Source organism: Humibacillus xanthopallidus (assembly GCF_006717145.1).
GTDB classification, from domain to species: domain Bacteria; phylum Actinomycetota; class Actinomycetes; order Actinomycetales; family Dermatophilaceae; genus Humibacillus; species Humibacillus xanthopallidus.
This window is the reverse complement of sequence record NZ_VFQF01000003.1, coordinates 967,008-1,024,678: the sequence shown is the minus strand read 5'-3', so window position 1 is coordinate 1,024,678 and position 57,671 is coordinate 967,008. Positions and strand designations below refer to the sequence as shown.

The 57,671-nt window shown below is 71.3% G+C and carries 51 protein-coding genes and 1 tRNA gene (2 of these 52 cut by a window edge); 17 read left to right on the top strand and 35 right to left on the bottom strand.

Annotated elements, in window-relative coordinates:
* The 9 genes from folK to FHX52_RS22665 all read right to left on the bottom strand — a co-directional run.
* Window positions 1-131, bottom strand: partial view of a 2-amino-4-hydroxy-6-hydroxymethyldihydropteridine diphosphokinase gene (gene folK, locus FHX52_RS22705; RefSeq protein ID WP_141824587.1) — the 5' end (the start) only. Its footprint begins 769 nt before the window's first position; the window shows 131 of its 900 coding nt (coding positions 1-131); it begins with the start codon at window positions 129-131; its stop codon lies off the left edge, out of view.
* On the bottom strand, window positions 131-1,051 hold the full coding sequence (gene folP / locus FHX52_RS22700) for a dihydropteroate synthase (RefSeq protein WP_141824586.1): 921 nt from the start codon (window positions 1,049-1,051) through the stop codon (window positions 131-133). Before folP ends, folK begins: the two co-directional genes overlap by 1 nt.
* A gap of 34 nt (window positions 1,052-1,085) precedes the next feature.
* Complete coding sequence (gene folE, locus FHX52_RS22695; protein ID WP_141824585.1) at window positions 1,086-1,658, bottom strand: GTP cyclohydrolase I FolE; 573 nt, start codon at window positions 1,656-1,658, stop codon at window positions 1,086-1,088.
* A 3-nt stretch (window positions 1,659-1,661) separates the two neighbouring features.
* Entirely contained in the window at window positions 1,662-3,776 is a 2,115-nt protein-coding gene (gene ftsH / locus FHX52_RS22690) for an ATP-dependent zinc metalloprotease FtsH (RefSeq protein ID WP_141824584.1), read from the bottom strand.
* Between the two features lie 142 nt (window positions 3,777-3,918).
* The gene (locus FHX52_RS22685) at window positions 3,919-4,743 is read right to left on the bottom strand and encodes a DUF1028 domain-containing protein (protein WP_141824583.1); all 825 of its coding nucleotides are present in this window, start codon (window positions 4,741-4,743) and stop codon (window positions 3,919-3,921) included.
* Between the two features lie 9 nt (window positions 4,744-4,752).
* A complete protein-coding gene (hpt, locus tag FHX52_RS22680) occupies window positions 4,753-5,304 on the bottom strand; it encodes a hypoxanthine phosphoribosyltransferase (protein ID WP_141824582.1) in 552 nt (183 codons plus the stop codon).
* 109 nt (window positions 5,305-5,413) lie between these two features.
* Complete coding sequence (gene tilS, locus FHX52_RS22675; RefSeq protein WP_141824581.1) at window positions 5,414-6,412, bottom strand: tRNA lysidine(34) synthetase TilS; 999 nt, start codon at window positions 6,410-6,412, stop codon at window positions 5,414-5,416.
* Window positions 6,409-7,527 carry a zinc-dependent metalloprotease gene (locus tag FHX52_RS22670; protein ID WP_141824580.1) on the bottom strand — a complete coding sequence of 373 codons (1,119 nt, stop codon included), beginning with the start codon at window positions 7,525-7,527 and terminating at the stop codon, window positions 6,409-6,411. The genes tilS and FHX52_RS22670 overlap by 4 nt, the downstream gene beginning before the upstream one ends.
* A 127-nt stretch (window positions 7,528-7,654) precedes the next feature.
* Window positions 7,655-9,214 (bottom strand): D-alanyl-D-alanine carboxypeptidase/D-alanyl-D-alanine-endopeptidase, encoded by a 1,560-nt coding sequence (locus tag FHX52_RS22665; protein ID WP_141824579.1) that lies wholly within the window; start codon window positions 9,212-9,214, stop codon window positions 7,655-7,657.
* 181 nt (window positions 9,215-9,395) lie between these two features.
* Between FHX52_RS22665 and FHX52_RS22660 the strand changes: the two genes are divergently transcribed.
* Window positions 9,396-9,914, top strand: coding sequence for an inorganic diphosphatase (locus FHX52_RS22660; RefSeq protein ID WP_141824578.1), 519 nt, complete (start codon window positions 9,396-9,398; stop codon window positions 9,912-9,914).
* A gap of 309 nt (window positions 9,915-10,223) precedes the next feature.
* Here FHX52_RS22660 and FHX52_RS22655 read toward each other — a convergent pair whose 3' ends face one another.
* On the bottom strand, window positions 10,224-11,771 hold the full coding sequence (locus FHX52_RS22655; RefSeq protein WP_246070341.1) for an MFS transporter: 1,548 nt from the start codon (window positions 11,769-11,771) through the stop codon (window positions 10,224-10,226).
* Window positions 11,772-11,779: 8 nt separating this feature from the next.
* Window positions 11,780-11,983, bottom strand: coding sequence for a hypothetical protein (locus FHX52_RS22650; protein WP_141824577.1), 204 nt, complete (start codon window positions 11,981-11,983; stop codon window positions 11,780-11,782).
* A gap of 242 nt (window positions 11,984-12,225) precedes the next feature.
* Here FHX52_RS22650 and FHX52_RS22645 point away from each other — a divergent pair, with 242 nt between their 5' ends.
* The 4 genes from FHX52_RS22645 (at window position 12,226) to FHX52_RS22630 (ending at window position 15,530) form a co-directional block, all read left to right on the top strand.
* Window positions 12,226-12,774, top strand: coding sequence for a TetR/AcrR family transcriptional regulator (locus FHX52_RS22645; protein WP_141824576.1), 549 nt, complete (start codon window positions 12,226-12,228; stop codon window positions 12,772-12,774).
* 33 nt (window positions 12,775-12,807) lie between these two features.
* On the top strand, window positions 12,808-13,737 hold the full coding sequence (locus FHX52_RS22640) for an LLM class F420-dependent oxidoreductase (RefSeq protein WP_141824575.1): 930 nt from the start codon (window positions 12,808-12,810) through the stop codon (window positions 13,735-13,737).
* Window positions 13,738-13,849: 112 nt separating this feature from the next.
* Window positions 13,850-14,308 (top strand): MarR family winged helix-turn-helix transcriptional regulator, encoded by a 459-nt coding sequence (locus FHX52_RS22635; RefSeq protein WP_141824574.1) that lies wholly within the window; start codon window positions 13,850-13,852, stop codon window positions 14,306-14,308.
* Window positions 14,309-14,315: 7 nt separating this feature from the next.
* Window positions 14,316-15,530 (top strand): MFS transporter, encoded by a 1,215-nt coding sequence (locus FHX52_RS22630; RefSeq protein WP_141824573.1) that lies wholly within the window; start codon window positions 14,316-14,318, stop codon window positions 15,528-15,530.
* A gap of 612 nt (window positions 15,531-16,142) precedes the next feature.
* On the opposite strand, the gene FHX52_RS22625 is transcribed toward FHX52_RS22630, so the two are convergent.
* Together FHX52_RS22625 and FHX52_RS22620 are read right to left on the bottom strand one after the other, a co-directional pair.
* Window positions 16,143-17,576, bottom strand: coding sequence for an MFS transporter (locus tag FHX52_RS22625; RefSeq protein ID WP_246070340.1), 1,434 nt, complete (start codon window positions 17,574-17,576; stop codon window positions 16,143-16,145).
* Window positions 17,577-17,601: 25 nt separating this feature from the next.
* Window positions 17,602-19,041: an NAD-dependent malic enzyme gene (locus tag FHX52_RS22620; protein ID WP_185747438.1), complete on the bottom strand. Its 1,440-nt coding sequence runs from the start codon at window positions 19,039-19,041 to the stop codon at window positions 17,602-17,604.
* Window positions 19,042-19,249: 208 nt separating this feature from the next.
* On the opposite strand from FHX52_RS22620, the gene FHX52_RS22615 reads away from it, so the two are divergent.
* Window positions 19,250-21,673, top strand: a complete 2,424-nt coding sequence (locus FHX52_RS22615; RefSeq protein ID WP_246070339.1) for an HAD-IC family P-type ATPase — start codon at window positions 19,250-19,252, stop codon at window positions 21,671-21,673.
* Between the two features lie 113 nt (window positions 21,674-21,786).
* Complete coding sequence (locus FHX52_RS22610) at window positions 21,787-23,148, top strand: hypothetical protein (protein ID WP_141824571.1); 1,362 nt, start codon at window positions 21,787-21,789, stop codon at window positions 23,146-23,148.
* 59 nt (window positions 23,149-23,207) lie between these two features.
* Here FHX52_RS22610 and FHX52_RS22605 read toward each other — a convergent pair whose 3' ends face one another.
* The 13 genes from FHX52_RS22605 to FHX52_RS22545 form a co-directional block, all read right to left on the bottom strand.
* Window positions 23,208-23,735 (bottom strand): GNAT family N-acetyltransferase, encoded by a 528-nt coding sequence (locus FHX52_RS22605; RefSeq protein WP_246070338.1) that lies wholly within the window; start codon window positions 23,733-23,735, stop codon window positions 23,208-23,210.
* Between the two features lie 97 nt (window positions 23,736-23,832).
* Complete coding sequence (locus tag FHX52_RS22600) at window positions 23,833-25,428, bottom strand: M28 family metallopeptidase (RefSeq protein ID WP_185747437.1); 1,596 nt, start codon at window positions 25,426-25,428, stop codon at window positions 23,833-23,835.
* A gap of 211 nt (window positions 25,429-25,639) precedes the next feature.
* The gene (locus tag FHX52_RS22595; RefSeq protein ID WP_141824569.1) at window positions 25,640-26,671 is read right to left on the bottom strand and encodes a cation diffusion facilitator family transporter; all 1,032 of its coding nucleotides are present in this window, start codon (window positions 26,669-26,671) and stop codon (window positions 25,640-25,642) included.
* A complete protein-coding gene (locus tag FHX52_RS22590) occupies window positions 26,668-27,054 on the bottom strand; it encodes an ArsR/SmtB family transcription factor (protein WP_185747436.1) in 387 nt (128 codons plus the stop codon). The genes FHX52_RS22595 and FHX52_RS22590 overlap by 4 nt, the downstream gene beginning before the upstream one ends.
* Before the next feature lie 139 nt (window positions 27,055-27,193).
* Window positions 27,194-27,766, bottom strand: coding sequence for a DUF6036 family nucleotidyltransferase (locus FHX52_RS22585; protein WP_221630689.1), 573 nt, complete (start codon window positions 27,764-27,766; stop codon window positions 27,194-27,196).
* Window positions 27,754-28,380: a helix-turn-helix domain-containing protein gene (locus tag FHX52_RS22580; protein WP_221630688.1), complete on the bottom strand. Its 627-nt coding sequence runs from the start codon at window positions 28,378-28,380 to the stop codon at window positions 27,754-27,756. Before FHX52_RS22580 ends, FHX52_RS22585 begins: the two co-directional genes overlap by 13 nt.
* A gap of 359 nt (window positions 28,381-28,739) precedes the next feature.
* Window positions 28,740-28,816 (bottom strand) — tRNA-Thr (locus FHX52_RS22575).
* A 145-nt stretch (window positions 28,817-28,961) separates the two neighbouring features.
* Window positions 28,962-30,728, bottom strand: coding sequence for an alpha/beta hydrolase (locus FHX52_RS22570; protein WP_141824568.1), 1,767 nt, complete (start codon window positions 30,726-30,728; stop codon window positions 28,962-28,964).
* Window positions 30,722-32,275, bottom strand: a complete 1,554-nt coding sequence (locus FHX52_RS22565; protein ID WP_141824567.1) for an alpha/beta hydrolase — start codon at window positions 32,273-32,275, stop codon at window positions 30,722-30,724. The genes FHX52_RS22570 and FHX52_RS22565 overlap by 7 nt, the downstream gene beginning before the upstream one ends.
* 95 nt (window positions 32,276-32,370) lie before the next feature.
* Window positions 32,371-33,531, bottom strand: coding sequence for a DNA polymerase III subunit delta' (locus tag FHX52_RS22560; protein ID WP_141824566.1), 1,161 nt, complete (start codon window positions 33,529-33,531; stop codon window positions 32,371-32,373).
* Complete coding sequence (gene tmk, locus FHX52_RS22555) at window positions 33,528-34,271, bottom strand: dTMP kinase (protein WP_141824565.1); 744 nt, start codon at window positions 34,269-34,271, stop codon at window positions 33,528-33,530. Before tmk ends, FHX52_RS22560 begins: the two co-directional genes overlap by 4 nt.
* 123 nt (window positions 34,272-34,394) lie before the next feature.
* Entirely contained in the window at window positions 34,395-35,429 is a 1,035-nt protein-coding gene (locus tag FHX52_RS22550; RefSeq protein ID WP_141824564.1) for an aspartate-semialdehyde dehydrogenase, read from the bottom strand.
* A gap of 151 nt (window positions 35,430-35,580) precedes the next feature.
* Window positions 35,581-36,369: a MerR family transcriptional regulator gene (locus FHX52_RS22545; protein ID WP_246070337.1), complete on the bottom strand. Its 789-nt coding sequence runs from the start codon at window positions 36,367-36,369 to the stop codon at window positions 35,581-35,583.
* A gap of 139 nt (window positions 36,370-36,508) precedes the next feature.
* Here FHX52_RS22545 and ddaH point away from each other — a divergent pair, with 139 nt between their 5' ends.
* From ddaH to FHX52_RS22510, 7 genes are all read left to right on the top strand, one after another.
* Complete coding sequence (gene ddaH / locus FHX52_RS22540) at window positions 36,509-37,279, top strand: dimethylargininase (RefSeq protein ID WP_141824563.1); 771 nt, start codon at window positions 36,509-36,511, stop codon at window positions 37,277-37,279.
* 66 nt (window positions 37,280-37,345) lie between these two features.
* The gene (locus FHX52_RS22535) at window positions 37,346-38,218 is read left to right on the top strand and encodes a tryptophan-rich sensory protein (protein WP_141824562.1); all 873 of its coding nucleotides are present in this window, start codon (window positions 37,346-37,348) and stop codon (window positions 38,216-38,218) included.
* Between the two features lie 356 nt (window positions 38,219-38,574).
* On the top strand, window positions 38,575-39,822 hold the full coding sequence (locus FHX52_RS22530) for an NAD(P)/FAD-dependent oxidoreductase (RefSeq protein WP_141824561.1): 1,248 nt from the start codon (window positions 38,575-38,577) through the stop codon (window positions 39,820-39,822).
* Between the two features lie 287 nt (window positions 39,823-40,109).
* Complete coding sequence (locus FHX52_RS22525; RefSeq protein WP_141824560.1) at window positions 40,110-40,910, top strand: DUF4397 domain-containing protein; 801 nt, start codon at window positions 40,110-40,112, stop codon at window positions 40,908-40,910.
* Window positions 40,911-40,984: 74 nt separating this feature from the next.
* A complete protein-coding gene (locus FHX52_RS22520) occupies window positions 40,985-41,725 on the top strand; it encodes a class F sortase (RefSeq protein WP_141824559.1) in 741 nt (246 codons plus the stop codon).
* Window positions 41,726-41,746: 21 nt separating this feature from the next.
* Window positions 41,747-42,319, top strand: a complete 573-nt coding sequence (locus FHX52_RS22515) for an RNA polymerase sigma factor (protein ID WP_141824558.1) — start codon at window positions 41,747-41,749, stop codon at window positions 42,317-42,319.
* Window positions 42,303-43,157: an anti-sigma factor gene (locus tag FHX52_RS22510; RefSeq protein ID WP_141824557.1), complete on the top strand. Its 855-nt coding sequence runs from the start codon at window positions 42,303-42,305 to the stop codon at window positions 43,155-43,157. Before FHX52_RS22515 ends, FHX52_RS22510 begins: the two co-directional genes overlap by 17 nt.
* 46 nt (window positions 43,158-43,203) lie before the next feature.
* On the opposite strand, the gene FHX52_RS22505 is transcribed toward FHX52_RS22510, so the two are convergent.
* A complete protein-coding gene (locus FHX52_RS22505) occupies window positions 43,204-43,743 on the bottom strand; it encodes a MarR family winged helix-turn-helix transcriptional regulator (RefSeq protein ID WP_246070336.1) in 540 nt (179 codons plus the stop codon).
* Between the two features lie 61 nt (window positions 43,744-43,804).
* Between FHX52_RS22505 and FHX52_RS22500 the strand changes: the two genes are divergently transcribed.
* Window positions 43,805-45,889 carry an MMPL family transporter gene (locus FHX52_RS22500; protein WP_246070335.1) on the top strand — a complete coding sequence of 695 codons (2,085 nt, stop codon included), beginning with the start codon at window positions 43,805-43,807 and terminating at the stop codon, window positions 45,887-45,889.
* A 249-nt stretch (window positions 45,890-46,138) separates the two neighbouring features.
* On the opposite strand, the gene FHX52_RS22495 is transcribed toward FHX52_RS22500, so the two are convergent.
* From FHX52_RS22495 to FHX52_RS22485, 3 genes are all read right to left on the bottom strand, one after another.
* Entirely contained in the window at window positions 46,139-46,789 is a 651-nt protein-coding gene (locus FHX52_RS22495; protein WP_141824555.1) for a DUF305 domain-containing protein, read from the bottom strand.
* 129 nt (window positions 46,790-46,918) lie between these two features.
* Window positions 46,919-47,377, bottom strand: a complete 459-nt coding sequence (locus tag FHX52_RS22490; RefSeq protein WP_141824554.1) for a DUF6153 family protein — start codon at window positions 47,375-47,377, stop codon at window positions 46,919-46,921.
* A 113-nt stretch (window positions 47,378-47,490) separates the two neighbouring features.
* On the bottom strand, window positions 47,491-48,852 hold the full coding sequence (locus FHX52_RS22485) for a serine hydrolase domain-containing protein (protein WP_141824553.1): 1,362 nt from the start codon (window positions 48,850-48,852) through the stop codon (window positions 47,491-47,493).
* A gap of 128 nt (window positions 48,853-48,980) precedes the next feature.
* Here FHX52_RS22485 and FHX52_RS22480 point away from each other — a divergent pair, with 128 nt between their 5' ends.
* Window positions 48,981-51,209 carry an NADP-dependent isocitrate dehydrogenase gene (locus tag FHX52_RS22480; RefSeq protein ID WP_221630687.1) on the top strand — a complete coding sequence of 743 codons (2,229 nt, stop codon included), beginning with the start codon at window positions 48,981-48,983 and terminating at the stop codon, window positions 51,207-51,209.
* A 90-nt stretch (window positions 51,210-51,299) separates the two neighbouring features.
* Here the strand turns inward: FHX52_RS22480 and FHX52_RS22475 are convergent, their stop codons facing one another.
* The 5 genes from FHX52_RS22475 to FHX52_RS22455 all read right to left on the bottom strand — a co-directional run bounded on the left by FHX52_RS22475 (window position 51,300) and on the right by FHX52_RS22455 (window position 56,641).
* Window positions 51,300-51,767 carry an SCP2 sterol-binding domain-containing protein gene (locus tag FHX52_RS22475; RefSeq protein WP_141824551.1) on the bottom strand — a complete coding sequence of 156 codons (468 nt, stop codon included), beginning with the start codon at window positions 51,765-51,767 and terminating at the stop codon, window positions 51,300-51,302.
* Between the two features lie 58 nt (window positions 51,768-51,825).
* Window positions 51,826-52,617: a PIG-L deacetylase family protein gene (locus tag FHX52_RS22470; RefSeq protein WP_141824550.1), complete on the bottom strand. Its 792-nt coding sequence runs from the start codon at window positions 52,615-52,617 to the stop codon at window positions 51,826-51,828.
* A gap of 65 nt (window positions 52,618-52,682) precedes the next feature.
* Window positions 52,683-53,117, bottom strand: coding sequence for a GNAT family N-acetyltransferase (locus tag FHX52_RS22465; RefSeq protein WP_141824549.1), 435 nt, complete (start codon window positions 53,115-53,117; stop codon window positions 52,683-52,685).
* 148 nt (window positions 53,118-53,265) lie between these two features.
* Window positions 53,266-56,028, bottom strand: coding sequence for a type I DNA topoisomerase (gene topA, locus FHX52_RS22460; protein WP_141824548.1), 2,763 nt, complete (start codon window positions 56,026-56,028; stop codon window positions 53,266-53,268).
* Between the two features lie 154 nt (window positions 56,029-56,182).
* Window positions 56,183-56,641: a GyrI-like domain-containing protein gene (locus FHX52_RS22455; protein WP_141824547.1), complete on the bottom strand. Its 459-nt coding sequence runs from the start codon at window positions 56,639-56,641 to the stop codon at window positions 56,183-56,185.
* A 291-nt stretch (window positions 56,642-56,932) separates the two neighbouring features.
* Between FHX52_RS22455 and FHX52_RS22450 the strand changes: the two genes are divergently transcribed.
* On the top strand, window positions 56,933-57,671 hold the 5' portion of the coding sequence (locus FHX52_RS22450; RefSeq protein WP_141824546.1) for a dioxygenase family protein. 53 nt of this gene lie beyond the right edge of the window; only the first 739 of its 792 coding nucleotides appear in the window; its start codon is at window positions 56,933-56,935; its stop codon lies beyond the right edge, outside the window.

The window sequence follows — 57,671 nt, the reverse complement described above, 5'->3', positions numbered from 1 at the left end:
CGCCCGGCTCGCTCGAGGTCGCAGGTCATCGTCACGTCGACGACGAAGGTCTGGCCGTCGCGCTTCTCAAAGGCGAGCACGCCGTGGTTGCCGCGGGCGGAGACACCCTGCAGGACGATGCGGTCGGCCATCAGCCGAGGTCGCCGTCGTCGTCGTGGTCGTCATGGAAGTCGTCGGGCGCGTGCTCGAGAGCGGCCTGGACCACCGAGAGAGCCCGCACCGTCGTCTCCACGTCGTGCACGCGAACGCACCAGAGGCCTGCCATCGCCGCCATCACGGACGTCGCTGCCGTCTCGGGGTCGCGCTGCGCCGCAGGGCGAGGCGGCTCGCCCTCGGCCCGGCCCAGCCGCCCGAGGAAGGTCTTGCGTGAGGCTCCGAGCAGGATCGGGTGGCCCAGGTCGTGCAACACCGGCAGCGCCGCGAGCAGCGCCCAGTTGTGCTCGGCGTGTTTCGCGAAGCCGAGACCCGGGTCGAGCACGAGGAGGTCCTCGGCCAGCCCGGCACCCAGCAGCGCGTCACGGCGCGAGGCCAGCTCGCGGCATACGTCCTCGACGACGTCGTCGTAGACGGCCATCGACTGCATCTCGGTGCTGTGTCCGCGCCAGTGCATCGCGATGTAGGGGACGCCGGCGGCGGCGACGGCGGGCACCATTTCGGGGTCGGCAAGCCCCCCGGAGACGTCGTTGACGAACGTCGCGCCGGCGGCGACCGCTTCGACGGCGACCTCGGCGCGCATCGTGTCGATGGAGACGACCGCCCCCGCAGCGGCGAGCCCGCGCACGACCGGCAGGACGCGGCGCAGCTCCTCGGCCACGGAGGGGCGCTCGGCTCCCGGCCGCGTCGACTCACCACCGACGTCGACGATGTCGGCGCCGGCCGCGAGCACGTCGAGACCGTGCGCGAGGGCTGCCTCGGGCTCGAACCACTCCCCGCCGTCAGAGAAGGAGTCTGGGGTGACGTTGACGACGCCCATGACGAGCGTGCGGTCGCTGACACCGAGCAGGGACGCCGCGTCGACGGTTTCGCGGTCTCCGGGGGTTGACGCTGTCATGGGCGCCATACTGTCGCGAGTCGGGTGCCGGCGGTCACTTGTTGCCCTCGAGCATGAGCGCCATGGCCTCTGCTCGAGTGGCCGCGTCACGCAGCTGGCCCCGCACGGCCGAGGTGATGGTGCTCGCCCCCGGCTTGCGGATGCCGCGCATCGACATGCAGAGGTGCTCGGCCTGGATGACGACGATGACGCCCTGCACGTCGAGGTGCTCGACGAGCGCGTCGGCCACCTGCGAGGTCAGCCGCTCCTGCACCTGGGGCCGCCGGGCATAGACCTCGACGAGGCGCGCGAGCTTCGACAGGCCCGTCACGCGCCCGTCCTGGCTCGGGATGTAGCCGACGTGCGCCACCCCGTGGAAGGGCACGAGGTGGTGCTCGCACGTGCTGTAGAGCTCGATGTCCCGCACGATGACCAGCTCCTGGTGGTCGATCATGAAGGTCGTGCCCAGGACATCGGCGGCGTCCATGTCGAGACCGGCGAAGATCTCGGAGTAGGACCGGGCCACCCGGGCCGGTGTGTCGAGCAGACCCTCACGCGTGGGGTCCTCGCCGATGGCCAGCAGCAGCTCGCGCACGGCCGCCTCGGCCCGCGCCTGGTCGATCGCCATCGGTCAGCTCTTCTCGCCAGGGTTGACGGGACGGTCGTCGGGGACCTCGATGATCTGCTGCGGCGGGTGCTCGTCGGCGAGCGGGTGCGCCCCGACGGAGGCCGCCTCGTCGATCTTCTCCTCGATCTCGCGGTCGGGAGCGACCGGCGGGGGCAGGTGACCGTTCTGGCCGTTCTGACCGTTCTGGCCGTTGCGCGCCGCGATCTCGCCGGTCGTCAGCACAGGGGGCCGGTCGCTCGGCACGCGGTCCTGAGAGGAGAGCCACGTCGGACGCTCCGGCACCCGGACGACCTCGGTGAAGATCTGGGCGAGCTCGGCCTGGTTGAGGGTCTCGCGCTCGAGCAGCTCGAGCACGAGCTTGTCGAGCACGTCGCGGTTCGCGTTGATCGCACGGTAGGCCTCGTCGTGGGCGGCCTCGATGAGGCTGCGCACCTCCTCGTCGACGATGCGGGCGATCTCCTCCGAGTAGTCGCGCTGGTGACCCATGTCGCGACCGAGGAAGACCTCGCCGGTGCCCTGGCCGAGCTTGATGGCGCCGATGCGCTCGGACATGCCGAACTCGGTGACCATCTTGCGGGCCATACCGGTGGCCTTCTCGATGTCGTTGCTCGCGCCCGTGGTGGGCTCGTGGAAGACGATCTCCTCCGCGACGCGGCCGCCGAGGGCGTAGGAGAGCTGGTCGAGGATCTCGTTGCGCGTCGTGGAGTACTTGTCGTCGACGGGCATGACCATGGTGTAGCCGAGGGCCCGGCCGCGCGGCAGGATCGTCACCTTCGTCACCGGGTCGGTGTGGTTGAGCGACGCGGCGACGAGGGCGTGACCACCCTCGTGGTAAGCCGTGATCTTGCGCTCCTTGGCCGACATGATGCGGGTGCGCTTCTGCGGCCCGGCGATGACACGGTCGATGGCCTCGTCGAGCGAGTAGTTGTCGATGATCTTCTTGTCGCTGCGCGCCGTGAGCAGCGCGGCCTCGTTGAGCACGTTGGCGAGGTCGGCACCGGTGAAGCCGGGCGTGCGGCGGGCGACGGCGAGCAGGTCGACGTCGGGTGCCATCGGCTTGCCCTGGGCGTGGACCTGGAGGATGTGGTTGCGGCCGAGCATGTCGGGGGCGTCGACGGCGATCTGCCGGTCGAAACGCCCCGGGCGCAGCAGGGCCGGGTCGAGGATGTCGGGGCGGTTGGTCGCCGCGATGAGGATGACGTTGGTCTTGACGTCGAAGCCGTCCATCTCGACGAGGAGCTGGTTGAGGGTCTGCTCGCGCTCGTCGTGGCCGCCGCCCATGCCGGCGCCGCGGTGACGGCCGACGGCGTCGATCTCGTCGACGAAGACGATGGCGGGAGCGTTGGCCTTGGCCTGCTCGAAGAGGTCACGGACGCGGCTCGCGCCGACACCGACGAACATCTCGACGAAGTCGGAGCCCGAGATCGAGTAGAACGGCACGCCTGCCTCACCGGCGACGGCGCGGGCGAGCAGGGTCTTGCCGGTTCCGGGCTGGCCGTAGAGCAGCACGCCCTTGGGGATCTTGGCACCCACGGCGAGGAACTTCGCCGGCTCCTGGAGGAACTCCTTGATCTCGGTGAGCTCCTCGATGGCCTCGTCGCAGCCCGCGACGTCGGCGAAGGTGACCTTCGGGGTGTCCTTGGTCGCGAGCTTGGCGCGCGACTTGCCGAACTGCATGACCCGGTTGCCGCCGCCCTGCATCTGGCCCATGAGGAACCAGAAGAGGCCGAGGATGATGATGATCGGCAGGATCGAGAAGAGGAGCGAGCCGACCCAGCTCTGCTGGTCGATCTGGTCGTCGACACCCTTCGTCGGCGGCTTGGCGTTGAGCGCGTCGACGACCTCCTGCCCGCGCGCGTCGACGTAGAAGGCGTAGACCGACTTCGCGTCCTTCACGCTGCCGTCCGGCGACGTGTAGGGCTTGATGAGCGTGAGCTCCATCTTCTCGTTGTTGAGCAGCTTGGCCGACTCGACGTTGCCGCTCGTGATCTGCTGCATCGCGGCGGAGGTGTCGATCCGCGGCGGTCCGGACTCGGAGAACAGCATGCCGAAGACGAGCGCGCTGATGAGGACCAAGATCCACAACAGTGGCGTGCGCAGTATCCGTTTGGCGTCCATGTACGTGCGAGGCCGACGGCCCCGGTCCTCCTGCTCGTCCGGTGAGTTGATCCACCGGCACAACGTCCGGCGTTCTACCAGTGTTCCGCATGTCGCGCTCGCGTGACGAACTGCCCGTGGCCACGCCGGGCGCAGGCGTCCGTCAGCCGGTGGCAGCGCGGAGCGCCTCGAGCACCCGACGGTCGATGCCCTCGGGGCTCAGCCGCGCCTCGTAGTTGGCGTTGCCGGCCCAGTCGGCCAGTGCCGTCGGGAGGTCGGCGGCGGCATACCCCGCCGTCGCGAGGCGCGAGCGCACCTCGTCGGCGAGCTCGCCCTCGAGGGGCTGCACGTCCTCGGGCTTGCCGAAGTACATCTCCCACTCCGAGAGCAGGCGGCCGAGCTCGGTCACGGGGTCGGCGTGGTCGTCGACGCGCAGGTCGGCGAGCACCCCGCTCGCGTCGTAGCCGGAGCCCGGCTCGACGGCATACATCGCGGCGCTCTGGCGCCCACGGGAGTCGCCGCCGGCCTCGTCACCCGCGACTAGCGCGGCGAGGAGGCGCTGCGCCAGCGGTCGCCCCGCCGACGCGTGCCACGCGCGCTCCATCGCCTCCACGACCTCGGGCCCCGTGAGGATGTTGCCCTGGATGGCGTATGCCGTGTCGCCCTCGTCGCGCGCGACGCCACCGGCCCACGCGTTGCACTCGGAGCCCGTGAAGGTCGCCGCGCTGCCGACGCCCACGACGCCGACCTGCCGGGTCTGCCGGCCGTCGTCGAGCGCCGTGGCCGCGGCGAGCGCCCCGTCGGCGGACTCGCCGGCTGCGAGCCGTCCGAGCAGCTCGTCGAGATAGCCGACCCGGGCGAAGGACTGCGTGGCGACGGCGCCGACCCCGATGCGGGCGGCCGGCACGACGGCTCCGACCGCGAGGAACTTGCTCGCGACAGCGACGCCGTAGGCCTCACCCTGCCGGGCGACGATGGAGAAGGTCACGCGCGGTCCTCAGGAGTAGACGTGCGGCGCGAGCGTTCCGACACAGCGCAGGTTGCGGTACTGCTCGGCGTAGTCGAGGCCGTAGCCGACGACGAACTCGTTGGGGATGTCGAAGCCGACGTAGCGCACGGGGATGTCGACCTTGACGACGTCGGGCTTGCGCAGAAGCGTGCAGATCTCGACCGAGGCCGGGCTGCGCGACTCGAGGTTGGCCTTGATCCACGAGAGCGTGAGGCCGGAGTCGATGATGTCCTCGACGATGAGGACGTGGCGGCCCGTGATGTCGGTGTCGAGGTCCTTGAGGATGCGCACGACGCCCGAGCTCTTCGTGCCCGAGCCGTACGACGAGACCGCCATCCAGTCCATCGGGGCGGTGCCGGGCAGGGCCCGCATGAGGTCGGCCATGACGACGACGGCGCCCTTGAGCACGCCGACGAGGAGGAAGTCCTTGCCCTCGTAGTCGCGCCAGATGTCGGCCGCGAGCTCGCCGAGGCGGGTCTGGATCTGCTCCTCCGTCAGCAGGACCGTCGCGAGGTCGTCTCCCATGTCGGTGTGGTCCACGAGGACTCCTCCGTGTGGTGGTGCGGTGGCAGGTGAGGTGGCAGGCGAACCGGGGCCTGTACGGCCCCCGGCCTGCCGTGCCAGACCATTCAACAGCACCCTTGCGGGCTCAGGCGCTCGCGGTCTCTCGCAACGGGGTGAAACGGATCTCCCGGCCCGTGCGGGCCACGGCGATGCCGCCAGGGACGTGGAGCGGGCCCTGCCCGTGCCACGAGGTGAGGAGGGCGTCGAGCGACTCGACGTGGGCCGCGCTGACGTCGGCCAGCGGCGCGCCCGCCTCGGCGGCGAGGAGGCGCCAGACCCGCGTGCGGATCGCACGTGGCAGCGCCGCGAGGGCCTCGAGGTCGACGCCGGGGTCGCCGGCCGCCTCGGGCAGCTGGGCGCGGGCCCGGATCGCGAGCGTCTCGAGGTGGTCGGCGTCCTCGCGCAGCAGGTCGGCCGAGCGCGCCAGCGCCGCAGCGAAACCCGGGCCGAGCTCGGACTCGAGCGTCGCGAGCAGCCGCCGGGCGCGCACGCGGCGGAACGAGTCGTCGCTGTTGTGCGGGTCGTTCCACGGCTCGATGCCGTATGCCGCGCAGGCCGCGAGCGTCGTCGCGCGCGGGAGGGCGAGGAGCGGGCGGATGTAGCGGTCCCGGCGCACCGGCATACCGCTGAGGGAGCGGGCTCCGGAGCCGCGGGAGAGGCCGAGGAGCACCTGCTCCGCCTGGTCGTCGCGGGTGTGGCCGACGAGGATGGCGACGGCGTTCAGCCGGTCGGCGACAGCCTCGATCGCGGCGTAGCGGGCGCTGCGGGCATCGGCCTCGAGGCCGGCGCCGGTCTGGCGCACGTCGGCCCGCACCACCTCGACGGGGTCGAGCCCCATCTCCCGGCAGAGCGCCGCGGCCGACTGCGCGACGTCGTCGGAGCCGGGCTGCAGGCCGTGGTCGACGATGACCGCGCCGGCGCGGATGCCGGCCCGGTCGCCCTCGAACGCGAGCGCCGCGGCGAGCGCGACCGAGTCCGGGCCTCCCGAGCAGGCGACGAGCACGGTCGCGCGCAGGGGAAGGTCTGCGAGGTGCTGACGCACGGCCAGCCGGGTCGCCGCGACGGCCGGGTCGGGGCCGCTCATCGGAGGAAGTCCGCTTCGCCGTGGACCCGCCGCACCCAGGCGGACGGGTCGACGATCTCCTCGGGCCGCGGGAGGGTCTCCGGCGAGGTCCACACGGCGTTGAAGCCGTCGCGGCCGACCTGGTCCATGACGGCGCGCACGAAGATCGCGCCGTCGCGGTACTGCCGCATCTTGGCCTCGAGGCCGAGCAGCTTGCGCAGCAGTCGGTCGATGCCGACGGCACCGTTGCGGCGCTGCTCGAACTTGCGGCGGATCTCGTCGACGCTGGGGATGATCTGGGGTCCCACGTCGTCCATGACGACGTCGGCGTGGCCCTCGAGGAGCGACATGACGGCCGTGATCTCGGCGATGCGGGCCTTCTGCTCCGGGGTGGCGAGGATCTGCCCGATGCCCTCGCCGGACGAGAAGACCTCGGGGAGGTTCTTCGTCAGCTGCTCGAAGCGCCTGCTGAGGTCGTCGGGCGTCGGCGCGAGGTCGACGGCGAGGCTCTGGGTGCGGCTGACCATGTGGTCGCGCAGCCACGGCACGGCGGTGAACTGCACCCGGTGCGTCTCCTCGTGCATCGCCACCCACCGCCGGAAGTCGGTGGGGTCGACCTCGAGGCGACGCTCGGTCGCGACGATGTTGGGGGCGACGAGGAGCAGGCGCGGGGTGCCCCCCGGGGCGAGGTCGTACTGCCCGAGCACCTTGCTCGAGAAGAACGCGAGCAGGCCACCCATCTCGGCGCCGGTCACCTTGCCGCCGATCGACGCCGCGGTCGCGCTGGGCGCCTGGCCCTTCTTGCGGGTGTTGAGCTTGTCGACGACGGGGTCGAGCATCGCCTTGAACGAGTCGACGTTGGCATCGATCCAGCCCGCCCGGTCGACGACGAGCACCGCCGGCGCGTCGTCCGGGGCGCGCAGCCGGCTCGTCTCGGCGACCGGACCGACCGCCGCGGCCGCAGCCGCGCGCAGGTCGGCCACGATCTCGGCGGCCTCGGCGCTCGAGACCTGCGGGCCGGGGCTGACGATGGTGCGGCCGGTGCGCTTCGCGAAGGCGTAGTCGACGTAGGCCACGGGACCGCCGCCCGAACCGTCGCTCGTCCCCGTCCCGGTCGTGACGGTCGTGTCGGTCATGCCAGTCCTCCCGGTGCCCTCATGGGTCCTGACGGCTCTGTCGTGGATCTGGTGCTGCGGTCTGGTCGTGCGATCTGGTGCTTCGCTCTGGTGGTGCGGTCGGACGCCTCGTACTGCCCGCGCTCGCTCAGCGACACCCGCAGGCGGCGAGAGTCGCTACAAATCGGTCCAACGCGGCACGCGCCTCGGTGGTTCCCGCGCCGGCGACCATACCCGCGAAGACGAGCAGGCGCCCGTCGTCGTCGACGACGCTTCCGGCGAGGGCGTTGGCGCCCGTCAGGGTGCCGGTCTTGGCCCGGGCGCGGCCCGCGGCGTCGGAGTCGGCCCCCGTGAAGCGGTCGTCGAGCGTGCCCGTGAGGCCACCGATGGGCAGCCCGTCGAGGGCCCGGCGAAGCACCGCGTGCTTGCCGTCGTAGCCGAGCACGAGGATGCGGGTCAGCAGATCAGCCCGCACGCGGTTCTCGCGGGAGAGCCCGCTCGCGTCGCGCAGGACCACCCCCGTCGTGTCGAGCCCGAGGGCGGCGACCTGCGAGACGACCCAGGCTCCGGTGTCGGCGAAGGTCGTGCCACCCCCCGAACGGAAGGAGGCCTGCCGGGCGAGGATCTCGGTCAGGGCGTTGTCGGAGTCGGTGAGGGCGAGCGCGAGCTGGTCGCGCACCGGGGCCGAGACGATCCGCCCCAGGACCGAGCCCGGGCCGGTTGCCGGTGGCGTCGTGGTCGTTGTGGTCGGCGCCGTCGTCGGCGTGGCCGGGGTGGCCGTCCCAGTCGTTCCGGCCGTGCCGGTGGGGGCGGTCGGCGCCGTCACGGACGGGGTGTCGCGAGGAGCGAGGGTGACGTCGATCCCTCGCCGTTCGAGCTGGCGGACGAAGAGGTCGCGCACGGCCGCGACCGGGTCGGCCGGCCCCACCCGCCCCCCGGTGGCACGCTGGCTCGAGAGCCCGAGCATCGCCACCGCGCCGGTGATGCCGGAGGGCCGGAAGCTCGGGTCCCACGTCGGCGCCACCCCGGGGCCGTAGGCGTAGCTCTCGTCGACGCGCAGGGTGACGGCGCGCACGCCCGCCTTCTTGAGGGCCGCGGTCACCTGGTCGGAGAGGTCCGAGAGCCCGGCGCGGCCGGCGACGGCCTCCGGGTCGCCCTTGCCGGGGTTGATGAGGGAGTCGCCACCGGCAACGAGCACGATCTCGTCGTCGGCCGCCCCGCGCTGCACGACGGTCTGCAGCGTGGCGTCCGGCGCGAAGGCCTGGCCGACCGCGGCCGCCGAGAGCAGCTTGGTCGTCGAGGCCGGGATGCGCAGCTCCGAGCCGCCCGCGTCGAACAGCACCTCGCCGGTCTGCCCGTCACGCACGACGAGGGCCGAGTCGGCGAGGGCCGGGCGCGCCACCACCGGACGCAGAGCCCGCGCAACCCCGTCAGCGGTCGGCGCCTCGGCGTCGCCCGCGAGCGGCGGCAACGGCTCCCCCACCGACGTCGACGGGGTCGGCTGCGGCACGACGGGCAGCGTGCGGGTGCCCGGGGTCTCCGTCGGGGCGGGCGGTGGGGCGGCGGTCAGCGTCAGCACTCCGGGGGCGGCGTCTGCGACGTCGAGGACGGCATACCCCAGCAGGATGGTGAGGACCGAGAGGATCGTGGCCATCGTGTAGGTGAGGCCGCGGACCGGGGGGCCCGGGTCGCTCGGCGACGTCGTCATGCCCACCCCCGTCCGTCGTTGTTTCGCGCGAGGCCGCACCTTGCTGCCACACTGTCGCGGACGATTCTGTCAGCCGCGGCCGTGAGCTCCCGCACGCGCGCCGCGCAGACGCGCTCGAACGCGTCGCGCAGAGTCAGCCGTAGCCACCCGAAGCACCTGAAGCACCCGAGAAGGGACAGCCGTGGAGTTCGACGTCACCATCGAGATCCCGCGCGGACAGCGCAACAAGTACGAGGTCGACCACGAGACCGGACGCATCCGGCTCGACCGCTACCTCTTCACCCCGATGGCCTACCCCGCGGACTACGGCTACATCGAGGACTCCCTCGGTGAGGACGGCGACCCGCTCGACGCGCTCGTGCTGCTGCCCGAGCCCGTCTTCCCCGGCGTCGTCGTCAAGGCGCGACCCATCGGGATCTTCCACATGACCGACGAGGCCGGTGGCGACGACAAGGTGCTCTGCGTGCCCGTCGACCCGCGCTGGGCGGACGTGCGCGACATCCAGGACGTCAGCGAGTTCATCCGCGGCGAGATCCAGCACTTCTTCGAGCGCTACAAGGACCTCGAGCCCGGCAAGCACGTCGACGCCTCCGAGTGGGGCGACTGTGCCGACGCCGAGACGATCATCGGCGAGGCGTTCGCGCGCGCCAAGGAGCAGGGCACCTCGACCGCCCGCTGGGCCATGCCCGAGGGCCACTGACCCGCGAGGCCAAGCCGGCAGGTATGCCGCCCTGCCGCACGAACGCAGCCCCGTCACCTGGTGACGGGGCTGCGTTCGTGTCTGGCGGTTGTGACTGGTCCCGAGCGGTTCGGTCAACTGGGCGATCAGTCGGCGTTCGGTGCTGTCAGAGCAACACCAGACACCTGGTGATCCGCCAGTTGATGCCGACCAGCACCGACGTGGATCAACTGGGCGATCAGTCGGCGTTCGGTGCTGTCAGAGCAACACCAGACACCTGGTGATCCGCCAGTTGATGCCGACGAGCACCGACGTGGATCAACTGGGCGATCAGTCGGCGTTCGGTGCTGTCAGAGCAACACCAGACACCTGGTGATCCGCCAGTTGATGCCGGCCGGCCGGTCGCTTGGAGATCTCATCGGGGGCCTGACGGCGTGGCCGGAGCACGAAGACCGCGACCAGCAGGGCCGTCGACGTGAAGACGGCCGAGGTGAGGAAGGCCGGCTCGACGCCGGGCACGAACTGGCCCGGAACCGCCTGTGACGCATAGACGCTCACGATCGCGGCCAGACCCACGGCGCCGCCCAGCTGCTGCGACGTCTGGAGCAGACCCGAGACCGTGCCAGCCTGCGAGCGGTCGACCCCGCCGAGCACGATGACCGTGACCGGCATGAAGACGAGCGCCGCCGAGACGCCATTGAGCACGAGAGCACCGAGGAGGTGGGCGGCATACGTGCTCGTCGTCGTGATGCTGCTCAGCCACACGAAGCTCGCGGTGAGCCCGAGGGTGCCGACGAGGAGCAGCGGGCGGGGCCCGACGAGGGCCACGAGGCGCGCGCTGACCCGCGACGTCGCGAAGATCGCGAGGCTGAGCGGGAGGAACGCCGCGCCGGTCGCGACCGGGCTGAAGCCGAGGACCAGCTGGAGGTACTGCGTCACGAGGAAGAACGTCGAGAACTGCGCGCCGACGACGAGCGCCATGAGCACGAGCGCCCCGGCGCGCGAGCGCTCCCGGACGAGGCCGAGGGGCAGCAGCGGAGCGGCGACGCGACCCTCCGTGCGCACGAAGAGGGCGAGGAGCGCCAGCCCGACGACGAACGACGCGAGGGTGATCGGCGAGCTCCAGCCGCGGTCGGCGGCGCTGATGAAGCCGTGGACGACCGAGACCGAGCCGAGCGTCGCGGTGACCGCTCCGACGACGTCGAAGCGAGCCCGCACGCGTGGTGTCTCGGTGACGAAGCGACGGGCGAGCACGAGCACGACCGCGCCGATCGGCACGTTGACGAAGAGCGTCCAGTGCCAGCTCACGAAGTCGGTGAGGGCTCCCCCGAGCAGCAGCCCGATGGAGGCGCCGGCCGACGACACGGCGGTGAAGAGGGCGAGACCGCGGTTGCGGGCGGCCTCGTTCCGGGCGCTCGTGGTGACGAGGGCGAGGACACTCGGGGCAGCGAGCGCCGCGCCGACGCCCTGGAGCGTGCGGGCCGCGATGAGCCAGGCCGGGGTGGTCGCGAGGCCGCCCAGCAGGCTCGCGACGGTGAAGATCGCGAGGCCGATCTCGAAGCTGCGCAGGCGCCCGAAGACGTCACCGAGTCGGCCGCCGAGCAGCAGCAGGCCGCCGAAGGCGAGGGTGTAGGCGTTGAGCACCCAGGACAGTCCGGCGGGGGTGAAGCCGAGGTCGGTCTGGATGTGCGGGAGGGCGACGTTCACGACGGTCGCGTCGAGCACGAGCATGAGCTGGGCGACGAGGACGACCCCGAGGCCGATCGCTGACCGTCGGGCGCCCGCGTCCGAGGGGGTGGTCGAGGAGGTAGTCGAGGAGGTGGTCGAGGGTGGCGTGGGTGCTGCGGCGACCGCAGCGGAGGTGGTGCTGGTCGACATCTGGTGCCTCAGTGTTCGTCGTGGTCGGAGTGGTCGGAGTGCTGGTGCGGCGTCGCGTCGGCGAGCGGCTCGCGGGCCATCGGGATGAAGGACGTGGGGCGCGGGCCGGCGGAGCGCGGGCGGCGCGGCACGAGGGGCGCGCGGTGCGTCGTCGCGAGGTGCGACATGTGGACGCGCTGGGCCTGTCGGGTGGGGCGGATCGTGGTGGTCATGGCTGCCGGACTCCTCTGTGACGACGGTCGGCTGTACGATTAACGGAGAGCCACTCCGGTTCTGCCTGACCGACTATATGGAGACTGTCTCCGTTTTAGCAAGGAGCTTTCCTGTGACGCCCCCCGAAGCTGCCAAGGCGGTTGCCGAGGCGACGCCTGCATCGTCGCCGGGATCCTTTGCTGCTCAGGCGGATTCGGCTGGCTCTGCGCTCCAGGAGGGTCCTCAGAAGCCGGCTCGGCCGATGCGCGCCGATGCCCGGCGCAACTACGACAAGATCCTTGCGACGGCCCGCATCGTCTTCACGGAGCGCGGCACGGACGCCTCGCTCGACGAGATCGCGAAGCGTGCCGGAGTGGGTCCGGGCACCCTCTACCGCCACTTCCCCACCCGCGAGGCCCTCGTCGACGGCCTCTTGCAGGACTGGACCGACCGGGTGTCGGCCGACGCCGACGCCGCCATCGCGACCGGCCTTCCCGCGCGCGAGATGCTGTCGGACTGGTTCGAGCACTTCATCGAGCACATCACGCTGCACCGCGGCGCCGCGAGCAAGATCGCGGCGGCCATGGACGACCCCGCCTCGCCGATGTATCGCAAGTGCCAGGTGATGGCGGACGCCAACCGGCGCGTCATCGACCACCTCGAGGCGCGCGGCGACCTGCGCCCCTCCGTCGACCCCGTCAACGTCATGCGTCTCGTGAGCGGGGTCGCGACGGTAGCCGACTCGAGCTGCACCGATCTCGACGTCACGCCGATGCTCGACGTCGTCGTAGACGGGATCGTCGCGCGCTGAGCCCTCCGGCAGGACTCGGGCAGGATGGGCGCCATGGACCTGCGCATCTTCACCGAGCCCCAGCAGGGCGCCACCTACGACGACCTGCTCGCGGTCGCCCGCACGGCCGAGGACCTCGGCTTCGACGGCTTCTTCCGCTCCGACCACTACCTGCACATGGGCGGCGACGGCGGCGCCGGCCCGACCGACGCCTGGACCACGCTTGCGGGACTCGCCCGCGACACCTCGACGATCCGTCTCGGCACTCTCGTCACCTCGGCCACCTTCCGCTACCCGGGGCCGCTGGCCGTCCAGGTCGCCGGCGTCGACCAGATGAGCGGCGGTCGGGTCGAGCTCGGCCTCGGTGCGGGGTGGTTCGAAGCCGAGCACACGGCATACGGCATCCCCTTCCCGCCGCTCGGCGAGCGCTTCGACCGCCTCGAGGAACAGCTCGCGGTCATCACTGGCCTGTGGGCGACGCAACCGGGAGAAACCTTCAGCCACAACGGTTCCCACTACCCGATCGTCGACTCGCCCGCGCTCGCGAAGCCGGTCCAGCAGGGCGGCGTGCCCATCATCATCGGCGGTGGGGGCAAGCGCCGCACCCCCGCTCTCGCCGTCCGGTATGCCGCCGAGTTCAATGCCGCTTTCGCGTCGGCCGCCGACTCCGGCCGGCTCTTCGAACGGGTCCGTGAGGTGGCCCGCGACGCCGGACGTGACCCCGCGACGCTGACCCTGTCGGCTGCGCAGGTGGTCTGCCTGGGCAACGACGAGGCCACCCTGGCCCGGCGGGCCGCGGCCATCGGACGCGATCTCGACGAGCTGCGCGCCAACGGGCTCGCGGGGTCCGCCGACGAGGTCGTCGACCGGATCGGCACCTTCGCCGAGGTCGGAGCCGAGCGGCTCTACCTCCAGGTTCTCGACCTGTCAGACCTCGACCACCTCTCCGACATCGCCGACGGAGTCCTGCGCCAGATGCCCTGACCCTGCCGACCAGCCCCGTCGCCGATCACGACCCAATCGAAAGAGCAGTTCGTCGGCTGCCCGCGGCTGTCCTGACTTGATATGCATAGGTTATCTATGTAATTTGGGACGAGTGACCGAACCGACGAGCCTGGGCAACGAGCTGCTGCGCTCGGCTGCGCGCCTCTCTCGCTGGGCCAGCCGACACGCCTCGTTCGACGTGCCGTTCGCCCAGGCCCGGCTGCTCGCCCTGCTCGACGAGCTCGGCCCGTCGCGGGTCAGCGCGCTCGCCGCCGCTGACCACAGCAGCCAACCCTCGATCACGACCCAGCTGCACCGCCTCGAGGCGGCGGGCTGGGTCGAGCGCGCCGTCGACCCCGACGACGCCCGGGCGAGCCTCGTCTCGCTCAGCCCGGCCGGCAAGGACGCCCTCGAGGACGTCCGCCGCGCTCGGGTCGCCGTGCTCGCGCCGGCACTCGACGGCCTCGACGCGACCGCGCTCGCGCGGGTCCGGGTCGCCATCGACGTGCTGGACGAGCTGCTCGCCGCCGCCGCCGAGCCCCCATCGCACCCCACCCGAAAGGACGGATGACCACCTCATGTGGCGTCAACCCAAGACCGTCTGGTCGATCGCCTTCGCCTGCGTGATCTCCTTCATGGGCATCGGCCTCGTCGACCCCATCCTCAAGCCGATCGCGGATGAGCTGGGAGCCGGCCCGTCGCAGGTCTCGCTGCTCTTCACCAGCTACCTCGCCGTCATGGGCGTCGCGATGCTCGGCACCGGGTGGGTCAGCAGCCGCATCGGCGCGAAGCGCACGCTCCTCGTCGGGCTCGCCCTCATCATCGTCGGCTCCGCCCTCGCGGGCAGCCAGGACACCGTCGGCGGCATCGTCGCCTTCCGCGCCCTCTGGGGCCTCGGCAACGCCCTCTTCATCGCGACCGCCCTCGCGACGATCGTCAACGCCGCGTCGGGCTCGGTGAAGCAGGCGATCATCCTCTACGAGGCCGCCCTCGGGGTCGGCATCGCGACCGGTCCGCTCCTCGGTGGCTGGCTCGGCGGCATCTCGTGGCGCTGGCCGTTCTACGGCGTCGCGCTGCTCATGGCCATCGCCTTCATCGCGACCGTGACGACGCTCCCCGCCACGCCGCGCGCCGAGCACCCGACGTCGATCACGGCGCCGCTGCGCGCCCTCGGCCACCGCGGCCTGCTCACCGTCGGCATCACGGCATTGCTCTACAACTTCGGCTTCTTCACGCTGCTCGCCTTCACGCCGTTCCCCCTGGCCATGGGCGCCCGCGAGATCGGCTTCATCTTCTTCGGCTGGGGCCTGCTCCTCGCCATCACGTCCGTCTTCGTCGCACCCGTCATCCAGCGTCGCTTTGGCACGCTCCCCGGCATCGTCGGGGCGCTGCTCGGCTTCGCGATCATCCTCGCGATCATGGCCATCGGCACCGACAACAAGACGGTGCTCATCGTCGGGGTCGTCGTCTCGGGTGCCTTCCTCGGCATCAACAACACGCTCATCACCGAGACGGTCATGAAGATCTCCCCGGTTGAGCGTGGCGTCGCGTCGGCGGCATACAGCTTCGTCCGCTTCAGCGGTGGCGCGGTCGCGCCGTGGCTGGCCGGCACGCTCGGCGAGAAGTCGATCCACCTCCCCTTCTGGGTCGGATCCGCTGCCGTTGTGCTCGCGGTCGTCGTGCTGCTCACCGCCCGCCGCCTCATCTCGGCTCTCGACGCCGAGCCCGACCACGGCGCGGAGCCGGTCGGCTCGCGCCTCGAGGCGGAGGCCGTCACCGTCGGCGACGCCTGACTCGCACCTCCCCCCGTCGAGAGGCCACTTTCTGCCGCCTCGTCTCACTCGAGAGGCCAGACTTCGTCGCGAGGTCTGGCCTCTCGACGCTGTCGCGAGATGGTCGCCCACCAGCACGGTCGGTCCCCGACCGAACCGAGGTATGCCGTCCGCCGCGCCCCGCACGTGGGTGCTGCCAAGCGACCCGCCATTTCCCCCCGTCAAGAGGCCACTTTCAGCCGCCTCGTCTCACTCGAGAGGCCAAACTTCGTCGCGAGGTCTGGCCTCTCGACGCTGTCGCGAGATGGTCGCCCACCAGCACGGTCGGTCCCCGACCGAACCGAGGTATGCCGTCCGGCGCGCCCCGCACGTGGGTGCGGCCAGGCGATCCGGCCTCCGCGCCGGGGGCAGCCGCCCGACCAAAAGTGGCCACTCGACGCGTCAGGCCCGACCAGGAGTGGCCACTCGACTCGATGCGGGCGACCAGAAGTGGCCACTCGACTGGATGCGGGCGACCAGGAGTGGCCACTCGACTGGATGCGGGCGACCAGGAGTGGCCACTCGACGGGTGAGGAGCGACCAAGTGTGGCCACTCGACTTGAGAGGTGGGGTGGGGGTGGGGGCCGGGTGTCTTTAGTGGAAGGTGACGGAGCGGCCGGCGCGCATCGCGGCATACGCCTCCGGGTCGGCCTCGAGCGCAGCGCGCCTGGCCTTGTGACGCCACCGCAGGATCTGCACGATGCCGAGCGCCCACACGGGGTACTGCACCGTCATCGCGAGCCGGAAGGCGTCGACGTCCCACGTCGAGGGGCCGGCCGGCGCGACACGGTCGAGCACGACGCCGACGAGTGCAACGGCGGCGAGCGTCGCGAGGAAACCGCCGGTGTTGACGATGCCGGAGGCGCTGCCGATTCGCGTCGGCGGGTTGAACGTGCGCGCGACGTCGAAGCCGATCATCGATCCCGGGCCACCGATCGCGATGAGCACGACGAGGACGACGAGCAGCCACATCGGGGCCCGCCCGGGCCAGAGCAGCACCACCGTCCACGCCGCGATGGCGGCTCCGACGATGACGAGCACCAGCGTGCTGCGCGAGAACGGGTAGCGCGCCGTCAGCGTGCCGATGACCGGGCTCGACACGATCGCCGTGACGACCATGAGCGAGAGCACGAGACTCGCCTGGCCCGACGTCAGGCCCTGCCCCGAGATGAGGAAGGGGAAGCCCCACAGCATCGTGAACATGTTGGCCGAGAACTGGGACGTGAAGTGGGACCACAGCCCGAGCCGGGTGCCGGGCACGAGCCAGGCGGCCCGCAGGGTGCGCCCGAGCGCCCGCAGCCGCATCTCGTCGCGGTGCTGGTCGACCCACGGGCTGTCCTTGACGAGCAGGACGAGGGCGATGCCCGTCACGACGCCGAAGGAGGCGGCGACGGCATACGACGGGGTCCAGCCGAAGGTGTGCAGCGCCGCCGCGAGGGGGCCGGCGGCGGCGAGCGCCCCCAGCTGACCGAGCAGCCCGGTGAACTGCGTGACGAGCGGTGTGCGCCGCGGGGAGAACCACAGCGCCGCGAGCCGCAGCACCGAGATGAAGATCATCGCGTCGCCCATGCCGAGCAGAACCCGGCACAGGAGAGCGAGGGCGTAGGAGTCGACGAAGGCGAAGGACAGCTGCGCCACCGTCAGGAGGGTGAGCCCGACCGCGAGCATCCGCTTCGAGCCGTAGCGGTCGAGCAGCGCCCCCACGGGCAGCTGCATGAGCGCATAGACGAGGACCTGCAGGATGGTGAAGGTCGACAGCTGCGCCGAGGTGATGCCGAAGCGCTCGGCGGCCTCGATGCCCGCGACGCCGAGCGAGGTGCGGTGGAAGACGGCGAGGACGTAGACCGAGATGGCCGCGCCCCACACCGCCCAGGCCCGGCGCCCGTCCAGCGGGTAGCGCAACCTCGGAGTGCCGGCGCGGCTCACCGCCTCGGGGCCGGGCACCGCCTCCGGTCCGGTCACCGCTTCGGGTCCGCTCACCGCCTCGGGCGCCGGCTCGGGCCCGGCCATCCGGTCGGCGTCGCTCACTCGTTCACGTCGGTCACGCGAGGGCTCAGTTCGCACCGATCATCGGGATCGACGGCTTCGGGGCCTTGGGCACGCAGTCGACGATCGCCTTGGCGACGGTCTTGCTCATGTCGGGCTGGAAGACGCTCGGGATGATGTAGTTCGGGTTGAGCTGCTCGTCGGTGACGACCGAGGCGATGGCGTCGGCGGCCTTGATGAGCATCTCGGTCGTCACGTCGGTGGCGCGCGCGTCGAGCAGTCCGCGGAAGACGCCCGGGAAGGCGAGCACGTTGTTGATCTGGTTGGGGTAGTCGCTGCGGCCCGAGGCCACGACCGTCGCCCGCTGCGTCGCCTCGTAGATGTCGACCTCGGGGTCGGGGTTGGCGAGCGCGAAGACGATTCGCTTCTCGGCCATCTCCTCGATCCACTCCGGCTGGAGGATGCGCGGCGCGCTGACGCCGATGAAGACGTCGGCGCCCTGGAGCCCGTCGCGCAGGGTGCCGGTGAGGCCGCGCGGGTTGGTCTTCTCCGCCAGCTCGCGCCACGCCGGGGTGAGCGACTCGTCGGCCTTGTTGAGCAGGCCCGGACGGTCGGAGACGGTGACGTCGACGGCGCCGGCAGCCAGCAGCAGCTGCACGATCGCGGAGCCCGCGGCGCCGCCACCCGAGACGATGATCCTCGCCTCGGCGAGCGTCTTGTCGGTGCAGCGCAGCGCGTTCTTCAGCGCGGCGAGCACGACGATGGCGGTGCCGTGCTGGTCGTCGTGGAAGACGGGGATCGAGAGCCGCTCGCGCAGCTTGGCCTCGACCTCGAAGCAGCGCGGGGCCGCGATGTCCTCGAGGTTGATGCCGCCGAAGCCGGGGGCGATGAGCTCGACCGTGCGCACGATCTCGTCGACGTCGGTCGTGTCGATGCAGATCGGCCACGCGTCGATGTCGGCGAAACGCTTGAAGAGCGCGGCCTTGCCCTCCATGACGGGCAGCGCGGCCATCGGCCCGATGTTGCCGAGGCCGAGCACGGCCGAGCCGTCGGTGACGACGGCGACGGAGTTGCCCTTGATCGTCAGCTTCGAGACGTCCTCGGGGTGCTCGAAGAGCGCCTGGCTCACGCGGCCGACGCCGGGCGTGTAGGCCATCGCGAGGTCCTGGCGGTTGCGCAGGTTGACCTTGGACTCGACGGAGATCTTGCCGCCGAGGTGCATGAGGAAGACGCGGTCCGACACCTTGTGCACACGCACGCCCTCGAGCGTCTCGACGGCGTCGACGACCTCCGTCGAGTGCTCGGCGTTGCTCGCCGAGCAGGTGAGGTCGATGACGAGGCGGTCGGGGTGCGAGTCGACGATGTCGAGCGCGGTCGTGATGCCGCCGCTCTCCGCGACCTTGACCGCGAGCGCGCCGATCACCGCTGGGTCGGTGCCCGCGTGGATCCGCATCGTGATCGAGTAGGACGCAGTGGTGGCACGGGCTCTCTGGATCGACTCAGTCACGGCGCAATCGTCCCACGATCCGAGAATGACCCCCGACCTCGTCCCGAAGACCGATCAGTAACAAGCCGGAGCCGCCACAATGCGCGCCCCGACACCCCGTGCCCGCGCTCCGACAGGCCACCCCCGACCACGCGGGTATGCCGTCCGGCCGGCACGGCGACCACGCGAAGTCCCGGGAATCCGGCGGGCGGCATACGACAATGGGGCGGTGAGCTCGCCCGGGGAGAAGACCACACTGACGAGACCGCAGGGTCTGACGCACGCCGAGGTGGCCGAGCGGGTCGCCCGCGGCGAGGTCAACCGGCTGTCGGAGCGCACGTCGCGCTCGATCGGCGAGATTGTGCGGGCCAACGTGCTGACCCGCTTCAACGCGATCCTCGGGGCGCTGTTCGTCCTCGTCATGATCACGGGCTCGTTCGCCGACGGGCTCTTCGGGATCATCCTCGTCGTCAACTCGGCGATCGGCATCGTGCAGGAGTACCTCGCCAAGCGAAAGCTCGACCGTCTCGCGCTGCTCAACGCGCCGACGACCCGAGTGGTGCGCGACGGCGAGGTGACGGTCGTGCCGACGACCGACGTCGTCAAGGACGACCTCATCGAGCTGCGCACCGGCGACGAGGTGCCGGCCGACGGCACCCTGCTGACGAGCGCCGGGCTCGAGCTCAACGAGGCCAACCTCACCGGCGAGTCCGACCCGGTGGCCCATGGCGAGGGCGACGCGATCATGTCGGGCACGAGCGTCGTTGCCGGCTCCGGTCGCTACCACGCGAGCCAGGTGGGGGCGCAGGCCTACGTCAACCGGATCGCGGCCGACGCGCGCAAGTTCACCCGCACGCGGTCGGAGATCCAGGACTCGATCAACACGCTGCTGAAGTACATCACCTGGGTCATCGCCGCCGCCCTGCCCATCACCATCTGGTCGCAGTGGAACACCGTCGGCGAGCAGGGCTGGCAGCAGGTCGTCATCCGCTCGGCGGCGGGCGTCGTCGGCCTCGTGCCGGAGGGGCTCGTCCTGCTGACCTCGGTCGCCTTCCTCCTCTCAGCCGTGCAGCTCACCCGGCGCAACGTCCTCGTGCAGCAGCTGCCGGCCGTCGAGGGCCTCGCGCGCGTCGACGTCGTCTGCATCGACAAGACCGGCACGCTGACCGTGGGCGAGATCGCCTTCGAGGGCGTCACCGCGCTCGACGGCCACGACGAGGACGAGATCCGTTGTGGGCTGGGCGCGCTCGCCGACGACCCCAACGCCAACGGCACGCTCACTGCGGTCGCTGCGGCCGTCGAGTCGCCCGGCTGGAGCCGCACGCAGACCATCCCGTTCAACTCCGCACGCAAGTGGAGCGCAGCCTGCTTCGACGGTCACGAGACCTGGCTGCTGGGCGCGCCCGAGGTGCTGCTCGACGGGCCCGGGCCGATCCGCGACGAGGTCGAGCGCCTGGCCGACTCGGGGCGGCGCGTCGTGCTGCTCGCCCGCAGCGCCGAGCACCTCACCGAGGCTGTGCTGCCCGCCGACCTCACCCCGTGTGCCCTCGTCACCCTCACGGAGCAGGTGCGGCCCGATGCCCGCACCACCCTCGACTTCTTCCGCGAGCAGGGGGTGCAGGTCAAGGTCATCTCCGGCGACAACCCCGTCACCGTCGCCGCCGTCGCCCGGGCCGTCGGCCTCGAGGTGGGCGAGCCGGTCGACGCCCGCACGCTCCCCGACGACCAGGACGCGCTGCGCGAGGTCCTGGGCCGCACGACGGTCTTCGGGCGGGTGACGCCGGAGCAGAAGCGCGCCTTCGTCCACGCCCTGCAGGCCGACGGGCACGTCGTGGCCATGACGGGCGACGGCGTCAACGACGCGCTCGCCCTCAAGGACGCCGACATCGGTGTCGCCATGGGCAACGGCGCGCAGGCGACCAAGGCCGTCGCCGAGCTGGTCCTGCTCGACGGACGGTTCTCGCACCTGCCCGACGTGCTCGCCGAGGGCCGTCGGGTCATCGGCAACGTCGAGCGGGTCGCGAACCTCTTCCTCGCCAAGAACGCGATGAGCCTCGTCGCGATCCTCGCGGCCGCCGTGCTGACCGTCCCCTTCCCGTTCCTGCCGCGGCACCTGACCCTCGTGTCGGCCGTGACGATCGGCATCCCGGCCTTCTTCCTCGCGCTCGGGCCCAACCGGCGGCGATACCTCCCGGGCTTCCTCGGGCGCATCCTGCGCTTCGCCGTGCCGGCCGGTGCCATCGCCGGCCTCGCCGTCATCGCCTCCTACCTGCTCGCCGGGAGCAGCTACGGCGTGCCCAAGGACGAGTTCGTCTCGCGGTGCGCCGTCGAGGCGGGGGCCAAGACGGTCAGCGACGTCGCGTGCTGGCAGCCCGGCACCGGGGCCACCATCACCCTGCTCGTCGTCTTCTTCTGGATCCTCATCGTGCTCGCCCGGCCGTTCCGACCGTGGAAGGTCGTCCTCGTCGGCTCGATGATCGGCCTCGCCGTGCTCGCCTTCACCGTGCCTTTCGCCCGCACCTTCTTCAACTTCGACGCGCCCGCGCCCCTCGTCTGGCAGTCGCTCGCAGTCGGGGCCGTCGGCGCGGCGCTCGTCGAGCTCGTCTACCGCACGTCGTCGGCGGTCAAGGCGGCCCACCACCTGCCCGACTGAGGTCGACTTGGTCACGGAACGGCGACCAACCGTCTCCCCGGGCAAATCGGGTGATACCTTCCGCAGGCATGCTGCCAAGGGGGCAGCTTTTGTCATGAACAGGGGGACCTGCCGTGCGGCGGTCTGTCATCACGGGGCTGTCTGCAGCCCTTGTCCTCACCTCGGCCGGCGTCGGCGGCGCCCTCACGGCCTCGGCCGCGCCGGCGGCTGCACCTGCGGCCCCGGCCGCCACGACCGGCGTCGCGGACGGCACGTTCGTCTCGCTCAAGCCGACCCGCCTGCTCGACACGCGGGGCGCCTCGTTGGGGCGCAAGCTCAACGCGAAGGAGATCTATAACCTCAAGGTCAACGGCCGCGGAGGAGTGCCCTCGTCGGGCGTGCTCGCCGTCGTGCTCAACCTCACGGTCACCGGCCCGACGCAGGCGGGCAACATCGTCGCGTACCCGAAGGGCGCTGCCGTGCCCAACGCGTCGAGCCTCAACTTCGTCGCCGGTGACACCCGCGCGAACCTCGTCACCGTCCCGGTGAGCAGCGACGGCTACGTCAGCATCCGCAACGCAGTCGGCCAGACGCACGTCATCGCCGACGTGCAGGGCTACTACGTCGGCTCGACGACGACGGCGCCGGCCGGCGCCGTCGACTACTTCCCCGACGACCCGTGGCGCGTGCTCGACACGCGCAAGGCGGCCGAGGGCCCGGCTCTCGCAGCGCACACCTACACCGTCCAGTCGATCGACTACGGGGCCGACACGGCCGACATCGCCGCGCTCGCGGTCAACGTCACGGCCGTGCGCCCGGCCACGGCGGGCTTCCTCAACGCCTGGAACGGCGACGAGAACGCGATCCCCAACACCTCCAACCTCAACTTCGCTGCGGGCGCCACGACCTCGAACATGGTGCTCGTCCCCGTCACGCACCGGCTGGACACCGACGGCACGCCGCTCATCGACTTCGCCGTCGGCAACTCGAGCAACGGCACCGTCGATGTCGTCGTCGACGTCGTCGGCGTCTACGCGAAGGGCGACGGCCTGCGCTTCCGCAGCGCCGGCTCACCGAAGCGCATCGTCGACACCCGCACCAGTGTCGGCACGACGAAGCTCGGCCCTGCCACGACGCGCACCGTCACGGCTCCGAGCACCGTCGCCAACGCCAGCACCATCGCACTCGTGACCAACGCGACCGCAGTCGGCCCGACCGTGGCCACCTACCTCACGCTGTGGGAGACGGGCATCACCCGCTCGTCGTCGAGCAACCTCAACCCCGCTGCGGGCCAGACGGTGGCCAACATGGCGATGGTCGGGATCAACGACGTCAACAAGTTCAACATCTACAACAACTCCGGCACGACGAACGTCATCGTCGACGTCGCGGGCCGCTTCGACCTCTCGCCGAACCTGGCGACCGCGCCGACGGCCTTCTCCGGTTCGACCGCCGCTCCCAAGGCGTCGACCGCCCAGGTCGCGCCGCTGCACTGACGCCGTCGTCGCACCTGCCGAGCGGGCACCCCTGACCTCAGGGGTGCCCGTTCGTCATGTCACCGGTCGAGTCGCAGGCGCATCGCTGGCCACGCGGTGCGCGTGAACCCGAGCTGCTCGTAGAGCCCGGAGCCCTCGCCCGTGGCGAAGAGCTCGACCACGTGCGCCTCGGTCTCCTCCCGCAGCCAGCCCAGCACCTCCACGACACAGGCGCGCGCGAGCCCCTGACGCCGCGCCGCGGGCCGGGTCGCGACGTTGTTGACCAGGCCCCACACGCCGTTGGGGTTGACGGGCGAGGGCGTCTCGAAGCGCAGCGCGGCCATCGCTGACGCGACCGCCCGGTCGTCCGGCCCGACGGCGAGCGCCACGCACGTATGCCGTCCGCCGAGCTCGCGCTCGAGCCACGCGTGAGCGGCCTGCCGCCACTGCGGCTCGTCCACGCCGGGCACGCCCATCGAGGCGAACATCAGCGCCCGGAGCTCGACGACGGCGCCAGCATCAGCGGGCGTGGCCCGGCGGATCATCCAGTCCCTCACCGGCCCACTCTCGCAGAGGCCGACCTGCACCCCGCCCACCCCTGTGGTCATGACGACGACGGCGGGTCGCGGACGGCATACCGCCGGGTCACGTCGACGATGCGACGTGACCCGGCGGCATACGGCAGAGCTGGCTCGTGGGGCAGCGTCAGCTGGCGTCCGCGTGGTCCTCGTGCAGGCCGCCACCCTCGCCGCCCGCGGCGACACCGGCCATCACCTTCGCCGGGTCGAGCAGCGGGGCCTTGACGAAGTCACGACGGCTGTAGGTCAGCACGGCGTGCGCGACGGCGTCGCTCATCTCGTCGAGCCCCGTCTGGTTGACGTTCGTGAAGGCGTCGCAGAAGAGGTGGTAGCAGGCGTCGTAGGACTGCCCTGCGGTGCCGCCGTAGACCTTGGCCTCGGCTTCGGTCTTCGTGCCCTCGGCGCCGGTGAAGAGGCCACCGGCGGGGATGCCCTTGGCGATGAAGGGCCCGTAGTCGGACCGGCCGCTGAACGGCGTCTCCGAGCTGGCGAGCCCGACGGCGGCGAAGTAGCGGTGGAAGGCGTCCTCGATGGCTCCGGATCCCGCCGGACCGACAGCCGCACCCGGACCGACCGGGAAGGCGGAGTTGTCGCCGTCGTAGACGAAGCGGACGTAGTTCGGCGAGCCGATCATGTCGAAGTTGAGGTTGAGCGCGATCGTGTCGAGCTGCGCCGGCGTCAGCGAGGCGACGTAGTGGTTCGAGCCGAGCAGGCCGAACTCCTCGGCGCCCCACCAGGCGAAGCGGACCTTGCTCTTCGGGGTGCGCTCCTGCGCGGCGAAGGTCTCGGCGACCTCGAGGATCGTCGCCGACCCGCTGCCGTTGTCGTTGATGCCGGGCCCGCGGGGAACGCTGTCGAGGTGGGCACCGACGACGACGACGTTGTTCGGGTCGCCGCCGGGCGTCTCCGCGATGACGTTGTACGTCGTGCGCGTCTCGTTGACCCGCTCGACCTTGAGGCGCACCGTCGCGTTGATCGAGCCGTTCGTCACGCCACCACGCAGCGAGTCACCGACGGCGAAGCTGGCGCCGACGACGGGAATCGTGACGCCCGGGCTGCTGAGGGTGCCGCTGAGCGCGGCGGTGCGACCCGGCTGGCCCTCGTTCATGATGACCACGCCGATCGCGCCGGCGCCCTGGGCGTTGAGCGCCTTGACGCGGAAGTCGCAGGTGCCGCGCTGGATCAGTGCGATCGCGCCGGCGGGGAAGCCGGCGAAGTCCGCAGCGTTGCACCCCGAGGTGGTCGAGCCTGGGACGGCCGGCGGCGGGACCGAGAGGTTCACGGCATAGAGCAGGCCGGTGACGTCACCGTTGCCGCTGTAGGTCATCGACGCGAAGTCCACACCGTCGACGAAGGTCGCGGGGTTCGGTGAGATGCGCTGGAGCACGGCGGGCGCCACGTCGGCGTTGTACGGGAAGTCGAAGGGCTGGACCGTGACATTCAGACCGGCGGCTTCTGCCTTGCTCTTCACATAGGCCACCGAAGCGTCGAACTTCGGCGTGCCGGAGACGCGGTTGCCCCCGGCGGCGATGGCCTCGAAGGCCTTGAGGTGTTCGTTGATCCCGGCGGTGGTGACCGCCTTGCGGAATCCCTTCGTCAGCGCGATCTCACTCGTGTCGTTGCCGGTCGGCGCTGCCGTGGCCTGGGGCGCGAGCCCCGCGGCGAGCAGTGCGGCAGCCGCGATGGCGGCCCCGGCGGACACGAAGCGGGTGCGTGAGTGCATGCTCCATCTCCCTCTGTCTGACCTGCAGGGCATGACGCCGGCGGTGCTGTGTGAGTTGCTGCAGGCGGTGTGGTGGTGCGGACGTTCCCCCGAGCGTCGTTCGGCTCTCAGAGGCTAGACGCGATGGGCCGCGGGCGCGAGAGATGGAGCTTCCCGACTTGCGCGGGCCACGTGAGCGTCGGAGCGGTCGGCCCGCAAGAGCTGCGGGACGTCAGTGACTCGTCAGTGCTCCCGTTGCGGTGTGCGCCGGGTAGGCGTGGACCACGGCGGTGGTGAGCCTCGGGGTGGTCCGGACGAGCTCGGCCTCGGCCCGGTGGGCCAGGGCGTGCGCATCGATGAGGTCGGTGGTCGCCGCGACGTCGAGCTCGGCCTCGGCGTGCATCGCGTGTCCGATCCAGCGCATCCGAACGCTGCGCACCGCGAGGACTCCGGGCAGGCCGGCGAGGGTGGACTCGGCCGCCTCGACCAGCTCCGGCTCGACCCCGTCCATGAGGCGACGGAAGACGTCGCGGGCCGCCGTGCGCAGCACCATGACGATGGCGAGGGTGATCGCCAGGCCGACCACCGGGTCGGCCCAGGTCCAGCCGACGGCGACCCCGCCGGCACCGACGAGCACGGCCAGTGACGTGAAGCCGTCGGTCCGGGCGTGGTAGCCGTCGGCCACGAGCGCGGCCGACCCGATCGCCCGGCCCTCGCGGATCCGGAAGATCGCCACCGTCTCGTTGCCCATGAAGCCGACGAGGCCGGCGACGGCCACCCACCCGACGTTGTGGATGGGGGCGGGGTGGAGCAGCCGGTCGACGGCCTCCCAGCCCGCGAGCACCGCGGAGAGGGCGATCATCGCGATGACGAAGAGCCCGGCGAGGTCTTCCGCGCGACCGTAGCCGTAGGTGTAGCGCCGGGTGGCGGCGCGGCGGCCGACGACGAAGGCGATCCACAGCGGCACCGCTGTCAGGGCGTCGGAGAAGTTGTGGATGGTGTCCGCCAGCAGGGCCACCGAGCCCGACAGCGCGACGACGACGAGCTGCGCGACGGCGGTGACCCCGAGGACGACGAGGCTGATCTTCACCGCACGGATGCCGCGAGCGCTCGACTCGAGCGCCGGGTCGATGGAGTCGGCGACGTCGTGGGAGTGCGGGGTCAGGGCGTGCCGGATCGTGCCCCACAGCCCGTGTGCGTGTGCGTGGTCGTGATCGTCGTGGTCGTCGTGATCGTCGTGGCGGCCGAGCGAGTGGGCGCTCACCGCACACCGTCAGCGCTGATCGGGGTGACCGACGCGCCAGCGCCTGCCCGGTGGTGCGCGGGGATGCCGTCGGAGGCGTGCTCCGCGTTGTGGATGGCGTCGCGCACGAGGCTCGCGATGTGGTCGTTCTCGACCCGGTAGAAGACGTGCGTCCCTTCCCGTCGCGTCCGCACCATCCGGGCCATCCGCAGCTTCGCCAGGTGCTGTGAGACCGCCGGCGCCGGCTTGTCGAGCGCCTGGGCCAGCTCGCCCACCGACAGCTCGGTGTCACGCAGAGCCCACAGCAACCGGATGCGGGTGCCATCGGCCAGCATGCGGAAGATCTCCACGGCAAGCTCCACCTGCTCGTCGGGAAGCTCTACTGCCTGCATATCTGCATCCATGCGCAGATATTACCAAAGGCAAGCCGTGGGACATCTGACGGGACAGGTCGCGGACGTGGACGAGGCCCGACCACGGGGCCACCGTTGGGTGGTTGACACCTCCGCGAGCAGGCGCATCCCACCTCGACCGCGAGACGGCTCAGGAGGTCGAAGTACCTCTTGGTTGATACTTGCGCCCCCATGCGAGCAACCAACTCGTCACATTCCTGCTGACCAAGGGCACTTCAAGGGTGGCGGCACGCGCGAGGAGAACGTCCAGGTCGACGATGCCAGCATCGAGGAGCGCCATCGAGAAGCGCTTGTCCTTCTCCCGGAACGCGGCCAACTTCGCGCAGACCAGATCGTGCGGGTCCATACACAAAGCGACGGCACCATCCGCGCCGGGACTCTCGTAGCGGACGACACGCTGCTGCCAACACGCGGGCGGGGTTGCCGTCGTGAGGTCGACCCCTTGGGCGTAGTAGCCAAACGTCGCATGGAACTGGGAGTCCTCGCCCATGAACGCGTCGACCCGATCCGACTTGGCGTTGTCCATGTCGTCAAAGAAGGTCACGTCGACCTCTATGGAGGCCTGCGCCTCGTCCGGCAGTTCATCCTCCGAGTATGTGCCGAGGATCGACTGGCTGCCGATGACCAGGATCTCGCGATCGTCGGCGATCTTGGAGGCCGCTCGCAGGACGTGCGCGAACTGTTCGCGCCTCACTGCATCCACGCGTCGTCTTCGGGCGTTGCCATCGGCAGGGCCTGAGCGCCGCTGGGCTCCGCCTGAGTCCAGTGTTGGGCGCCTTGCCGGCTGACCTTGGTCGCGTTCACCTCGTGAGTGAAGTTGTTGATGACCCGCAGTCGCTCGTCCTGCGTCAGCACGTTCGCGAACGGCGAGTTCTGCCGCATTTCCCGCGCGTAGGGCGTCTTGGCGGTCAGCACCTCCACGACCGCTTCCAGGGGCCCGCTCAGTAGGTGCTCCCAGTCGTCGAGCCATCGCTGGGCCTGCCCACGCCGGTGCTGGGTGCGCAACTGGACCAGGTTCTTGCGAGCCTGCGTGAGCACCCGTGCAGGATCGGTGACGAGCTTGCCCGCCACTGCCGTGCCGATCCAGAGGCTTCTGCGCTGGTCACGGCTGAGGCGCTGCGACCCCGAGCGAGCAAGCTCCACGTCGCTTCGTCGGATCCGGCGGTGTCGGCCCACCAAGGCGTACGGGAGCAGGCCCGCGTCACACAGGTTGACCACGTGCTGGCGTGATGTACCGAGCAGGTGCGCGACCTCCCCGGTGCTGAGGAGCTCACCCCCCTGGCCGGTCACCAGGTCGTCCACATGTGCGTTGCGCATGAGATCCATGCTCAGCGACAAACACCAAAAACGCAACAGCGCAGCACAAAAATTGAGTCTTTGGTGTCTAGCGCAAGCCTGCGCAAGGATTCGAAGGTCGCCGTCGGCCATGCGAGCGCGCCGGCTCGCATGGCCCACGTTGCTCAGGATCCCAAACGGATCGACAGCGTCCAGGGCAGCCCGGGCTGTGCCCTCGCCCCGCGGGCGCCTCACCGTCCGTGGGTGATCGGGTCGGCTTGGAGAGTCCACTCACCGGGTGTGACTTGTCCAGTCACACGTCCGGGCAGCGGAGAGGCTGCCAGTGGACATGCCAAGGGCCCCCGATCGTGGCGTTTGCCTGATCAGAGGCCCTTTTCGTGTGGAGCCGCTTGTCGGAATCGAACCGACGACCTATTCATTACGAGTGAATCGCTCTGGCCGACTGAGCTAAAGCGGCGCGTGACGGCCGCGCCAGAGGCACGATCGAGCACGGTGGTTGAGTATACGCACGACCCCAACCGGGAGAAAAATCGCGGTCGCACGGGGTGCTGACGCTCCCCGCCGCGCGCCATGGACAGGGTGGCGACGCCCCGCAGCGGCCCTCAGCAGGACTCGCCGTCGGGGGGCAGCTTGCCCTCGATGAGGTAGCCGTCCACGGCCGAGTCGACGCAGTCGCTGCCGGCGAAGTAGGTGCCGTGGCCGTCGTGGTCGGAGGTCAGCAGGACGCCCGACGCGAGGTCCTTCGCTAGCTGCTTCGTGCCGCCGATCGGGGTGGCGGGGTCGCGCTCGTTGCCGATGACGAGGATCGGCGCGGCCCCGACGGCCAAGGTGGTGCCCTTCGGCGTGCGCCCTGCGGTCGGCCAGGCCTTGCAGTTGTCGAAGAGCTCGCCAGTCATGCGGGCCCACAGCGGGTGCGCCGCCCTGGCCTTGGCGCGGGCTGCCTCGAGGGCCGGGGTCGCCGGGCTGCGGGGCCAGTCGGCGCAGCGGACGGGCAGCATCGCCTGGAGGTAGGTCGAGTCGGCGTACTGCCCCGACGTGTTGCGTTCGACGACCGACATGCCCTTGGCGAGCAGGATGTCGCCCCGGCCGGTGAAGGCCTGGGCGAGCCCCTTGTTGAGCGTCGGCCACGACTGCGACGAGTAGAGGCACATGAAGATCGCGAAGCCGACCCAGCCCTCGCCGATGCGCCGCAGCCCCGGCTTGCTCGTCGTCAGACCGTTCTTCTCGACCGCGTCGAGCAGGGCGACGATCTTGCCGCGCGCAGCCGCCTTGTCGGAGCCGAGAGCGCAGTCGGAGCGCGCGACGCACCAGCCGATGAAGGCATCGATCGAGGACTCGAACCCCTGGATGTCGTAGGTCATCTCCTGCTCGTCGGTCTGGTTCGGCGACATCGCCGAGTCGAGGACCATCCGGCCCACCTTCGCCGGGAAGGTGTCGGCGTAGATCGCCCCGAGGAAGGTGCCGTAGGAGCCCCCGAAGAAGTTGAGCTTCCGGTCGCCGACGAGCACGCGCAGGATGTCCATGTCGCGCGCCACCTCGGTCGTGCTGAGGTGGCCCGCGCGCACACCGCCGCGGTGGGCGCAGTCGGCCGTGATGCGGTCGGACTCCGAGAGCAGGGTCGAGCGCTCGGCGGGGGTGTCGGGCGTGGGGTCGACGCTGAACAGGCGGTCCATGTCGGCGTTGCTGAGGCACCGCACCGGTGAGGACTGACCGATGCCGCGCGGGTCGAAGCCGACGATGTCGTATGCCGCCCGCAGCTCGGGCGTGAACGCGAAGGACGACAGCTGGGCGTACTGCACCCCGGACCCGCCGGGGCCGCCCGGGTTGACGAGCAGGGAGCCGAGGCGCTTGGCGGGGTCGGTGGCTGGCGCCTTGCGGACCGCCAGCGTGAAGCGGTCACCGCTGGGCTTCGCGTAGTCGACCGGCACCTCGACCGTCGCGCACTGGTGGTTGGTGGTGTCGCCGCACGACGTCCACCTCACCCGCTGGGTGTAGAAGGCGGCGAGCGCCGCCGGGTAGTCGGTGTCGGCTGGAGCCGTGGAGGCCGGCCCCGACGGGCCGGTCGCCGTGGGAACGGGGGTGCCCGGCGCCGGGGACGCCGGTGCGCCGGAGCCGGTCTGCGACCACGCGTCACCGGCGACCGGCTCGGACGAGCGGAAGAGCCCCCAGACGGCGAGCAGGGTCGCTGCGAGCAGGGCGATGATGGCGACCGCCGCGACGACCTTGCGCAGCGTCCCGCCCATCAGCCCGTCGGGCCCGGGTCGCTCCGGCGCGCTGGGGCTGCGGTGCGCGAGCTCCGGCGGGAGGGCGGCATACGGGCTCGGCCGCGGCTCGGGGAGGTCCTCGGGGCGGGGTTCGTCGTTCAGCACGTGAGTCCGTCCTTGGGCACGCGGCCCTGCACGTAGTACGCGTCGATGGCGCTGTCGACGCAGTCGTTGCTGCGGCGGTATGCCGTGTGGCCGTCGCCGTCGTAGGAGAGCAGCACCGCGTTGGAGAGCTGGTCCTTGAGCCGCTTGGACCACTCGTAGATCGTCGCGGGGTCGCGCGTCGTGCCGACGACGACGATCGGGCCGCTGCCCTCCGCGCTGATCGTGTGGGGGCCCGAGCCCTCCTTGGCGGGCCAGATGCCGCAGGCTAGTCCGCCCCACGCGAGCGTCGCCCCCCAGGTGGGCGCCACCTTCGTGAACTCCTTGGCGTAGGTCTCGTAGGTCGAGAGGTCGGGGCTGTCGGGACGGTCGAGGCAGTTGACCGCCGGCAGCACCTGCATGATGTTGCTCGAGTAGGTGCCGTTGCGCTCGCGGCCGGCGTAGGCGTTCGCGAAGGCCATCAGCCCGGCGCCGTTGCCGGCCTTCGCCTCACGCAGGGCATCGGTCAAGGCGCCCCACGAGCTCTGGTCGTACATCGCCTGGCCGAGCCCCCACGACGCCCACGACTCGTTCATCTGCGGGACGTTGGGGTCGCCGGTGGGGATGGGGTTGCGGTCGACCTCGGCGAGGAAGCTGCGGATCCATGCCATGCCCTCGTCGACCGAGGACCCGAGCGGGCAGTCGCCCTGCGAGACGCAGTCGGCGACGTAGGTGCGGGTCGCGAGCTCGAAGCCACGCGCCTGGCCTTCGGACAGCTCGGCGTTCGTGAGGTCCGGGGGCACGACCCCGTCGAGGACGAAGCGGCCGACGCGCTTCGGGAAGAGGCCGGCATACGTCGAGCCGAGGAAGGTGCCATAGGACTTGCCGAGGTAGTTGAGCTGGCTGTCACCGAGCGCGGCCCTCAGGACGTCCATGTCCTTCGCCGAGTCGGCCGTGGACAGGTGCGGCAGCAGGGTCGGGTTCTTGGCCTCGCAGCCGTCCGCCAGGGTCTGCGCCTGCGCGAGCAGCTCCTTCTCCTCGGCCGGGTTGTCAGGAGTCTGGTCGGCGCCCATGTAGGCGTCGAGCTGCCGGTCGGAGAGGCACTCGAGCGGGGCGGAGCGGCCGACCCCGCGCGGGTCGAAGCCGACGACGTCGTAGTAGCGACGGACCTGCGTGCCCACGATGGCGTCGGCGGCGGAGGCGTAGTCCATCGCCGAGGCGCCTGGACCGCCGGGGTTGACGACGAGCGAGCCGATGCGGCCCTGCTGGTCCTTGGCGGGCACCCGGAGCACCTTGAGCGTCAGGTCGGTCGACGGGTCGGGCTTGTCGTAGTCGAGCGGCACCCGCAGGTCGGCGCACTCGTCTGCCTCGTTGCACGGCGACCAGGTGAGCTTCTGCGAGTAGTAGCCGTCGAGCCCCGCGGACGGGGCGGCCGTCGCGGGGGGCACGCCGGTCGCGCCGGCCGTCGGCACGGGCGGCTCCGAGCTGGAGCACCCCGCCGTCAGCAGGAGCCCGAGCACCGCGGTCGTCGCGGTGAGGGCTCGGGCGATGGCGGCGAGGGGCGTCGTCATGCGGGAAACGGTAACCCGACAACCTACGCGCGACCGATCTCGCACCGGGGTCGTGACCGAGCTGAGGCCATGGCGGCCGGGTTGCGTGGCGAGCCTCACATGCCGAGGTCGCGGGGCATCCGCAGCTGCAGGGCCATCGCCTCGAGCGCGAGCAGCGGCGGAACGTTGGCGTTGATGCGGTCGCGGGCCTCGGTGATGGCGTCCATCGCACCGAGCAGCTGCTCGGCGGTGAAGACGCTCGCGAGCCCGCGCACCTTGTCCATCGCGTCGGGGTTGACGAGGTCGACGTCGGAGCCGAGGCGCAGCACGAGGGCGTCGCGATAGACCGAGGCGAGGTCGATGAGGGCGCGGTCGACGACATCGCGGCCATGGCGGGTCGCCCGCGTCTTCTGCTCCTTCTCGAGGGCGGCGATCTGCGACCGGATGTGCGGCGGCTGCGTGCGCGCCGTCGGGTCGGCCCCGAGGGTCTCGAGCAGCCGGGCCCGCTCGGCCGCGTCGCGCTCGGTCGCCGAGGCGCTCGACTCCTCGTCGGCGATCTGCGCGAGGTCGGCGGCCGCGCCGATCGCGTCACCGACGCCGACGATCTTCGTCGCCATGGCCACGACGTCGCGCCGGCGGATGCGGGCCTGCTCGTCACGAGCGAGGCGCCGGGCCAGGCCGATGTGCGACTGGGCGGCACGAGCGGCGTGGAGCGCCATCGCCGGGTCGACACCGTCGCGGCGCTGGAGCAGGTCGGCGACCGCCTCGACCGGGGGGGTGCGCAGTCGGACGTGCCGTGAGCGGGAGCGGATCGTGACGATGACGTCCTCGAGGCTGGGCGCGCAGAGCATCCAGACGGTGCGCGGCGTCGGCTCCTCGAGCGCCTTGAGCAGGGCGTCGGCCGGGGCGTCGGTGTAGGAGGTGAGGCGGTCGGCGTCCTCGATGATGATGATGCGCCAGCGCCCGACCGAGGGCCGCAGCGCCGCCTCCTGCACGAGGGCCCGGGCCTCGGCGACCTTGATCGACAGGCCCTCGGTGGCGACGACGTGGACGTCGGCGTGGGTGCCGTCGAGGGCAGTGCGGCACTCGACGCACTCCCCACACCCACCCTGCGGGCACTGGAGCGCCGCAGCGAAGGCCCGGGCGGCCGTCGACCGGCCGCTGCCGGGAGGGCCGGTGAAGAGCCACGCGTGCGTCATCGCGGAGTCGTCGCGCACCGCGCGCGAGAGCGTCTCGACGGTCGGCTCCTGGCCGACGAGGTCACGCCAGACCGTCATGACCCGACTCCCCCAGCGGCGCCGGCTCCCCCTGCGGCCCCGGCTCTCCCGGCTCCCCCTGCGGCCGTCGGCCGCTGGGTCGCCTCGACCTGCTCGACGGCGGCGAGGACGCGGGCGTGGATCTGCTCGACCGGCAGCGACGCGTCGACGACGAGGTAGCGACCGGGGTCCTGCGCGGCGAGGTCGAGGAAGCCTTGGCGCACTGCGGCGTGGAAGGCGTCGGCCTCGGACTCGAGGCGGTCGTGGACGTCGCCACGCCGGGCCCGGCCGACCTCGGGAGAGACATCGAGCACGATGGTGAGGTCAGGCAGCACGCCGCCGACGGCCCAGTGCTGCAGCGCCCTGATCTCGTCGGCGCCGAGGTCACGGCCGGCGCCCTGGTAGGCGATCGAGCTGTCGGTGTAACGGTCGGTGATGACGACCTTGCCGGCGGCGAGCGCCGGAGCGATGAGCTGGTCGACGTGGTGCGCCTTGTCGGCGGCGAAGAGCAGCGCCTCGGCCCGAGCCGACACGTGGTCACCGTGGAGAACGAGCTGGCGGATCTGCGTGCCGAGCGGCGTGCCACCCGGCTGGCGGGTGACGACGACCTCGCGGCCGCGGCCCTCGAGGACCTCGGTGAGCAGGCGCACCTGGGTCGACTTGCCGGCCCCGTCGCCGCCCTCGAAGCAGACGAAGAGCCCGGGCGCGGTCGTGGCGCGCGCCGTCGCCTCCTCGAGCCTCGCAGCGAAGTCCTCGGTCACGCGGCGAGCCTATGCGACCCCGGTGACGCCGACCGACCGCCGCCCACAGACGGCCCGCCGCCGTCGCAGCAACCGCCGGTCAGCGGTGCGTCAGCGGCGCCTCACGAGCTCGTCAGTGACGCCTCAGCGGCGCTTGAGCAGCTCCTCGGCGATCTGGACGGCGTTGAGGGCGGCGCCCTTGCGCAGGTTGTCGCCGACGACGAAGAGCACGAGGCCCTTGCCCTCGGGGGCCGCCTGGTCGGCGCGCACCCGCCCGACGAAGACCTCGTCGCGGCCGGCCGCCTCGAGCGGGTTGGGCACGTCGGTGACGACGACGCCGGGCGCGTTCTTCAGCAGGTCGATGGCCTCCTCCGGCGAGATGTCATCGGCGAACTCGGCGTGGATGGCGAGGCTGTGCCCCGTGAAGACGGGCACGCGCACGCAGGTGCCCGAGACCCGCAGGTCGGGGGCGTGCAGGATCTTGCGCGACTCGTTGCGCAGCTTCTGCTCCTCGTCGGTCTCGAGCGAGCCGTCGTCGACGATAGACCCCGCGAGGGGCACGACGTTGAAGCCGACGGGGACGGCATACAGCTGGGCCTCGGGGACGGCGACCGCGCGCCCGTCGAGCGCGAGACCGGTGGGGTCGCCCGCGGCATACGCGCCGGTGAGCTGGCGGTCGAGCTCCTTGACGCCGGCGCCACCGGAGCCGCTGACGGCCTGGTAGCTCGAGACGTGGAGGCGCACGAGGCCGGCGCGGTCGTGGAGCGGCTTGAGTGCCGGCATCGCGGCCATCGTCGTGCAGTTGGGGTTGGCGACGATGCCCTTGGGGATCGTGTCGAGGTCGGCGGCGTTGACCTCCGAGACGACGAGCGGCACCTCGGGGTCCTTGCGCCAGGCGCTCGAGTTGTCGATGACGGTCGCGCCGGCGGCGGCCACCTTGGGCGCGAGCTCACGGCTCGCGGCGCCGCCGTTGGAGAAGAGCGCGATGTCGATGCCGGAGAAGTCGGCGGTCGCGGAGTCCTCGACCGTGATGTCCTCGCCCTTGAACGGCAGCGTCGTGCCCGCCGACCGCGCTGACGCGAAGAACCGCACCTGCGTGACCGGGAAGGCGCGCTCCTCGAGAAGGGCACGCATGACCCCGCCGACCTGACCCGTTGCTCCGAAGACTCCGACTCGCATGGCCCAAGGCTACGACCGTGCGGGCGGGCCTCCCGTGCGCGTTCACCTTTCGGTCAGCTCCACCCTCCCCGTCCCCGCGGGTCGGTGTACCCGCGCGGGCCAGGGCCCTCGCTGATACATCGACCCGGGGCGTGGGCGGGGGCCCGGCGGCTCACGCGTGCCGGTCGGCGTTCGCGTGGATCGCGTCGCGGACGTATGCCGCGAGCCCGGGTGCGAGGTCCTCGTACGTCTTCGTGAAGCGGGGGTCCGCGACGTACATGTCGGCGAGTCCGCGGTGGACGTCGTACGAGAGGTCGTAGAACCGTCGCTCGATGTGCAGCCGGTGGGCCTCGGCGGCATCCATCGCCGCCTCCCCCGTGGCTGGCTCGCCCGACTCGAGCGCGGCGACGAAGGCCGCGTTGACGTCCTCCATCTCCGCCTTCACCTCGGCCCAGTCGGCGGCGGTGTAGCGGCTCGTGCGCGCGGCCGACTGCTTCCACGCGTCGGTCTCACCCCACCGCTCCTGCGCCTCCTGCTGGTAGTCGTCGTCGAAGCCGTCGCCGAAGAGCTCCTTGAGCTCGGCGGTCGTGGCAGGTCGCTCGTCCATGTCTCTCTCCAGTGCTCGGTCGATGGCCACGACGAGGTCGGTGAGCTCGTCGAGCCGCTGCATGACCGCCTCGCGCTGTCGGCGCAGGTGCACGTCGGGGTCCTCGTCGCCGTCGAGCAGGCGCGCGATCTCGTCGAGCGGGAGCTCGAGCCTGCGGTAGACGACGACCTGCTGCAGACGCCGGAGGTCACCATCGGTGTAGAGGCGGTAGCCGGCGGCCGAGCGCTCGCTCGGCATGAGCAGCCCGATCTCGTCGTAGTGGTGCAGCGTGCGCACCGTCACTCCGAAGACGTCGGCCACCTGCCCCACCGTCCAGGTGGTCATCTCCTGCATCCTTCGCTCCGTGCTGGTCATGACACCGAGGCTGCCGCCTCACGCGGCGTGAGGGTCAAGTCCCTTCCGCCACAAGCCTTTGCCGCCGTATGCCGTCACTCCTCCTCACACGGTAGGCGCTGGGACGCCGTCGGCGGGGCGGTCACCCTAGAGTGAGCGCGTGCATCGTCGCCTCGCTCTCGTCCGCCGACCCTCGCCCCGTCTGGCGGACGGGCTCGTGACCCACATCGCGCGCTCCGGTGCCGTCGACCCGGGTCTCGCGATGCGCCAGTGGCAGGAGTACATCGACGTCCTGCAGCGCCGGGGCTGGTCGGTCATCGAGGTGCCTCCCGTCGACGACTGCCCCGACGGCGTCTTCATCGAGGACCAGGTCGTCGTGCACGGCGACGTCGCCGTGCTGTGCCGGTCGGGCGCGCCGGAGCGACGGGCCGAGCAGGTGGGCGTGCGTGAGGCCGTGGAGTCGCAGGGCTACCGCGTCAGCGAGATCACCGCTCCCGGAACGCTCGACGGCGGAGACGTGCTCAAGCACGGCCGCACGATCTGGGTCGGAGTCGGCGGCCGTACCAACAGCTCCGGCGTCGACCAGCTGCGGGCCGCGCTCGCGGGTCACCGCGTCGAGGTCGTGCCCGTGCCGGTGACGAAGGTGCTCCACCTCAAGTCGGCGGTGACGGCGCTGCCTGACGGCAGCATCATCGGCTATCCCCCGCTCGTCGACGACCCCACCGTGTGGAACCGGTTCCTCGCTGTCCCAGAGGAATCCGGCGCTCACGTCGTGCTGCTCGGCGGCGCGTCGGTGCTCCTGTCGGCAGCCGCACCGCGCACCGCGCAGCTGCTCGAGGAGCGCGGGCTCGACGTGACGACGGTCGACATCTCGGAGTTCGAGAAGGTCGAGGGCTGCGTGACCTGCCTGTCGGTGAGACTTCGCGGCTGAGCGATCTCTGTTACGGTCGTTAAGCAAGTGAGCAATCAGGTTAGCGACTGAACCGGAGGCCTGACGATGTCCGACCGACCCACCCGCGGCACGACCGCAGCGACGACCCACCCCGACGGAAACACCTTGACGACGGCCGACCAGGTCCGCCGCGTCGCCGTCGTCGTCGCCGAGGTGCTCTGCGTCTTCGGCACCCTCGTCGGCGTCGGCGTCCTCGGCACCCGCGTCGAGGAGTCGTCGGGCGGCGCCCTCGCGGCGACGGCGACGCTCATCGCGCCGGCAGGGCCCGCCTTCAGCATCTGGAGCGTCATCTACCTCGGCCTGCTCGCGTATGCCGTGTGGCAGCTGCCCGCCCGCAACGCCACTCGCGAGCGGGTGCGGAGCACCGGCTGGCTGGCGGCCGCCTCGATGCTGCTCAACGCGGCCTGGCTGCTCGTCACGCAGCAGGGCTGGATCTGGGTGAGCGTCGTCGTCATCCTCGCCCTCGCGCTCGTGCTCGGGCTACTCGTCGTCCGGCTCGGCGCCGAGCCGGCCCGGTCGTGGCCGGAGCGGATCGTGCTCGACTGCACCTTCGGGCTCTACCTCGGCTGGGTGGCGGTGGCGACCTGCGCCAACATCACGGCGGCCCTCGTCGACTCGGGCGTCGACCTCGGCGCCGTCGGCTCGCAGGTGGCCGCGGTCGTCGTGATCGCCGTCGCCGCCGTTCTCGGAGTCGTCTTCGCACGCCGTCTCGGCGCGCGCTGGGCGATCGCCGCGGCCATGGCGTGGGGCCTCGGGTGGATCGCCGTCGGACGCCTCACGAGCGAGCCCTCCTCTGCCGCAACAGGAGTCGCGGCGGCCGTCGCGGCTGTCGTCGTGCTCGCCGCGGTCTGGATGGCCCGCCGTGCGCAGCCCGCCGCGACCGACAGCCGGGCGAAGGCCACCGCCGGCGCCCGCTGACAGGGAGCGGCCACGACCTCAGGGGACCGGCGGCATACGGGGCCGGTGTGACGGAGCGGCCACTCGAGTGCGGTCGTGGCGGACGGCATACCGGACTCGTGTGACGGGGAGGCCACTCGAATGCGGTAGTGGCGGACGGCATACCGGACCTGTGTGACGGGGAGGCCACTCGAGTGCGGGTGGAGGCAGACGGTATACGGGGCCGGTGTGACGGGGAGGCCACTCGAGTGCGGGTGGTGGGTATGGGTTCGAGGGCCGCCCGGGGTGCCGCAGACCGATGGGGGCGGAACGTCCGTTTCGAGCTCCCGACCACTAGGCTGCCCCGGGGGCCACTCGAGCTGTGAGGTGATCCGTTCGTGGACGCTGACGTCGTCATCGTTGGTGCTGGTCTGGCCGGGCTGCGCTGTGCGCGGCGGTTGACCGATCTCGGCCACGACGTGATCGTGCTGGAGTCCGGCGACGGCGTCGGCGGGCGGGTCCGCACCGACGTCATCGACGGCTTCCGCTGCGACCGCGGCTTCCAGGTGCTCAACCCCGCCTACCCGGCGGTGCGGCGCTGGGTCGACGTCGGCGCCCTCGACCTCAAGCCCTTCGGCTCGGGCGTGCTCGTGCGACGGTTCGACGGGCTGCAGGTCGTGGCCGACCCGGTGCGCGAGCCCCGGCTGCTCGCCCAGACGATGCGCAGCGGATACCTCCACCCGCGCGAGCTCGTCGGTGTGACCCGGTGGACGGCGCGTGCGATCGCCGACCCGAAATCCATGATGCGCCAACCGGATTCGACGCTGGCTGACTCGCTCGACGAGGCGGGTGTCACCGGACGGCTGCGTCACGAGGTCATCGACCCCTTCCTCGCCGGCGTGCTCGTCGACAGCCACGGGGCGTCATCGGCGAACTTCACCAAGCTCCTCGTGCGGATGTTCGCGCTCGGACGGCCGGCCGTGCCCGCCCGCGGCATGAAGGCCCTGCCCGAGCAGCTCGCCGCACCCCTCGGAGACCGCGTTCGGCTCGGCCACCGCGTCGAGTCGATCACCCCCCGCGACAACGGGGTCGACGTCCAGGTCGACGGTGCGCCCGTGCGCAGCCGTGCCGTCGTCGTGGCCACCGACCCGATCGGCGCGGCCCAGCTCACCCCGATCCCCGAGCCCTCGACGAAGGGCCTCGTCACGTGGTGGTTCGAGGCGCCCGAGCCGCCCACGCGCCTCCCCCTCATCGCCGTCGACGGACGGCGCACGGAGAACGTGCCCGGTCCGGTGTGGAACACCGCCGTGCTCACGGCCACCGCCCCGAGCTATGCGCCCCCGGCGCGGCACCTCGTCGAGGCGACCTGCCTGCTCGACCGGCCCGACGGCGACGCCTCCGAGGCCGAGGTGCTGCGCCACGTCGGCGAGATCTACGGCTGCGGCACGGCCGGCTGGCGCACCGTCACGCGACACCGGGTCGACGCCGCCCTGACCGCGATGGCGCCGCCGCTCGAGGTGCGCTCGACGGTGACGCTCGGCGACGGCGTCTTCGTGTGCGGCGACCACCGCGACACCGCGTCGATCCAGGGCGCCCTCGTCTCCGGCCAGCGCGCCGCCGAGGCCGTCAGCTCCCACCTCGGCTGAGAAAGCCCACCCGACGAACTGCTCTTTCGATCGGGGTCGTGAGGCGCGGTCTTGGCTGAGGGTTCCCGCGGTCGACGGAGTGCTCTTTCGATCGGGGTCGTGAGGCGCGCCTGACGCCTGTCTCGAGACCGCGTCCGAAGAAAGTCGGGCCGAGCTGCATCCGGATGGCGCGCTGCCGCGGAAGAAGGGGCAGACGGTCACCACATGCCGTCGTCACGACAGCAGGACCGCTCATGCAGATCCCACCAGGCAGCTCACAGCACGCGCCCCTCTGAAAGGACCTCCTCATGAAGACCCTTCGCATCGCCGCCGTCGCGTCCCTCGCCCTCGCCCCCGTCGCCCTGGCCGCTCCGGCCCACGCGGCTGACGCCACCGTGTCGATCCTGCACGCCGTGCCCGGAGCGACCGTCGACGTCTACGCCAACGGCAAGGCACTGCTCACCGACTTCAAGCCCGGCACCCTGACCGACCCGCTGATGCTCCCCGAGGGCACCTACGACCTCAAGGTGACCGCGGCCGGGGCAGGGGCGGGCGGCGCTGCCGTCATCGAGGCAAACGACGTCAAGGTGCCCGGCAACGCCAACATCACCGTCGTGGCCCACCTCGACGAGAGCGGCAAGCCCGTGCTGACGCCCTACGTCAACGACACCTCGTCGATCGCAGCAGGCAAGGCCCGGATCACGGTGCGCCACACGGCCGCGGCTCCCGCGGTCGACGTGCGCGCCAACGGTCAGGTCGCCTTCAAGGACCTCACCAACCCCAACGAGGCGAAGGCCGACCTCGCCGCCGGCACGATCAAGGCCGACGTCGTGCTCGCCGGCACCGACACCGTCGCGATCGGCCCGGCCGACGTCAACCTCAAGGAGGGCACGAACACCATCGTCTACGCCTGGGGCAGCGCGGCCGACAAGAACCTCGCCCTCGCCACGCAGGTGCTGACCGGCATGCACTCCGCTCCCGGTGGCGTCCCCGCGGGCGCGGGTGACGACTCCTCGGCAGCGGCTCGCTGGGCCGCCGTCGCCGGCGCCTCGGCCCTCGCCGGAGGCCTCGTGCTCGCCGGTCGTCGCCGCGCCGCTGCGGTGCGCTGACCGCCGGTCGGCCACACCAGCCGGACCAGATCCACGACCCCTGCACCTTCGAGAGCACCGAGAGCACCGAGCCGATGACCCGACACCGCGCCCCCTCGCCGGTCCCCCACCGGACCGCGGAGCCGGGTGTCGCCGGCGGCTCCGGACGCTCGGGCGGAGCCAGGGGGGTGGCCGCAGCCCTTGCGGTCGCCCTCCTGGCGGGGCTCGTCACCTTCTGGGTCACCCGGCCCTCCGATGCCCTGTCGGGGGTCCCGGAGGCCGACTCCCTCGCCCCGGCAGCCGCAGCCTCGGCGACCGCACCCGCACCGACCGGGGCGGCGGCCTCCCAGCCGGAGGCGCGACCTGCCACCCAGGCCGTGGCCAGCACCCTTCCCGCTCCGACCCGGCTCACCATCAAGCGGCTCGGCATCGACATGCCGGTGAAGCCCGTCGGGGTGGCCCGTGACGGCGAGATGGCGCTCCCGCGCACTCCGGCCGAGGTCGGGTGGTACGAGTTCGGCCCCCGCCCGGGCGATCCCCGAGGCGCCACCGTGCTCGCGGCTCACCTCGACATGCCGGGCTACGGCACCGGCCCGATCGCCGCCGTCGAGGACCTGCGCCCGGGTGACACGCTCGTCGTGCGTTCAGGGGGCACGACGACGCGGTATGCCGTGAGCGACGTCCGCAGCATCCGCAAGTCCCAGCTCGACCTCCCGACGCTCTTCGCCCGTGACGGTGCGCCGGTGCTGCACATCGTCACCTGTGGCGGCACCTTCGACCCCGAGGCACGGCGTTATGACCGCAACATCGTCGTCACCGCCACCCCGGTGTCGTGAGGGCGTGGTTAGGGTGGGCTCGTGCACGTGCATGACGACCCGGATGTCGAGGCCGCCGACCTCGCCGTCAGGCTGCGAGCGGGCGACCAGGAGGCGCTCGCCGAGATGTACCGCCGGTGGTCCACCCTCGTGCACACCATCGCCCTGCGCAGCCTCGGCACCCGCGAGGACGCCGAGGACGTCACCCAGCAGGTCTTCGTCGCGGCGTGGCGAGGTCGCCACACGGTGCAGCCCGACCTCGGCTCGCCCGCGGCGTGGCTCGTCGGCATCACGAAGCACCGAGTCGCCGACGTGCGCACGGAGCGCTACCGGAGTCATCGCAACATGCAGGCGGTCGCCTCCGAGGTGGCCACGTCACCCGTCACGGTCGACGACTCGAACTGGGCCGAACGACTCCTGCTCGTGCACGAGCTCGAGCGGATGGGCGATCCGAGAGCGACCGTGCTCCGAATGGCTTTCGTCGAGGACCGTACCCACGAGGACATCGCACAGACCCTCGACCTGCCACTCGGCACCGTCAAGAGCCACGTGCGGCGAGGACTCATCGCACTGAGGGACCGGATGAAGGAGGTGGAGCGTGTCTCATCCCACTGAGGACGAGCTCGTCGATCTCGCCGTCGGCGACGGCACCGTCTCGCCGTCCGTCTCCGCATCCGTGTCCGCCCACGTCGACGGCTGCGACACCTGCGCTGCCACCGTCGCGGAGCTACGCCACACTGCCGCCCTCGTCGCCGCCGCCCCACCGTCGGTCACCTGGCAGGCTCCAACGGACGCCGTCTGGGGCCGCATCACCGACCACCTGAGCACCGAGGAGCTGGACGCCGACGGGCTCGACGCCGACGGGCTCGACGCCGACGAGCTCGACGCCGACGAGCCGACCTCAGACGACCTGCCGCCCGCCGCGCCGGCGCGGCGGGAGCCCGCCACCCCGCATACCGACGACGAGCTGGAACGCCGGCGCGCGGGCCGCCACGAGCGCGACCGCGGCGGGCGGGGACGCCGGTTGTCCGTCGGATGGGGCGCCGGGCTCGCGGCGGCGAGCCTCGCCATCGGGCTGCTCGCCGGACGCGCCATCTGGCAGCCCGACACGCCCGTGCAGCCCGTCGCCCAGGTGGCCCTGTCGACCCTCGACACGAAGCAGGACGAGGGCAAGGCGGCGGTGGTGCGCTCTGCCGACGGGCTCGACCTCACGGTCGCGACGTCGAAGCCGCTCGACGCGGGTGACGGCTACCTCGAGGTGTGGCTGCTCAACTCCGACGGCAAGCGCATGGTGTCGGTGGGAGTCCTCGCGCCCGGCGACAAGGCGTCGTTCCCGATCAGCCAGACGCTCATCGACGAGGGCTACGTCATCGTCGACATCTCGCGGGAGAAGTTCGATGGCTCACCAGCTCACTCGGGCGACAGCCTGCTGCGCGGCAAGCTGCCTGCCTGAGCAGGGGCCCGGCCGAGTCTCGCCGGGTCTCACTCGGCCGGGCCGCTCAGGTCACGAGGTCGTGCATGGCAGCCGTCGCGCCCCGCAGGTAGCGCTCGACGACGACCCGCTCGTCGTCGGTCAAGGAGGCGTCGAGCTCCGCGAGAGCGACGAACATCGGCCTCATGCGGGCGGTGACCTCGGCGCGCCCGCTGTCGGTGATGACGACCTCGGTGCGACGACCGTCGTCGGGGTGCGCCCGCCGCACGGCGTGGCCGTGGCTGCAGAGGCGGTCGACGACACCCGACGAGGCCGCCGAGGTCACGCCGAGCACCTTGGCGAGGTCGACGGGGCCCATCGGGCCACGCATGAGGTGGCGGAGCGAGTGCAGCTCGGAGGTGCTGAGCCCGGCCTGGCGCGCGACGACTGCCGGCACCGCCTCCGCGACCTCGACGAGCTCCTGCAGGGCCGAGAGCGTTCCCGTCAGCTGCCAGTTGGGCACGCCGGTGGCGGCGCTGGCGCGCTGCTGTGCGTCGGCGCCGGAGGGCGGGCCGCCGCGGTCGGGCGGCGATTGGCGGTCGCTCTGTTTGCTGCTAATGTCACTCACCAACTTAGTAATCTTCTGAGTAACCAGATTACTCATCCTAGCGGAGGTACTCGTGCGTTCGGTGACAGACAGGATCACACGCAAGTGGTGGGCGGTGGCCATCGTCATCCTCGCCCTGGGCGGTGCGATGGGAGTCGTATCAGTCGTCGGTGAGGCGACGCGCACGGCGTCGGCGACCGATGCCCTGCCCATCGGTTCGGACAGCGCGGCGGCGGTCGCGCTGCGCGAGCAGCTCCCGGAGGCGGAGGGGTCGACGGCCGTCGTCATCTTCAGCACGGAGTCCGGACAGCTCTCCCAGAGCGCCGTCAGCGCGATCGAGTCACGGCTCGCCGAGGTGCCGGGCGCCGGTCGGGTGCCGGTGCAGCGCAGTGAGGACGGCACGGCAGTGCTCGCCGTCGTTCCGGTGGACACCAACGACGCCACCGCGACCGCGGAGGCCGTGAAGCAGATCCGGGCCACCGTCAAGGCCGATCTGCCCGAGGGCGTCACCGCCCAGGTCACCGGGCCTGCCGCAGTGCAGGCCGACCTCGCCGCCGTCTTCTCCGGAGCGAACACCCGCCTGCTCATCGCGACCGCCTCGGTCGTCGCACTGCTGCTCGTCATCACCTACCGCAGCCCGATCCTCTGGATCTTCCCGCTCATCGTCGTCGGCGTGGCCGACCGGTTGGCCTCCGTGCTCGCCACCCACACCCTCGCGGCGTTCGACGTCGTGTGGGACGAGTCGACGATCGGCATCCTCTCGGTGCTCGTCTTCGGCGCCGGAACCGACTACGCCCTGCTGCTCATCTCGCGCTATCGCGACGAGCTGCGCAGCCACCACGACCGGCGCGAGGCGATGTCGCTCGCGCTGCGCCGCACGGCAGAAGCGGTTCTCTCCAGCTCGGTCACCGTCGTCCTCGGCCTGCTGACGCTGCTGCTCTCGCTCTTCCCGGCGACGCGCGGCCTCGGGCTCGCCTGCGCCGTCGGCATCGTCGTGGCTGCGGCCTTCGTGCTCCTCGTGCTGCCGGCAGCCCTCGTCATCTTCGACCGCTGGATCTTCTGGCCGCGCGTGCCGCGCGAGGGCGAGGCAGCCCTGGCGGACGGGCAGTCGCTGTGGCGCAAGGTCGGCGACCGTGTCGCCGCGCACCCCAAGCGGATCATCAGCATCACCCTCATCGGGCTCGCCGTCCTGGCATCCGGCATCGCCTTCGTCGACACCGGCCTCAAGACGTCCGACCAGTTCCTCCAGAAGCCCGAGGCGATCGCCGCCAGCGAGCGTCTCGCGCGGTCCTTCCCGGCCGGCAGTGCCGACCCGGCGATCATCATGACGACGAATGACCCGCAGGCCGTGACCACCGCCGCGAAGGGCGTCGAGGGCATCGCCGGCGCTCGGATGGTCAACCAGGGCAACGGGGTGGCAGAGATCGACGCGGTCATCGAGGCGGCCCCGGGCTCCGAGGCAGCCGCCGACACCGTCGTGGCCCTGCGCGCCGCCCTGACGGCCCTGCCCGAGAGCCACGTCGCCGGCACCGAGGCCGTGGCCCTCGACCAGGCGGAGGCCTCGACGCGTGATCGGCTCGTCATCTTCCCGCTCGTGCTGGCGCTCGTCCTCCTCGCCCTCGTCGTGCTGCTGCGGTCGCTCCTCGCTCCGATCGTGCTCGTCTCCACCGTCGTCGCCACCTACCTCGCCAGCATCGGCGCCAGCTGGTGGATCTTCAGCAAGGTCTTCAACTTCACGGCTCTCGACGACGGCGCCCCCCTCTTCGCCTTCGTCTTCCTCGTGGCCCTCGGCGTCGACTACAACATCTTCCTCGTGACGAGGGCGCGCGAGGAGGCACGGCAGCACGGCTCACGGGAGGGCATGCTGCGGGGCCTCGCTGCGACGGGTGGCGTCATCACGAGCGCCGGCATCCTGCTCGCCGCCGTCTTCGCGGTGCTCGGCGTGCTGCCGCTCGTCGTGCTCGCCCAGATCGGCGTCATCATCTGCATCGGCGTGCTCCTCGACACCCTCGTCGTGCGCACCCTGCTCGTGCCGGCCATCGCGGTCGTTCTCGGCGACCGCTTCTGGTGGCCACGGCGGGTCTCGGCCCACAAGGCTGCGCCGGCCGCAGAGCTCGAGGAGGCGGACCGGGAGGGGGCGACTGCCACCCCCTCCCCCAGCCACTGACCACCGCCGGACGGCGGCGGGCACCGTGGTGCCGTGTCGGACGGCGCTGCCGTCAGACACGTCACCAACATTCGACAAACCCTAGACAGATCGGGTTTCGAGGGCCATGCTTGAGGTCTCGAGGCTGATGAACCCCACCATCTCCTCCCCCGCCGAGGCAGCACCCCCCAGCTGGCCTCGGCACCGTGGGCCACGCGCCGCCTCCCTGCAGGCGCGTGGCCCACGTTCTTGTTCTCGCCCCTCAGCGCGTCAGCCGGTGATGGTCGGGAGCAGCTGCTGCATCGTCGCGATCTCGGCCTTCTGCGCTGTGATGATCTCCTGCGCCAAGGCCACCACATCGGCATTCTTGCCCGACGCCGTCGCGGTCTCGGCCATGGCGACCGCGCCCATATGGTGCTTGATCATGAGCTCCAGCCACAGCCGGTCGAAGGCCGCTCCAGAGGCTGCCGCGAGCCGCTGCATCTCCTCGTCGGTCATCATCCCCTCCATCGTGGCGCCGTCCCCGTGGTCCATGTCAGACATGTCGTGACCGTCGGTGTCGGAGGGCACGGGCTGGCCCCACGTCGACAACCACCCACTCATGGTCTGGATCTCAGGGTCCTGGGCCGCCTTGATGGCGACCGCGAGTCTCTTGACCTGGGCGTCGCTCGCGCGCTCAGCGGCGAGATCGGCCATCTCGACCGCCTGCTGGTGGTGCGGGATCATGTCGGTCGCGAAGGTGACGTCTGCGGCGTTGTGGTCGGCCGATGCAGCGGGCGCCGTGACGGACGCGCTTCCGGTCGCGCTCGACATGCTCTCGTGCGCGCCGCCCGAGTGGTCGGAGCTGCCGCACGCGGCGAGGGTGAGGGCCACCGCAAGGCTGACGGCGGCGTTGCTGGCATGACGGATCGTGCGCTTCATGGGTCGGTTCCTGTCCTGGGTCTGGGCATGCGTGACGGACTGCAGCACGGGCGGTCGACGCGCTGTCGACGCGCGGCTGCACAGCGGGACGAGCGCCGGCGATGTCGCCCGACGACCGTCCGGGCCCTGTCACGTGCGCAGGATGCAGAGCTCCGACAGGATCGAGCCGGGCGGTCGGGCACGGATGGTCAGCCACGAGCCCGGCACCGCCACGACCGGACGTCGGGCTGCGGCCACGGCACGGGCGAACCAGGCACGACCGCCACGCCGCAGCAGCAGGAGCAGCGGCAGGACGGCGAGACACATGACGCTTGCTCCGTGACGCGCTGCCTGACTCGACTCGCCGCCCGGCGAGGGGGCGCTCGGTTCCGCGGCGGCCACGTGGTGGCCGGTCTGCTCGTGGGCGTGCGCGGCTCCTGCTGTCACCGACGACGCGCCGCCCGGCGAGAGGTGGGAGGAGCCGTGGTGTCCGATGCCGAGCGAGTGCATGACGACGACGCCGAGCGCCAGCACCAGGGTGACGAGCACGAGCAGCCAGCGGCTCAGACGCGCCTGAGAGCGGCGGCGCTGGTGTCCGGAGGGCGTCACGCCGCCAGTTTAGGCGAGCCTGTCGGGCTCGGCAGGGGCCGCCTGCGCGGACCAGAGCCGTCCGCGCCGGCCCAGGTCGTCTGCACCAGCCTCGTCTGCACGAGCCTGCGTCGTCAGCGCCAACCCGCGTCGTCGACGCCACCCGGCACGTCGGCGTCCGCGTCGTAGGGCGTCCGGGTGAAGCGGAACGACGCGAGGTCGAGGTGCGACGGGGTGCCGTCAGAGCGCCGGACCAGCCGTAGCGGCTCGCCCGTGTAGTAGCCGTCGAGCCCGACCCACTCGTCATCGCCGACGGGCGCAAAGCGCGACCCTCGAGCCTGACCCGGCTCACCGAGCACGAGGTGCTCCCCGACGGCCCGGGCGACAGTGACCGACGGGCCCCAGTGCCACATGCCGACGACGTCGAGCACGGAGGCGTCCCCGCTCGCGTGCCACACCTGCGGAACACGGGGCTCGCGCTCCACGAAGGCGGCCAGCAGGTCGGAGCCCACGGGACGCATACCGGCGGTGGTGTTGGCGAGCACGACGACGCCGTCACCCGTCTCGACGTCGACGCGCAACCCGGCGAGGAAGCCGGGCATCGAGCCGCCGTGGCCGGCATACTTCCGTCCTGCAAGGTTCCACACCTGCCAACCTAGCCCGTGCGCGGCGGTCCACGGCTGGCCCGGGTTGTCGGCGAGAGTGTGCGGCTCGAGCATCTCCTCGAGGGTGTCGGCGGCGAGCACGTCGCCGGTGTCACCGCCCGCGAAGGCCGCCCAGCGGCCGAGGTCCTCGACGGTCGACCACAGCTGGCCGGCCGGCGCCATCGCGCCCGCGTCGTGCTCGGGCTCCGGCAGCAGCACGTCGGCGAAGGGGTGCACGGCGAGCCCCTGCGCGGACTTGCCGGTCGGTCGGGTCGTGGTGCGCGTCATGCCGAGCGGCTCGAGCAGGTCGCGGCGGATGACCTCGAACCAGTCGGCGCCGTGCGCGCGGGCGACGAGCTCGCCGAGGGCCGCGAAGCCGACGTTGGTGTAGTGGAAGCGGCGGCCGGCACGGAAGCGCTGGCGCACCGGGGAGGCGGCGAGGTCGTCCCAGCCGAGGCCGGCCGTGCGCTCCCACCACGGACCCTCGGTCTCGGCCTGCAGGCCTGCACCGTGCGACAGCAGCTGGGCGATCGTCACGTCGCCGAACGCGGTGCCTGGCACGTGCTCGCCGAAACGGTCGAGCAGGTCGAGGCGTCCGCGGTCGCGCAGCTGGAGCACGGCGACGGCGACGAAGGTCTTGGTGATCGAGCCCATCCGGTACTGCGTGTCGGCGTCCGCCGTGTCGCCCGTGGCGCGGCCGTCGAGCGTGCCGACGGCATCGGACCAGGCGAGCGACCCGTCGCGCACGATGCCGGCGGCGACGGACGGCAGGCGGCTCGTGCGCTGCTCGGCGGCGAGCAGGTGGCTGAGGTGGCGTGCGGTCGAGTCCTCGATGGGGGCAGCTGCGGTCACGCCGCCCACCCTAGGACCGGCGCTCTGGCGTGGCGCAGAGCACCCCGGCAGGATGGGACGGCGGCCCCACGGCCGCCACCCATCCGATATCTTGATGTCAAGATTTCTTCGGACCTCGAATGGAGCCAATGGTGACTGACTCGACGATCATCTACACGCACACCGACGAGGCGCCCGCTCTCGCGACCGCCTCGCTGCTGCCGATCGTCTCGGCGTTCGCCCGCCAGGCCGGGGTCGAGGTGGAGACGCGCGACATCTCGCTCTCGGGCCGCATCATCGCCTCCTTCCCCGACGCCCTGACGCCGGAGCAGCGGGTCGGTGACGCCCTCGCAGAGCTCGGCCAGCTGGCCAAGGCCCCCGAGGCCAACATCATCAAGCTGCCCAACATCTCGGCCTCGATCCCGCAGCTCAAGGCAGCGATCGCCGAGCTGCAGGCCGCTGGCTACGCCCTGCCCGACTACCCCGACAACCCGACCACCGACGACGAGTTGGCGGCGCGGGCGGCATACGACAAGGTGAAGGGTTCGGCGGTGAACCCCGTTCTGCGAGAGGGCAACTCCGACCGCCGCGCCCCCGCCTCCGTCAAGAACTACGCGCGCAAGCACCCCCACTCGATGGGTGCGTGGAGCAGCGACTCCAAGACGAACGTCGCGACGATGGGCGCCGACGACTTCCGCCACAACGAGAAGTCCGTCGTCCTCGCCGCCGACGACACCCTGCGCGTCGAGCACGTCGCCGCCGACGGCACGACGACCGTGCTCAAGGAGTCGATCCCCGTCCTCGCGGGCGAGGTCGTCGACGCGACGTTCATGGACGTCGCCAAGCTGCGCGACTTCCTCTCCGAGCAGGTCCAGCGCGCCAAGGAGGAGGGCGTCCTCTTCTCCGTGCACCTCAAGGCCACGATGATGAAGGTCTCCGACCCGATCATCTTCGGCCACGTCGTGCGCGCCTTCTTCCCGAGCGTCTTCGAGACGTATGCCGACGCGCTGGCCTCCGTCGGCGCCTCCCCCAACGACGGGCTCGGCGCCGTGCTCAAGGCCGTCGAGGGCCTGCCCGCCGACCAGCGCGCAGAGGTCGAGGCCGCCGTGGCGAAGGGCTTCGAGGACGGGCCGTCCATCGCGATGGTCGACTCCGACAAGGGCATCACCAACCTCCACGTCCCGAGCGACGTCATCGTCGACGCGTCGATGCCGGCGATGATCCGCACGTCGGGCCACATGTGGAACCGCGCGGGCGCCGAGGAGGACACGCTCGCCGTCCTGCCCGACAGCTCGTATGCCGGCATCTACCAGGTCGTCCTCGACGACTGCCGCGCCCATGGCGCCTACGACCCGGCCACGATGGGCTCGGTCGCCAACGTCGGGCTCATGGCGCAGGCCGCCGAGGAGTACGGCAGCCACGACAAGACCTTCGAGATCCCGGCCGACGGCACCGTGCGGGTCGTCGACGGCTCCGGCGTGGCGCTCCTCGAGCACCCCGTCTCAGCCGGCGACATCTGGCGCGCCTGCCAGACCAAGGACGTGCCGATCCGCGACTGGGTCAAGCTCGCCGTCACCCGCGCCCGCGCCACGGGCCAGCCGGCGATCTTCTGGCTCGACGAGGACCGCGCCCACGACGCGAACCTCATCGCGAAGGTCAAGGAGTACCTCGGCGACCACGACACCGACGGCCTGACGACCCTGATCATGAAGCCGACCGACGCGATCGCCTACTCGCTCGCCCGCATCCGCAAGGGTGAGGACACGATCTCCGTCACCGGCAACGTGCTCCGCGACTACCTCACCGACCTCTTCCCGATCCTCGAGCTGGGCACCTCGGCCAAGATGCTCTCGGTCGTCCCGCTCATCAACGGCGGTGGGCTCTTCGAGACCGGCGCCGGCGGCTCGGCCCCGAAGCACGTGCAGCAGCTCGTCAAGGAGAACTACCTGCGCTGGGACAGCCTCGGCGAGTTCCTCGCCCTCGCGGTCAGCTTCGAGCACCTCGCCGACGTGACCGACAATGCGCGGGCGCGCGTGCTCGGCCAGACGCTCGACCGTGCGACCGGTCGTCTGCTCGACGAGAACAAGGGCCCGGCCCGCAAGGTCGGCCAGATCGACAACCGCGGCAGCCACGTGTGGCTCGCGCTCTACTGGGCGCAGGAGCTCGCCTCGCAGACCGACGACACCGAGCTGGCGGCGAAGTTCGCGCAGGTCGCCCAGGCCCTCGCCGACAACGAGGCGACGATCTCCAAGGAGCTCGTCGACGCACAGGGTCACCCGGTCGACATCGGCGGCTACTACCGCCCCGACCCCGCCCTGGTCGACGCGGTCATGCGCCCGTCGAAGACCTTCAACGAGATCATCGCCACCCTGCCCTGACGCGCAAGGACAGAGCACCGCGCCCACCCGACCACGTGGTCGGGTGGGCGCGGTGCGTCCGGTCCAGGACCCGCTAGGGGGCCGGCGCCGTCAGCGAGAGGGGACGTCGAACCAGCCGGCGAGGTTGGCCGCGAGCGCGACGTCGCCGCGGGCCTTGAGCTTGCCCGTCATGAACATCATGACCGGGTTGCCCGTCTTGGTGATGAGCTTGATGAAGTCGACGGGCGCCATCGTCAGGCCCAGCGTCGAGCTCCCGTCGTGACCGCGCAGGACGGTGCAGACGCCGTCGGCGACCCGCACCGTCCAGTCGTCGGAGCCACCGTCGGGGCGGCCGGTCAGGGTCCAGTGCGTCGTCGCCGACGTGGAGCCGGCCCGCTCGGGGCGGAAGAGCTGCGGCATCCGGGTGAAGATCGACTCGACGATCGCACCGCGGTTGGGGCCCTCCATGAGCTCCTTGAGGTCGCGGTCTGACATCGCCTTCACCGCCTCGATGAACTCGGCGGGGTCGATCGCCGCGAGCTCGTCGGGCGTGGCGGTCCTGAAGTCGATGGCGGGCATCGGGGTCCTCTCGGCGGGGTCACAGGGCTTTGTTACCGGAGAGTAGGGCACGGGGGCCTCACCCGTCGAGGAACCACCCCACGACCATGCCGTCGGGACGGCCCGGCTCGATGAAGTGCTCGACGCCGAAGCCGGCGGCGAACATCTGCTCGGGCATCTGGAGCATGCCCTGGGCGTCGGACTGACTCGCGTGCGCGCGCAGCGCCTCGCGCTTGACCTCGAGGAAGTCGCTGACGTCGCAGGCCCAGTGCAGCTCGCTCTCGAGGCTGCCGAGCGGGTTGCCGTCGTCCATCGGCTGGCTGGGGTCCCAGTCGCCGACGTCGAGACCTGCCGCCAGGGCAGCCTCGTGCCCGCGGATCATGGCCGTGCGGTTCATCGACGACTCGAGGTAGCGCGGGGTGCCGGCGAGCTCGGCCGCCCTCCGCGCGACCGCGTGGACCTTGACGTGGTCGGGGTGGCCGTAGCCGCCGTGCCAGTCGTAGCCGACGACGACGTCGGCAGCCTCCTCGCGGAGGATCGCGGCCAGCCGCTGCGCCGCCTCCTCGGTGTCGGCGCGCACGAAGCTCTCGTCGTGGTCGTTCTGCGCCCACCCGGTCATGCCGGAGTCGCTGTAGCCGAGGAACTCGACCCGGTGCGTGCCGATGACCGCGTTGGAGGCGGCCGCCTCGACCCGGCGCCGGTGGACGACAGTCTCACCGTCCGCGAGGTCGTCGGGGGCGTCACCGTGGTCGCCGTTGGTCGCGACGACGAGGACGACGCGATGGCCCTCCTTCGCGGCGCGGGCCATCGACCCGGCCGTCTGGGACGCCTCGTCGTCGGGGTGGGCGTGCACGAACACCACGGTTGCCATGGGGTCAGCCTCTCACCCCTGGCCGACAGTCCGATCCGCCGGCACCACGGCCCGACAGGGGTCGTTCACACCGGCAGCGTGTAGACGATGTAGCCCTCGTCGCGCGCGACGTCGTCGTAGAGCCGCCGGGCCACCACGTTGGTCTCGTGCGTCTGCCAGTAGACGCTGCCGCACCCGTGCTCGCGGGCCCACTCCCGCACGGCTTCGATGAGCGCACGGGCCACGCCCCGACCGCGCACCTCCGGGTCGGTGAAGAGGTCCTCGAGGTAGCAGAGGTCCGGCTCGCTCGTGCTCGGGTGGACAAGGAAGTGGGTGATGCCCACGAGCCGTCCATCCAGCCACGCTCCCAGCGCGTGCAGCTTTGCGTCCGAGGCGAACTCGCGCCACGCCCTGTCGTATGCCGTCTGGTCGAGCTCGCGCTCGTAGAAGCTGATGTAGGCGCGGAAGAGCTCCTCCCACCGCTCGCGGTCGGCGGGCTCGAGGCGTCGGGTCTCGATCACGGACGCGACGCTAGCGCGCCGGACGCCGCCGTGGTCAAGCCCGCCGGACGGCATACCTCATGGGCCCCGGACGGCATACCCCTGATCGAGAGAGCAGTTCATCGGCCTCGGTGGGCCGACGAACTGCTCTCTCGATTGCCGGAGAAGGTCAGGCCTTCTTGGCCGCGGTCTTGCGGGTGGTCGCCTTCTTGGCCGTCGACTTCTTCGCCGTCTTCTTCACGACACGCTTGCGGGTCGTCGGACCCTTGGCGCGCTTCTCGGCGAGCAGCTCGAAGCCGCGCTCCGGCGTGATCGACTCGGGGTCGTCGTCCTTGCGCAGGGTCGCGTTCGTCTCGCCGTCGGTGACGTAGGGGCCGAAGCGGCCGTCCTTGACGACGACCGGCTTGCCGCTCACGGGGTCGGCGCCGAGCTCCTTGAGCGGCGGCGTGGCGGCTGCCCGCCCACGCTGCTTGGGCTGGGCGTAGATGGCGAGCGCCTCGTCGAGCGTGATGTCGAAGATCTGCGCCTCTGTCGCGAGCGAGCGCGAGTCGGTGCCCTTCTTGAGGTAGGGACCGTAGCGACCGTTCTGCGCGGTGATCGGGACCCCGTCGGCATCCGCACCGACGACGCGCGGCAGCGACAGCAGCTTCAGCGCAGCGTCGAGATCGATCGTCGACAGCTCCATGTCCTTGAAGAGCGACGCGGTGCGGGGCTTGGCCTTGGCGACCTTCTTGCGGCCCTTGGCCGGCGCCTCGTCCTCGGTCTCGGGCAGCACCTCGGTGACGTACGGGCCGTAACGGCCCGCCTTGGCGACGATCTCGTGCCCGGTCTCGGGGTCACGACCCAGCACCTTGCCGTCGTCGGCGGCGGCGTCGAGCAGCTCGCGGGCTCGCGCCGGCGTCATCTCGTCGGGCGCGATGTCGTCGGTGATCGTGGCGCGGCGCGGCGTCGCCGGCACCTCGGCGCCCTCGGCCACCTCGCCCGTCTCGAGGTTGATGCCGGCAGGCACGACCTCCTCGACGTAGGGGCCGTAGCGGCCGACGCGCACGACCATGCCGTCGCCGAGCGGGATGGTCGAGATCTCGCGGGCGTCGATCTCACCGAGGTCGTCGACGAGGTGGCGCAGGCCCTCCGCAGAGGTGGCTTCGTCACCGAAGTAGAAGCGCTTGAGCCACTCGACCCGGCCCTCCTCGCCGCCCGCGATGCGGTCGAGGTCCTCCTCCATCGAGGCGGTGAACTCGTAGTCGACGAGATTGCCGAAGTGCTCCTCGAGCAGGCGCGTCACCGCGAAGGCGAGCCACGTCGGCACGAGGGCCTGGCCCTTGGTGAAGACGTAACCGCGGTCCTGGATCGTGCCGATCGTCGCGGCATACGTCGACGGGCGGCCGATGCCGCGCTCCTCCATCGCCTTGACGAGGGTGGCCTCGGTGTAGCGGGCGGGCGGGCTCGTCTCGTGGCCGTCGGCCTCGGCGCGCACGACCTCGAGCGCGACCCCCGCCGACAGCTTGGGCAGGCGGCGCTCCTCGGCGGCGGCGTCCGCGCGGGCCGTGGCCTCGTCGTCACGCCCCTCCTCGTATGCCGCGAGGAAGCCCTTGAAGGTGATGACGGTGCCGCTCGCGCTGAACTCGACCGACTGGGCACCCTCGAGTGCCGTGTCGACGGCGAGCTTGACGGTGGCGGTCGAGCCCCGGGCGTCGGCCATCTGCGAGGCGACGGTGCGTTTCCAGATGAGCTCGTAGAGCGCGAACTCCTCGCCGCGCAGCTCGCCCGCGACCTGGGCCGGAGAGCGGAAGCGGTCGCCCGCGGGGCGGATGGCCTCGTGGGCCTCCTGCGCGTTCTTGACCTTCTTCTCGTAGCGGCGCGGGCTGTCGGGCACGTACTCGGCGCCGTACATGTCGCGGGCCTGGCTGCGAGCGGCGGTCGTCGCGGCGTCCGACAGCGTCGTGCTGTCGGTGCGCATGTAGGTGATGTAGCCGTTCTCGTAGAGCCGCTGCGCGACGCGCATCGCGTTCTTGCTGCTGAGGCGCAGCTTGCGCGAGGCCTCCTGCTGGAGGGTCGAGGTCGTGAAGGGCGCCGACGGGCGGCGCGTGTAGGGCTTCTCCTGGACGTCGGTGACGCGCGCCGTGAGGGGCAGGCACGCCTCCGCGATCCGAGTCGCGAGCGCCTCGTCGAGGTGAACGACGCCCTTGCCCGTCAGACGCCCGTCGTCGGCGAAGTCACGGCCGGTGGCGACGCGGGTGCCGTCGACGGCCGACAGTCGCGCGGTGAACTGCTGGCTCGCGCCGTCGGGCGTGAAGTCGCCCTCGACGTCCCAGTAGGACGAGCGGACGAACGCCATGCGCTCGCGCTCGCGCTCGACGACCATGCGGGTCGCGACGGACTGGACGCGGCCGGCCGACAGGCCCTGGCGGACCTTGCGCCACAGGACCGGGCTCACCTCGTAGCCGTAGAGGCGGTCGAGGATGCGGCGCGTCTCCTGGGCGTCGACCATCGCGGTGTCGATCTCGCGGGTGTCGTTGACGGCGCGCTGGATCGCCTCGCGGGTGATCTCATGGAAGACCATGCGCTTGACAGGGACCCGCGGCTTCAGCGCCTCGAGCAGGTGCCACGCGATGGCCTCGCCCTCGCGGTCCTCATCGGTGGCGAGGTAGAGCTCGCTGGCGTCCTTGAGGAGGCGCTTGAGGTCGGCGACCTTCTTCTTCTTGTCCGGGTCGACGACGTAGTAGGGGTCGAAGCCGTTGTCGACGTCCACGGCAAACTTGCCGTAGGGCCCCTTCTTCATGTCGGCGGGCAGCTCCGACGGGTTGGGCAGGTCGCGGATGTGTCCGACCGACGCCTCGACCTCGAAGTCGCCTCCCAGATAGCCGGCGATGGTCTTCGCCTTGGCGGGCGACTCGACGATGACGAGCTTGCGGCCCTTGCCTGCGGCCATGGTGCACCTTCTACTTCCCGCATCTCACGTGCAGCGGATTCGTCGCTGCATCGGCGTGGACGCGGCTCGACCGTAACAGCAGGTGTCAAGGTCGGCCGCATCGCAGTCACACCTCGGCGTATGCCGTGAGGCCGGGTTGCGGAGGCTCGGACCCTCAGGCGGTGGGCCAGACGATGAGCGTGCGCCACGTCGACGGGTCGGGCTCGTCGCCGGGGTCGGTGAGGTAGCTCTCCCACATGAGCGGCCCGGGCGTCACACCGTGCTCGGCCATCCAGGCCTCGATCTCGCCGTACGTGCTGGTCATGGTGTCGTAGGGACCGACGTGCACCGCCTCGACTGCGCGGCCACCCGGCAGGGTGCCTGCGACGACCCCGTCTGCGTCGGCGATGGGGGCCGCGACGGGGAAGCCCGCCTCGACGTCGACGAACTCACCGGGCGGACCGTGGTAGGCGCCGAACGGAGGTCCGACGGGTGCATCGCGCTGCGCCCGGATGGCGCGCATCGTGTCCTCGAACGCGCGGGCAAAGAAGCTCGTGAGCTCTGCCATCGGCACCTTCTCGTGCACGACCGCCGTGTGCTGCTCGGTCAGGTCAACAATCCGGATCTCGGTCATGCCACCACGCTTGCACGCGGCAGCACCGCCTCGACAGGGCCGAAGGGCCCGTTGGAGCGACGCCGCTCCACCCCGACGGACTCCTCGTGCCCAATCGAAAGAGCAGTTTGTCGCCCCTTCGAGCCCACGCGACGGGCACGCGGCAGGGCGACCAACTGCTCTTTCGATTGGTCTGCGGGCTCGCGTGCTGCCGACGAACTGCTCTTTCGATTGGTCTGCGAGGAAATACTGGGGTGACGGTCGGCGTTCCCGTGATAGTTTAGAGTTCAACAACTTGTGGAAGGACCCGCCATGACCACCCCCGTGCTCTACCTCAGCCACGGCGCACCGCCGCTCGCCGACGACGAGCGCTGGACCGCTGAGCTGGCCGCCTGGTCCGACGACCTGCCCAAGCCCAGCAACGTGCTCATGGTCTCGGCCCACTGGGAGGACGCGCCGACGACGCTCGGCAGCACGACCGGCGCACCGCTCACCTACGACTTCTGGGGCTTCCCGCAGCACTACTACGAGGTCACCTACGACGCGCCCGCCGCGCCGGGCCTCGCCGACGAGGTCACCAAGCTCCTCACGGCCCCCGGCCAGGCATCGAGCACCTCGGTCCACCGCGACGAGTCCCGCGGGCTCGACCACGGCGCCTACGTGCCGCTCAAGGAGATGTTCCCCGACGCCGACGTGCCGGTGCTCCAGATGTCGATGCCGACGCTCGACCCCCGCGGCCTCTTCGAGATCGGCCGTCGCCTCGCGCCGCTGCGCGAGCAGGGCACGCTCATCGTCGGCTCGGGCTTCACGACCCACAACCTGCGCTGGTTCAACCCGCACGCCGGCCCCGACGGCACCCCGCCCCAGGCGAGCGCCGAATTCGACCACTGGGCGCAGGAGGCCATGAAGGCCCAGGACGTCGACAGCCTGCTCGACTTCCTCGACAAGGCCCCGGCGGCCCGCGAGGCCCACCCGCGCACCGAGCACTTCGCGCCCCTCTTCGTGACCCTCGGCGCGGCCTACGCGTCTGGCGGCCTCGACAACAAGAGCG

Coding starts and splice junctions, on each gene's coding strand:
- folE (WP_141824585.1), bottom strand. CDS start 1,658: ATGGCGATCGACCAGGCGCGGGCCGAGGCGGCCGTGCGCGAGCTGCTG.
- FHX52_RS22650 (WP_141824577.1), bottom strand. CDS start 11,983: ATGACCACCACGATCCGCCCCACCCGACAGGCCCAGCGCGTCCACATG.
- FHX52_RS22475 (WP_141824551.1), bottom strand. CDS start 51,767: ATGCCCGCCATCGACTTCAGGACCGCCACGCCCGACGAGCTCGCGGCG.
- FHX52_RS22655 (WP_246070341.1), bottom strand. CDS start 11,771: ATGTCGACCAGCACCACCTCCGCTGCGGTCGCCGCAGCACCCACGCCA.
- FHX52_RS22590 (WP_185747436.1), bottom strand. CDS start 27,054: ATGGATGCAGATATGCAGGCAGTAGAGCTTCCCGACGAGCAGGTGGAG.
- FHX52_RS22670 (WP_141824580.1), bottom strand. CDS start 7,527: ATGACCGACACGACCGTCACGACCGGGACGGGGACGAGCGACGGTTCG.
- FHX52_RS22470 (WP_141824550.1), bottom strand. CDS start 52,617: ATGGCAACCGTGGTGTTCGTGCACGCCCACCCCGACGACGAGGCGTCC.
- FHX52_RS22525 (WP_141824560.1), top strand. CDS start 40,110: ATGAAGACCCTTCGCATCGCCGCCGTCGCGTCCCTCGCCCTCGCCCCC.
- topA (WP_141824548.1), bottom strand. CDS start 56,028: ATGGCCGCAGGCAAGGGCCGCAAGCTCGTCATCGTCGAGTCGCCCGCC.
- FHX52_RS22520 (WP_141824559.1), top strand. CDS start 40,985: ATGACCCGACACCGCGCCCCCTCGCCGGTCCCCCACCGGACCGCGGAG.
- FHX52_RS22645 (WP_141824576.1), top strand. CDS start 12,226: ATGCGCGCCGATGCCCGGCGCAACTACGACAAGATCCTTGCGACGGCC.
- FHX52_RS22640 (WP_141824575.1), top strand. CDS start 12,808: ATGGACCTGCGCATCTTCACCGAGCCCCAGCAGGGCGCCACCTACGAC.
- FHX52_RS22550 (WP_141824564.1), bottom strand. CDS start 35,429: ATGCGAGTCGGAGTCTTCGGAGCAACGGGTCAGGTCGGCGGGGTCATG.
- ftsH (WP_141824584.1), bottom strand. CDS start 3,776: ATGGACGCCAAACGGATACTGCGCACGCCACTGTTGTGGATCTTGGTC.
- FHX52_RS22480 (WP_221630687.1), top strand. CDS start 48,981: ATGGTGACTGACTCGACGATCATCTACACGCACACCGACGAGGCGCCC.
- FHX52_RS22495 (WP_141824555.1), bottom strand. CDS start 46,789: ATGAAGCGCACGATCCGTCATGCCAGCAACGCCGCCGTCAGCCTTGCG.
- tilS (WP_141824581.1), bottom strand. CDS start 6,412: ATGAGCGGCCCCGACCCGGCCGTCGCGGCGACCCGGCTGGCCGTGCGT.
- FHX52_RS22535 (WP_141824562.1), top strand. CDS start 37,346: ATGTCCGACCGACCCACCCGCGGCACGACCGCAGCGACGACCCACCCC.
- FHX52_RS22665 (WP_141824579.1), bottom strand. CDS start 9,214: ATGACGACGTCGCCGAGCGACCCGGGCCCCCCGGTCCGCGGCCTCACC.
- FHX52_RS22560 (WP_141824566.1), bottom strand. CDS start 33,531: ATGACGGTCTGGCGTGACCTCGTCGGCCAGGAGCCGACCGTCGAGACG.
- folP (WP_141824586.1), bottom strand. CDS start 1,051: ATGACAGCGTCAACCCCCGGAGACCGCGAAACCGTCGACGCGGCGTCC.
- FHX52_RS22630 (WP_141824573.1), top strand. CDS start 14,316: ATGTGGCGTCAACCCAAGACCGTCTGGTCGATCGCCTTCGCCTGCGTG.
- FHX52_RS22600 (WP_185747437.1), bottom strand. CDS start 25,428: ATGCACTCACGCACCCGCTTCGTGTCCGCCGGGGCCGCCATCGCGGCT.
- FHX52_RS22455 (WP_141824547.1), bottom strand. CDS start 56,641: ATGACCGAGATCCGGATTGTTGACCTGACCGAGCAGCACACGGCGGTC.
- FHX52_RS22580 (WP_221630688.1), bottom strand. CDS start 28,380: ATGCGCAACGCACATGTGGACGACCTGGTGACCGGCCAGGGGGGTGAG.
- FHX52_RS22605 (WP_246070338.1), bottom strand. CDS start 23,735: ATGACCACAGGGGTGGGCGGGGTGCAGGTCGGCCTCTGCGAGAGTGGG.
- FHX52_RS22565 (WP_141824567.1), bottom strand. CDS start 32,275: ATGACGACGCCCCTCGCCGCCATCGCCCGAGCCCTCACCGCGACGACC.
- FHX52_RS22545 (WP_246070337.1), bottom strand. CDS start 36,369: ATGACCAGCACGGAGCGAAGGATGCAGGAGATGACCACCTGGACGGTG.